This window comes from Microcoleus sp. AT3-A2 (genome assembly GCF_036705685.1).
Lineage (GTDB): Bacteria > Cyanobacteriota > Cyanobacteriia > Cyanobacteriales > Microcoleaceae > Microcoleus.
The window spans coordinates 1-53,124 of sequence record NZ_JAUBVF010000043.1 but is presented as its reverse complement, the minus strand read 5'-3'; the positions used below and the strand labels follow the sequence as shown (position 1 = coordinate 53,124).

General features: G+C 45.4%; 46 protein-coding genes, 1 tRNA gene and 1 pseudogene. 25 read left to right on the top strand and 23 right to left on the bottom strand.

Annotation, left to right across the window (positions count from 1 at the left end; genetic code table 11):
• Window positions 1-359: 359 nt before the first annotated feature.
• Together QUB37_RS21010 and QUB37_RS21005 are read right to left on the bottom strand one after the other, a co-directional pair.
• Window positions 360-1,118, bottom strand: coding sequence for a phycobilisome rod-core linker polypeptide (locus QUB37_RS21010; protein WP_333165690.1), 759 nt, complete (start codon window positions 1,116-1,118; stop codon window positions 360-362).
• A gap of 293 nt (window positions 1,119-1,411) precedes the next feature.
• Window positions 1,412-2,008, bottom strand: coding sequence for a phycobiliprotein lyase (locus tag QUB37_RS21005; protein ID WP_333165687.1), 597 nt, complete (start codon window positions 2,006-2,008; stop codon window positions 1,412-1,414).
• A gap of 135 nt (window positions 2,009-2,143) precedes the next feature.
• On the opposite strand from QUB37_RS21005, the gene QUB37_RS29895 reads away from it, so the two are divergent.
• Window positions 2,144-2,407 (top strand): NblA/ycf18 family protein, encoded by a 264-nt coding sequence (locus QUB37_RS29895; protein WP_445251225.1) that lies wholly within the window; start codon window positions 2,144-2,146, stop codon window positions 2,405-2,407.
• A gap of 233 nt (window positions 2,408-2,640) precedes the next feature.
• On the opposite strand, the gene pstB is transcribed toward QUB37_RS29895, so the two are convergent.
• From pstB to pstS, 4 genes are all read right to left on the bottom strand, one after another.
• Entirely contained in the window at window positions 2,641-3,441 is an 801-nt protein-coding gene (gene pstB, locus QUB37_RS20995; protein ID WP_333165684.1) for a phosphate ABC transporter ATP-binding protein PstB, read from the bottom strand.
• A 125-nt stretch (window positions 3,442-3,566) separates the two neighbouring features.
• Window positions 3,567-4,460: a phosphate ABC transporter permease PstA gene (gene pstA, locus QUB37_RS20990; protein WP_333160852.1), complete on the bottom strand. Its 894-nt coding sequence runs from the start codon at window positions 4,458-4,460 to the stop codon at window positions 3,567-3,569.
• 32 nt (window positions 4,461-4,492) lie between these two features.
• Window positions 4,493-5,449, bottom strand: coding sequence for a phosphate ABC transporter permease subunit PstC (gene pstC, locus QUB37_RS20985; protein WP_333165681.1), 957 nt, complete (start codon window positions 5,447-5,449; stop codon window positions 4,493-4,495).
• Window positions 5,450-5,801: 352 nt separating this feature from the next.
• On the bottom strand, window positions 5,802-6,983 hold the full coding sequence (pstS, locus tag QUB37_RS20980; RefSeq protein ID WP_333165680.1) for a phosphate ABC transporter substrate-binding protein PstS: 1,182 nt from the start codon (window positions 6,981-6,983) through the stop codon (window positions 5,802-5,804).
• 400 nt (window positions 6,984-7,383) lie between these two features.
• On the opposite strand from pstS, the gene QUB37_RS20975 reads away from it, so the two are divergent.
• From QUB37_RS20975 to QUB37_RS20930, 10 genes are all read left to right on the top strand, one after another.
• Window positions 7,384-7,962: a biotin transporter BioY gene (locus tag QUB37_RS20975; protein ID WP_006635529.1), complete on the top strand. Its 579-nt coding sequence runs from the start codon at window positions 7,384-7,386 to the stop codon at window positions 7,960-7,962.
• A complete protein-coding gene (locus QUB37_RS20970) occupies window positions 7,911-8,084 on the top strand; it encodes a hypothetical protein (RefSeq protein WP_333165678.1) in 174 nt (57 codons plus the stop codon). Before QUB37_RS20975 ends, QUB37_RS20970 begins: the two co-directional genes overlap by 52 nt.
• 142 nt (window positions 8,085-8,226) lie before the next feature.
• A complete protein-coding gene (gene lspA, locus QUB37_RS20965) occupies window positions 8,227-8,739 on the top strand; it encodes a signal peptidase II (protein WP_333165676.1) in 513 nt (170 codons plus the stop codon).
• 205 nt (window positions 8,740-8,944) lie between these two features.
• Window positions 8,945-10,600, top strand: coding sequence for a radical SAM protein (locus QUB37_RS20960; protein WP_333165673.1), 1,656 nt, complete (start codon window positions 8,945-8,947; stop codon window positions 10,598-10,600).
• A 22-nt stretch (window positions 10,601-10,622) separates the two neighbouring features.
• Window positions 10,623-10,931, top strand: a complete 309-nt coding sequence (locus QUB37_RS20955) for a type II toxin-antitoxin system HigB family toxin (RefSeq protein ID WP_333165671.1) — start codon at window positions 10,623-10,625, stop codon at window positions 10,929-10,931.
• A complete protein-coding gene (locus QUB37_RS20950; RefSeq protein WP_333165668.1) occupies window positions 10,906-11,319 on the top strand; it encodes a transcriptional regulator in 414 nt (137 codons plus the stop codon). Before QUB37_RS20955 ends, QUB37_RS20950 begins: the two co-directional genes overlap by 26 nt.
• A 41-nt stretch (window positions 11,320-11,360) precedes the next feature.
• Window positions 11,361-11,690 (top strand): type II toxin-antitoxin system RelE/ParE family toxin, encoded by a 330-nt coding sequence (locus QUB37_RS20945; RefSeq protein ID WP_333165666.1) that lies wholly within the window; start codon window positions 11,361-11,363, stop codon window positions 11,688-11,690.
• 4 nt (window positions 11,691-11,694) lie between these two features.
• On the top strand, window positions 11,695-12,048 hold the full coding sequence (locus tag QUB37_RS20940) for a transcriptional regulator (protein WP_333165664.1): 354 nt from the start codon (window positions 11,695-11,697) through the stop codon (window positions 12,046-12,048).
• A gap of 12 nt (window positions 12,049-12,060) precedes the next feature.
• Window positions 12,061-12,522 carry an SRPBCC family protein gene (locus tag QUB37_RS20935; RefSeq protein WP_190745192.1) on the top strand — a complete coding sequence of 154 codons (462 nt, stop codon included), beginning with the start codon at window positions 12,061-12,063 and terminating at the stop codon, window positions 12,520-12,522.
• Window positions 12,506-12,694, top strand: coding sequence for a CPXCG motif-containing cysteine-rich protein (locus QUB37_RS20930; protein WP_006635525.1), 189 nt, complete (start codon window positions 12,506-12,508; stop codon window positions 12,692-12,694). Before QUB37_RS20935 ends, QUB37_RS20930 begins: the two co-directional genes overlap by 17 nt.
• A gap of 4 nt (window positions 12,695-12,698) precedes the next feature.
• Here the strand turns inward: QUB37_RS20930 and QUB37_RS20925 are convergent, their stop codons facing one another.
• The 3 genes from QUB37_RS20925 to QUB37_RS20915 form a co-directional block, all read right to left on the bottom strand.
• The gene (locus tag QUB37_RS20925; RefSeq protein WP_333116399.1) at window positions 12,699-13,451 is read right to left on the bottom strand and encodes a gamma-glutamyl-gamma-aminobutyrate hydrolase family protein; all 753 of its coding nucleotides are present in this window, start codon (window positions 13,449-13,451) and stop codon (window positions 12,699-12,701) included.
• Window positions 13,452-13,655: 204 nt separating this feature from the next.
• Window positions 13,656-14,318 (bottom strand): DUF2834 domain-containing protein, encoded by a 663-nt coding sequence (locus QUB37_RS20920; RefSeq protein ID WP_333165661.1) that lies wholly within the window; start codon window positions 14,316-14,318, stop codon window positions 13,656-13,658.
• A gap of 143 nt (window positions 14,319-14,461) precedes the next feature.
• Window positions 14,462-15,709 (bottom strand): FAD-dependent oxidoreductase, encoded by a 1,248-nt coding sequence (locus tag QUB37_RS20915; RefSeq protein WP_445300047.1) that lies wholly within the window; start codon window positions 15,707-15,709, stop codon window positions 14,462-14,464.
• A 283-nt stretch (window positions 15,710-15,992) separates the two neighbouring features.
• On the opposite strand from QUB37_RS20915, the gene QUB37_RS20910 reads away from it, so the two are divergent.
• Window positions 15,993-17,384: a glycoside hydrolase family 10 protein gene (locus QUB37_RS20910; protein WP_333165656.1), complete on the top strand. Its 1,392-nt coding sequence runs from the start codon at window positions 15,993-15,995 to the stop codon at window positions 17,382-17,384.
• 347 nt (window positions 17,385-17,731) lie between these two features.
• Window positions 17,732-18,712, top strand: a complete 981-nt coding sequence (locus tag QUB37_RS20905; protein ID WP_333165654.1) for an aldo/keto reductase — start codon at window positions 17,732-17,734, stop codon at window positions 18,710-18,712.
• 137 nt (window positions 18,713-18,849) lie between these two features.
• Here the strand turns inward: QUB37_RS20905 and QUB37_RS20900 are convergent, their stop codons facing one another.
• From QUB37_RS20900 to QUB37_RS20885, 4 genes are all read right to left on the bottom strand, one after another.
• Window positions 18,850-20,064: a M20 family metallopeptidase gene (locus QUB37_RS20900; protein ID WP_333165651.1), complete on the bottom strand. Its 1,215-nt coding sequence runs from the start codon at window positions 20,062-20,064 to the stop codon at window positions 18,850-18,852.
• Between the two features lie 256 nt (window positions 20,065-20,320).
• Entirely contained in the window at window positions 20,321-21,028 is a 708-nt protein-coding gene (gene bioD / locus QUB37_RS20895; protein ID WP_333165649.1) for a dethiobiotin synthase, read from the bottom strand.
• Between the two features lie 60 nt (window positions 21,029-21,088).
• A complete protein-coding gene (locus tag QUB37_RS20890; RefSeq protein ID WP_333165647.1) occupies window positions 21,089-22,732 on the bottom strand; it encodes a protein kinase domain-containing protein in 1,644 nt (547 codons plus the stop codon).
• Between the two features lie 394 nt (window positions 22,733-23,126).
• On the bottom strand, window positions 23,127-23,585 hold the full coding sequence (locus tag QUB37_RS20885) for a GatB/YqeY domain-containing protein (RefSeq protein ID WP_333165644.1): 459 nt from the start codon (window positions 23,583-23,585) through the stop codon (window positions 23,127-23,129).
• A gap of 608 nt (window positions 23,586-24,193) precedes the next feature.
• Between QUB37_RS20885 and QUB37_RS20880 the strand changes: the two genes are divergently transcribed.
• The 3 genes from QUB37_RS20880 to QUB37_RS20870 all read left to right on the top strand — a co-directional run bounded on the left by QUB37_RS20880 (window position 24,194) and on the right by QUB37_RS20870 (window position 26,598).
• Window positions 24,194-25,186 carry a ribose-phosphate pyrophosphokinase gene (locus QUB37_RS20880; RefSeq protein ID WP_333165641.1) on the top strand — a complete coding sequence of 331 codons (993 nt, stop codon included), beginning with the start codon at window positions 24,194-24,196 and terminating at the stop codon, window positions 25,184-25,186.
• 433 nt (window positions 25,187-25,619) lie between these two features.
• Window positions 25,620-26,396 carry a DUF3747 domain-containing protein gene (locus tag QUB37_RS20875; protein WP_333165638.1) on the top strand — a complete coding sequence of 259 codons (777 nt, stop codon included), beginning with the start codon at window positions 25,620-25,622 and terminating at the stop codon, window positions 26,394-26,396.
• A gap of 70 nt (window positions 26,397-26,466) precedes the next feature.
• A complete protein-coding gene (locus QUB37_RS20870) occupies window positions 26,467-26,598 on the top strand; it encodes a hypothetical protein (protein WP_333165636.1) in 132 nt (43 codons plus the stop codon).
• An 8-nt stretch (window positions 26,599-26,606) separates the two neighbouring features.
• On the opposite strand, the gene QUB37_RS20865 is transcribed toward QUB37_RS20870, so the two are convergent.
• The 3 genes from QUB37_RS20865 to QUB37_RS20855 all read right to left on the bottom strand — a co-directional run bounded on the left by QUB37_RS20865 (window position 26,607) and on the right by QUB37_RS20855 (window position 32,212).
• Complete coding sequence (locus QUB37_RS20865; protein ID WP_333165633.1) at window positions 26,607-27,497, bottom strand: hypothetical protein; 891 nt, start codon at window positions 27,495-27,497, stop codon at window positions 26,607-26,609.
• The gene (locus QUB37_RS20860) at window positions 27,475-31,779 is read right to left on the bottom strand and encodes an AAA domain-containing protein (RefSeq protein ID WP_333165630.1); all 4,305 of its coding nucleotides are present in this window, start codon (window positions 31,777-31,779) and stop codon (window positions 27,475-27,477) included. The genes QUB37_RS20865 and QUB37_RS20860 overlap by 23 nt, the downstream gene beginning before the upstream one ends.
• A 360-nt stretch (window positions 31,780-32,139) precedes the next feature.
• Window positions 32,140-32,212 (bottom strand) — tRNA-His (locus QUB37_RS20855).
• Window positions 32,213-32,863: 651 nt separating this feature from the next.
• Here QUB37_RS20855 and QUB37_RS20850 point away from each other — a divergent pair.
• From QUB37_RS20850 to cobA, 4 genes are all read left to right on the top strand, one after another.
• Window positions 32,864-34,390, top strand: coding sequence for a serine/threonine-protein kinase (locus tag QUB37_RS20850; RefSeq protein ID WP_333165628.1), 1,527 nt, complete (start codon window positions 32,864-32,866; stop codon window positions 34,388-34,390).
• 196 nt (window positions 34,391-34,586) lie between these two features.
• Window positions 34,587-35,270, top strand: a complete 684-nt coding sequence (locus tag QUB37_RS20845) for a manganese catalase family protein (RefSeq protein ID WP_333165625.1) — start codon at window positions 34,587-34,589, stop codon at window positions 35,268-35,270.
• A gap of 264 nt (window positions 35,271-35,534) precedes the next feature.
• Window positions 35,535-36,275, top strand: coding sequence for a sirohydrochlorin chelatase (locus QUB37_RS20840; RefSeq protein ID WP_445300046.1), 741 nt, complete (start codon window positions 35,535-35,537; stop codon window positions 36,273-36,275).
• A complete protein-coding gene (gene cobA, locus QUB37_RS20835) occupies window positions 36,272-37,081 on the top strand; it encodes a uroporphyrinogen-III C-methyltransferase (RefSeq protein WP_333165622.1) in 810 nt (269 codons plus the stop codon). Before QUB37_RS20840 ends, cobA begins: the two co-directional genes overlap by 4 nt.
• 290 nt (window positions 37,082-37,371) lie before the next feature.
• Here cobA and QUB37_RS20830 read toward each other — a convergent pair whose 3' ends face one another.
• A complete protein-coding gene (locus tag QUB37_RS20830; protein WP_333164497.1) occupies window positions 37,372-38,547 on the bottom strand; it encodes a homocysteine biosynthesis protein in 1,176 nt (391 codons plus the stop codon).
• Between the two features lie 199 nt (window positions 38,548-38,746).
• On the opposite strand from QUB37_RS20830, the pseudogene QUB37_RS20825 reads away from it, so the two are divergent.
• Window positions 38,747-39,242 (top strand): annotated as a pseudogene (locus QUB37_RS20825) (Uma2 family endonuclease).
• Between the two features lie 97 nt (window positions 39,243-39,339).
• On the opposite strand, the gene QUB37_RS20820 reads toward QUB37_RS20825, so the two are convergent.
• From QUB37_RS20820 to QUB37_RS20805, 4 genes are all read right to left on the bottom strand, one after another.
• Entirely contained in the window at window positions 39,340-40,515 is a 1,176-nt protein-coding gene (locus tag QUB37_RS20820; protein WP_333165619.1) for an AI-2E family transporter, read from the bottom strand.
• A 179-nt stretch (window positions 40,516-40,694) separates the two neighbouring features.
• On the bottom strand, window positions 40,695-41,312 hold the full coding sequence (locus tag QUB37_RS20815; protein ID WP_333164492.1) for a Uma2 family endonuclease: 618 nt from the start codon (window positions 41,310-41,312) through the stop codon (window positions 40,695-40,697).
• 161 nt (window positions 41,313-41,473) lie between these two features.
• Window positions 41,474-43,627, bottom strand: coding sequence for an O-linked N-acetylglucosamine transferase family protein (locus QUB37_RS20810; RefSeq protein ID WP_333165616.1), 2,154 nt, complete (start codon window positions 43,625-43,627; stop codon window positions 41,474-41,476).
• Window positions 43,628-43,704: 77 nt separating this feature from the next.
• The gene (locus QUB37_RS20805; RefSeq protein WP_333165613.1) at window positions 43,705-43,893 is read right to left on the bottom strand and encodes a hypothetical protein; all 189 of its coding nucleotides are present in this window, start codon (window positions 43,891-43,893) and stop codon (window positions 43,705-43,707) included.
• Between the two features lie 126 nt (window positions 43,894-44,019).
• Here QUB37_RS20805 and QUB37_RS20800 point away from each other — a divergent pair, with 126 nt between their 5' ends.
• The 4 genes from QUB37_RS20800 to QUB37_RS20785 all read left to right on the top strand — a co-directional run bounded on the left by QUB37_RS20800 (window position 44,020) and on the right by QUB37_RS20785 (window position 49,732).
• Window positions 44,020-45,339, top strand: a complete 1,320-nt coding sequence (locus QUB37_RS20800; RefSeq protein ID WP_333165611.1) for a methyltransferase domain-containing protein — start codon at window positions 44,020-44,022, stop codon at window positions 45,337-45,339.
• Window positions 45,340-45,452: 113 nt separating this feature from the next.
• Window positions 45,453-45,971: a type IV pilin-like G/H family protein gene (locus QUB37_RS20795; RefSeq protein WP_333165608.1), complete on the top strand. Its 519-nt coding sequence runs from the start codon at window positions 45,453-45,455 to the stop codon at window positions 45,969-45,971.
• Between the two features lie 103 nt (window positions 45,972-46,074).
• Entirely contained in the window at window positions 46,075-48,309 is a 2,235-nt protein-coding gene (locus tag QUB37_RS20790) for an O-linked N-acetylglucosamine transferase family protein (RefSeq protein WP_333165605.1), read from the top strand.
• Between the two features lie 31 nt (window positions 48,310-48,340).
• Window positions 48,341-49,732 carry an FkbM family methyltransferase gene (locus QUB37_RS20785; protein ID WP_333165604.1) on the top strand — a complete coding sequence of 464 codons (1,392 nt, stop codon included), beginning with the start codon at window positions 48,341-48,343 and terminating at the stop codon, window positions 49,730-49,732.
• On the opposite strand, the gene QUB37_RS20780 is transcribed toward QUB37_RS20785, so the two are convergent.
• Both QUB37_RS20780 and QUB37_RS20775 read right to left on the bottom strand, forming a co-directional pair.
• The gene (locus QUB37_RS20780) at window positions 49,716-52,736 is read right to left on the bottom strand and encodes an O-linked N-acetylglucosamine transferase family protein (RefSeq protein WP_333165601.1); all 3,021 of its coding nucleotides are present in this window, start codon (window positions 52,734-52,736) and stop codon (window positions 49,716-49,718) included. The two genes, QUB37_RS20785 and QUB37_RS20780, sit on opposite strands and share 17 nt — an antisense overlap.
• Before the next feature lie 72 nt (window positions 52,737-52,808).
• Window positions 52,809-53,069, bottom strand: coding sequence for a hypothetical protein (locus tag QUB37_RS20775; RefSeq protein ID WP_333165598.1), 261 nt, complete (start codon window positions 53,067-53,069; stop codon window positions 52,809-52,811).
• Between the last annotated feature and the right edge of the window lie 55 nt (window positions 53,070-53,124).

The window sequence follows — 53,124 nt, the reverse complement described above, 5'->3', positions numbered from 1 at the left end:
ATTTCAGCCTAAAAGCGTTTGGCTTCCAAGTTTTCACAACTGATAAAGAAATCCGACCGACATCTGCGGAATGTGGGTTATATTGTGGCTGCATAAATGCACCTATGCACTTATAGTTAACAATGGGAAAAGGTCAAATTATTTTTCTTCCTTCTTCCCTCTTCCTTCTTCCTTCTTCCCTCTTCCTTCTTCCTTCTTCCTTCTTCCTAATGACAAAAAATTATGAGTCCCGAGTTTTGGATTCCAAGTTTATCAAAAAACTCAAACCTCAAAACTCAAGACTCAAAACTCTCTCAGCTTAAAAGCCGATCGATTCAGTTGATCGCCCGACACAAATAATTGCATCAGGGCAGCATCAATTACCGGCGACGGGGAACCATCGTGTCGATATTGATATTAGCTAGAGGCACGCGCTGCGGCGGAGTAGCAGGCATGGGCATATTGCGCGCCATACCCAAATAGTTCGACGGATCGCCAGCCTTCGGTTGCTTCTCTTGAGGAACAAAACGGCGCACGCCAGTCTGCCAGATGATTTGCGGGAAGCCAAGCTGCGAACGGTGGTACTCACCGTAGCGGGGCGTCTTCAAGTTGAAAGGAGTTTCCCCTCCAACTCGCTGAGGCAAAATTCGGCGCTGCTGGTAAGGTATTGTATCGTAGCCGAACTTATCCAGGTACTCATCGCTATTGACCAACTCGTCAATAAAGCCTTGAGGCCCCTTATTGGCTACCACGATCGACCAAGCAATCTTTTCGCGCTCGCTGTACACATCCCGGCCCAAAATGCGCTGCACGCACATTTCTACAAATCGGTAATTGCTGTTAGTTTGATAATTCCGCTCCAAGAAAGGAGAAGAAGTCGCCAAACCGCGAATAAAGTCCCGCACAGTAATTTGGCCGAACTTGAGTTGCGACTCCAAAGACTTTTGGCGGTTGCTCTTGAGGATTTGGTGTTCGCTGTAAATCTGGCGATATCCAGCCCAAATCAAATTTTCCATGTCTCCAGACGAGAGTACATTTTCAGTTGTGAAAATTCTCGGCTGCTCGTCGCTCCCCACTTCAAAACCAGCAACGCGCTGGTTTTGGCTGTTGGGGGCGTAGCTTAATAAAGGAAGCGCCACGTTAAAATCTCCGTTATCTCAAATTTCAGAAATAGTTGACACCGTGAGCTGCCAGCAAAACGGATACAACTAACCAACATACAGATTAGGGGATTCCCGCAATCTAAATCTGATTTTCCTGAATTTTTGCAACAATCTGTAACATTTGTTGACTGTTGTCAGTGGGCAGTTGGCAGTGGGCAGTTGTCAGTGGGCAGTGGGCAGTGGGCAGTGGGTAGTGGGCAGTCAACACTCAACAATCAACACTCAACAGTCAGCAGTCAGCAGTCAACAGTCAACATCCAACAGCCAAATTACCAACCCAGAGCCGAATAAAACTCGCTGGTGGCCACTTGATCTGCTGCTGCTTCTGATGTTGCATCCGAGTCTGGTTGCACCCGAATTTCGGTGCAAAAAGTCGATGTGCTGAAACCGCCAAAGCGCTTTACGGTACTCGTCCGCATCCGCACGTTCGGATTAGCAAACCAGAAACGCTCGATCGAACTCATCGTCTCGTATTCGGTAATCAGCAGCAGCCCATCCTCATCATCCATCTCAAAACGGCCAGCCACAGGCACAATTTCCGCATAGCCGCGTTCCCGCAACATCAAGCCCTGTCGGGGATTTTCAGGATCGGGGACGATCGCGAACACGGTAGACCCTTTATGATTCTCATCATCCTTATCCCATGCCATCGAGCCGTGCCAAGTCACAAAAGCCCCCCCAGCAGCCCGGCTCGGATCAACTTCGTGCATTTTGCAAATCTCTGCGACTCGCGTGTCATCCGCACCCAGGGCCGTTACCTGAATATTTGAATCCCCAATCTCCGCTTGGCGGAAAGCGAGGTGGTGAGTGCTGCGCTGAGAACGCCACTCCCCAGCACTGCTTTGAAAAAACTCCATTGCATCCATACGAACTAGCTCCTTTGGCTTAGGCTTCCCTGTCTTTACGCCTTTTTATGATAAGGCTCCCCCCACTTTGATGTACTTTTGCGACACAAATTAGTTTCAAAATGTGTACTTTGGACATATTGTCAAGGGAATGTTATGATAGTTTACAATGTAGGAGACACAACAAATCCTGCGAAACGTCATTTCGATCAATTTCGCATCAATCTCAGCAAACTGGAGGAGCGATTTATGGATATGCCTACAACCAGCCTTAGCATGGAACAGCAGTTCAAACTGCAAGTGCTACGCGAAGAAGTCAAAAGGTTAAGCCAAGACCAAGCTCAGGAATACTTGCTCGAAGTTATGCGGCAAAACATGGTTAAAGAAAACCTGTTAAAGCATTGGATGAAGAATATGTGAACTCTTCGAGCATTTCTTCACAAAAATCTGTGGCTTGTATCTGCAAAAAGTACGATCGAGCTTTTAATCATAAAACGCAGAATCCCGCTTTCTCCAAGAAAGCGGGATTCTAAATTCAGAAAAGTTTTATGCAGTTTTTTTTGTCGCTAGCATACTCAGCAAATTAAATGTTTTTAGTCTCAAGCGAGAGAGACGAGAGTTTGTGTAGCGACAGGCTTCAACCTGTCGGGGACTCAACCAAAACGGCCGCTGACATAATCCAAAGTAGACTCTTCCTTTGGACTTTGGAAAATTATCTCAGTCTTGTCACACTCCACAAGATAGCCAAACCGCTTCCCATCGTCAGAAAGTTTAGCATTAAAAAAAGCAGTCAGGTCAGAAACCCGAGAAGCCTGCTGCATATTGTGAGTAACGATCACAATCGTATACTTTTCCTTGAGTTCCCGCATCAACTCCTCAATCTTAATCGTAGAAATCGGGTCAAGAGAAGCGCAAGGTTCATCCATTAACACTACATCAGGATTAATCGCGATCGCCCTAGCAATACACAAACGCTGCTGCTGGCCACCCGAAAGAGAAAAACCGCTTTGCTTCAACTTATCCTTCACCTCATCCCACAAATAAGCTTGGCTGAGCGATTTTTCCACCAGCTCATCCATATCCCCCTTATAATTGTTTACCCTAGCACCGTAAGCAATATTGTCATAAATCGACTTCGGGAAAGGATTCGGCTTTTGAAACACCATCCCAATCTTGCGGCGCACCGCCACAGCATCAATATCAGAATCGTAAAGATTTTGACCGTGGTAATCAATTCTACCCTCTAAACGAAAACCACTCACTAAATCGTTGAGGCGGTTAAAACATCGGAGAATTGTACTTTTACCGCAGCCAGACGGCCCAATCAAGGCAGTAATGCGATTTTTAGGAATCTCCATTGAAACATTTTTAACCGCGTGAAAAGCGCCGTAAAAAATATTGATATTTTCTGTCCGTAAAACTGTTTCCGTTTGCTTGTCTAAATCCATCATCATACAGGTAAGTATCCAATCGAATTTTACAAAATAAGGAGAAGATGAGAGTGATCAAGTTGGAGATGGGGAAAATGTTCCTTCTTCCTTCTTTTTACCCGTTCGCCAAGTCTAAAAATCTTCTTCCTTCAATAAACTTTTTGGCGAGTAGCCCAACGAGAAAGAATACTCGTCAGCAAAACCATAATCACCAAAATCAAAGATGCCGCCCAGGCCAATTCTTTCTGTGCCTTAAAAGGAACCGTTGCAAAGTTGTACACCAAAACCGAAAGACTCGGAGTTGGCTTATCAAATCCTGCCGGCCAAAAAGGCGAATTTAGTGCCGTGAAAATCAAAGGAGCCGTTTCTCCAGCAGCGCGAGCAATTGCCAGAGTTACACCCGTTAAAATAGCCGGAATTGCCGCAGGCAAAACCACCTGCAACACCGTCTGATAATTAGAAGCACCCACACCAACCGACGCCCATCTAATATCTTGCGGGACGATTTGTAGAGCTTCGTCAGTAGTCCGCACAATCGTCGGCAACATCAGCACGGCCAGCGCCGCACCCCCTGCAATTGCCGAAAAACCTCCCATATTTACCACGAACAAACCGTAGGCAAATACCCCTGCAATAATCGAAGGAACGCCGCTGAGGACATTAGTAGCAAAGCGCACCCAGCGAGCTACTTGGCCGCTGCTGAACTCCGACAAATAAACGGCGGCTAATACACCAAAAGGAACAGCAATTAAAGAAGCAATTCCCACCGTCATCAATGTACCGAGAATTGCATTAGCAATACCGCCTCCCGATAGTCCGGGCGGCGGTGGCAGCTTGGTAAACAAGTCTAAATTCAGGCGATTGAAACCTTGTACGGTGACATAGGAAAGAACTGCAAACAAAGGCAGCAGAGTGATGGCCAGACTAGCTCCAGCCAGTACAGTCATCCCCAGACTAAACAGCGATTGCGGGCTGTTTTTAACCTTCTTTAAACTGCCTGTTTTCGATACCAAAGGATTCTCATCGGAGACGCTATTTGACATAAACTAAATATGTAGGGAATGGCGGCAAACTTCTAGTTGTACTTCGCTCTTACTTGAGAAACAATCCACTCTGCCAAAATATTAACAATCAGTGTCATAATAAACAGAATTAGCCCAGTGTACATCAGAGCTGCTACTTGCAACCCGGAGGCTTCCGCAAACTGATTTGCCATCAGAGAAGCAATAGTATTTGCCGGAGCTAGCACAGAAAGACTTAACTGATTGGAATTGCCAATTAACAGAGTTGCAGCCATTGTTTCTCCCATGGCGCGACCGAGCCCAAGCATGATTCCGCCGACAATGCCGGAAAAAGCTGCGGGTACGAGCACTCTAAAAATTGTTGTCCAGCGAGTAGCTCCTAAACCTAGAGATGCTTGTCGCAAGTCGGGCGGGAGACTTGCCAAAGAGTCGCGGGAGATAGCAGTAATAATGGGCAAAGTCATGATTCCCAAAATTACTCCGGCTGGTAACATTCCCGGCCCCACTGGCGACGTGCTAAAAATCGGCAGCCATCCGAAAGTGCCGTTGAGAAACTTGCCGAGAGTGGTAATAATGGGAATCAATACAGCAATTCCCCACAAACCGTAGACTACGCTGGGAATGGCGGCTAAAAGTTCTACTAAAAAAACCAAAGCTGTACGCACTGGTAGCGGCAGAAAGTCCTCGCTCAAGAAAATGGCAGTCCCTACTCCTAATGGTACTGCAATTAGGAGCGCGATCGCCGAACTGACGATCGTCCCGTAAATCATCGGCAGCGCACCGTACTCTTCTTTAACCGGATTCCAATCACTACCAAACAGAAAGCCCAAACCGTACTGTTGAATCGCCGGTAAAGCCCGATAAGCAACGGTGAGCGCGATTACCAGCAAAATTACACCTACTCCTATGCCCAAAATCCCCGTGAGCCAGATAAAGCCTTGATCTAAGGATTTTTCTGCCCCAGAGCGCGATCGGCTATCTGATTGAGCGCTGTGATTATCTGAAATCATAGAAAAAAAAACCAAATATATAGTAGCCGAAAATAGCCTGTTTCGGAAAAAGCTAGAAAGAAGCAGAAAGAAAGACCATAAATAAAATCAAAGAGGGGCGGGTTTATTAATCCCCTAACTTTTCAACAAGTATTTCTGGTAAAACCCACCCCTACACAGATGCACCGATTGTTACATAGAAGAGGGGCGGATTTATTAATCCCCTGACTTTTTAACAAATATTTCTGGTAAAACCCGCCCCACAGAAATATCTCTCTTCGTTCTTCCTGATTTTTACCCGCACGCGCAATGCCGAAGGGCTTTTGTTCCCTCTGACAACGGACAACAGTCAAAAGTCAACAGTCAACAATTACTATTTGGCAACCTCAATCTTATAGTCTGGGCTGATGCCGTCTGCGGCCGCGGCTACTTTTTCTCTAACGTTTTGGGGTAGAGGCACGTAGCCCAATTCGGAACTAACTTTTTGACCTTCAGTTAAGCCGTATTCAACCATCGCCTCGATGACTTTAGCTTTGCTGGGGTCAGCAACTGTTTTGGGGACGAGCATCCAAGTGTAGGTGACAATTGGATAAGATTGAGCGCCTTCGGGGTCTTCGATAAATGCTCGCAGGTTTTCCGGCAGCGGCACAGTCGCTAAAGCTTGAGAAGCTGACTCGTCGGTAGGTACTACAAATGTGCCTGCTTTGTTTTCCAAAGATGCAAATTTGAGATTGTTGTTTTTGGCGTATCCGTATTCTACGTAGCCGATGCTGCCGACGGTTTGCAGGAGTTGGGCTGTGACGCCTTCGTTGCCTTTTGCGCCTACGCCTACGGGCCACTGTACTGTTTTGCCGTCACCTACTGCACTTTTCCAGTCGGGGCTGATGGCACTCAGGTGTTTGGTGAAGACGGCGGTGGTACCGCTACCGTCGGAACGGTGGACGATGGTGATGGCTTGGTCTGGCAATTTAGCGGTCGGGTTGGCGGCTGCAATTTTGGGATCGTTCCAGTTGGTAATTTTACCGGCGAAGATATCTGCGTAAACATCCCGTGGCAGTTTCAGTGGTTCGGTTAAGTCTGGCAGGTTGTAGCCGATGACGATGCTGCCGGCTGTCATGGGCAGCAAGATCACGCCTTTGTCTGCTGGAACTTTGCCGATTTCCTCGTCTTTCATGCCGGTATCGCTGGCCCCAAAGTCTACTGTGCCTTTGGTAAATTGTTCGACTCCGGCGCCGCTGCCTACTGATTGATAGTTAATTTGTACTTTGGGGTTGATTTTGTTGAAGTCTTGAAACCAACGCTGGTAAAGGGGGGCGGGGAATGACGCGCCGGCTGCGGTGATGGCTACGTCTGAGGCTAAGGCTAGTTTGCTGGGAGTTGCTGTGCCGGTGGCTGCAACGGGGGATGCGTTAGGGGATGCTGCGGTGTCGCCGGGGGTGGTTGTGCTGCCTGTGGTTGTGCTGCTGCCACAAGCTGCGAGGCTGAGGGCGATCGCCATAGCGGAAATTGCAGTAGTCAAACGGTTTGGATTAATCAAGTTGAGACGAAAAAGCATAGGTATACAAAAGTTTCGATCGTTATAGGGGTGTCCCGCATCAGCATAGCGCGCAAAAGTAAAGGTTAGGTTAAGAATCTTTACACTTAATCGCAATTTAATATTAATATTATTAATGTTATTAATGAGCTTGACAAGTGTGACTTTATAAGATATATGGCAGAGAAATAGCTACGGAAACAAGTAGTCGATCGCCCGTTAGCGAAGCCCTCGAAGAGGATCGCGAAAAATTCCTCATTAAATTATCACAAGATCGAGGCTTGAGAGCCAGAAAACCATACAATGGTGGTTATTTTGACAGTAGTGCTAGTATTGAGAATTTAAAAGCTGCGGGCATTGAAGCTTGCCTCTGACAAATGCCTTCTGCCTTATACCTTCTGACGAATGCCGTTTGATGATAATGCCTGCTCCTATTGAATTAATCTGGGCTGTTATTGGTTTGCTCCTGACGATAGGAGGCACTTTTTTGCCTGCATCTGTCACAATTCCGATTGGGTTGTGGGACGATCGAGGACTTCAGGCCTACTCTTTAGGTGTTACCTATCAAATTGGAGCCGTCTTGCTAGTAGGCTGCATGGGGGGGAAAAATGCTGCGGCTCTCTCGCAAATTGCTTATTTGGCATTAGGATTAACTTTGTGGCCAGTTTTTTCTCAAGGCGGCGGCATCGGCTATCTCAAAGAAGCGAGTTTTGGGTATTTGCTGGGTTTTGTGCCTGGTGCTTGGGTGTGCGGCTGGGTGGCTTTTAAGGTGGCTTCGCGGCTGGAATCTATGGCTTTTAGCTGTCTGTGCGGTTTGTTCACAGTTCACGCGATCGGCTTAATTTATCTAATTTTTACTTATTGGCTACCTCCGGCTAAAAAAACACCTTTATTCGATGAGATTCTTAAATATTCGGTTTATCCCCTGCCAGGGCAATTGGCGGTAGTTTGTGCGATCGCAGTGCTGTCATTTACTTTACGCCGCTTGATGTTTTATTAATTGCGAAGGAAGAAGGAAGAAGGAAGAGGGAAGAAGGAAGAAGGAAGAAGGAAGAGGGAAGAAGGAAGAAGGAAGAAGGAAGAAGGAAGAAGGAAGAGGTAACTGGTAATTGTGCAAAATAAGGTTATACTATACATTGCCCAACGGGAGAGTCATCGCGCTGCGGCTGGGATTGCTTTGCTGCACTGCATTCTGCTCGCAATGACAAGTGAGATGGGAGTAAATTCTCTCATGCCCGATGCCCCATTTTCTATTGCTTAATTCATGCGTTTTAAAAGAAATCCCTTGTTTTGGATTGCTGCTGTTATCAGTTTAGTTTTAGACCACCTGACTAAGTTTTGGGTGGTACAAAATTTTGACTTGACGGTTCCTCCGCAGACGCAGGCGCTGTTACCTGGGGTGTTTCACTTCACTTATGTTGTTAATACCGGTGCGGCTTTTAGTCTGTTCAGCAATGGCGGGGCGATTTGGTTGCGGTGGCTGTCTTTGGGCGTTAGTGTGGGATTGATTGTGCTGGCTTGGTTCGGGCCGCGTATTAACCGCTGGGAACAAGCTGGCTACGGTTTGATTTTGGGGGGAGCACTGGGGAACGGGATCGATCGATTTGTTTCGGGCCACGTTGTAGATTTTATCGATTTTCGGATCATTCGATTCCCGGTATTTAACCTAGCCGATGTGTTTATTAATGCTGGGATTGTCTGTTTGCTGATTGCAACTTTTCACACTGCACCGCCGACTCCGAAAAGTCAGGACGATCGCAATTCTATTTCAGAGTAAATTTGAAGAAGCAAGAAGGAAGTTTGCAAACCGATTTGCTTTCTTCGGATGTAACGGATGTAACAGCTAACTAACTGTAGGGTTCGTCAGCGGGGAGATCCTTAGTTTGTAGTCGCCACATTCAACCCTGACGCACCCTACAATGACTTTGGAAATGGCTTAAAATGAGATAAGAACAGACCTATTGTTAAAACTAAATTTGCCCGTGAATCCTAATCCATTTGCTCAAGAACGCTTACTATTTGCCCCAGCAACCCCCGATGCTGATGCTATCCCGACTATTTTTGCTTTTCCCAACGAGTACACGGTAGGTATTACCAGTCTCGGCTATCAGATAGTGTGGGCAACTTTGGCTGTGCGATCGGATATTGAAGTGGGCCGTTTATTTACTGATATCCGCGAACAACTTCCCCGACATCCAGAATTACTGGGATTTTCGCTTTCTTGGGAACTAGACTATGTAAATATTCTAAATTTATTGGAATCTCTAGAAATTCCGATTTGGGCGTCACAACGAACGGATAATCATCCGATTGTATTCGGCGGTGGCCCGGTTTTTACTGCTAATCCAGAACCTTTTGCCGAGTTTTTTGATGTGATTTTGCTGGGAGATGGCGAACATCTCATAGACAATTTTATTGATGCTTATAAACAAGTCCGTACCGCCGACAGACAAACTAAATTGCGGCATTTAGCCCAAGTTCCGGGAGTTTACGTCCCCAGTTTGTATGAAGTAACTTATCTGGATGCGACGGAGGGTATTAAATCGATTCAGCCTGTCGATTCGGGAATTCCCAGTGTGGTTGAAAAACAGACTTATCGCGGCAATACTTTATCTGCTTCCACTGTGGTGACAGAAAAAGCGGCTTGGGAAAATATTTACATGGTGGAAGTGGTTCGGAGTTGTCCAGAAATGTGCCGTTTTTGTTTGGCAAGTTATCTGACTTTGCCGTTTAGAACTGCGAGTTTGGAGGCTTCGCTAATTCCGGCGATCGATCGCGGTTTAGCTGTGACTAATCGTTTGGGTTTGTTGGGTGCTTCTGTCACTCAGCACCCGGAATTTGAAGCGTTGCTGGATCATTTGAATCATCCAAAATACGACGGCGTGCGGTTGAGTCTTTCTTCGGTAAGGACGAATACGGTGACAGTTAAATTGGCAGAAATATTGACAAACAGAGACAGTAAATCTGTGACTATTGCGGTGGAAAGTGGGAGCGATCGCCTCCGCAAAATCGTTAACAAAAAACTCACAAATGACGAAATTATTCAAGCGGCGAGCAATGCTAAGGCTGGCGGCTTAAAGGGAATTAAACTGTACGGGATGGCGGGAATTCCAGGCGAAGAAATGGAGGATTTAGAGGAGACGGTGGCGATGATGCGGGCGATTAGAAAAGCTGCTCCCGGCTTGCGGTTGACTCTGGGATGCAGCACTTTTGTTCCGAAATCTCACACTCCTTTTCAGTGGTTTGGAGTGAATAAAGATGCGGAGAAGAGGCTGAAGTTTTTAGATAAAGAATTGCGGAAGTTAGGTTTAGAATTTAGACCTGAAAGCTATAACTGGTCTGTGATTCAGGGTTTGTTGTCGAAGGGCGATCGGCGGTTGTCTCGGCTGTTGGAATTAGTGCGACATTACGGCGATACTTTGGGCAGTTATCGGCGGGCTTTTAAGGAGTTGCGGGGACAGTTGCCGGAGATGGATTTTTATGTTTTTCAAGAGTGGGAATTGGATCATGTTTTGCCTTGGAGTCATTTAAAAGGGCCGCTACCGGAGGCGACTTTGAAGAAGCATTTGGCTGAGGCGATGAGTCATACAACACGACAGCAAAATCAAGAATGTGAAAATTCACTAAGTCGCGTTTAGTAAATTAGATTATAATAGCCTCATGCGTGTTATTAGCCGAAAACGACTAAAAGAATTTTGGGAAACACAGCCCAATGCTGAAACAAGTCTGTTGCTGTGGTATCAGCGTAGTTGTGATGCTGAATGGCAAAGTTTAGTAGATATTCGTAAAGTATTTCCTTCGGCTAACTTAGTAGGTAACTTTACGGTATTTAATATTGGTGGCAATAACTATCGGTTAATTGCTTTTATCGATTATGAATACCAGATAGTGTTTGTCCGCTCTGTTTTAACTCATGCAGAATATGATAAGGAGAACTGGAAAAATGACGACTGGTTTAAAAACTCCTAGTAGCTACTATGTTGAGATAATCACAACTTTTCCACCGCGTCCAATTACTTGTGAAGCTGAGTTAATCGCTACACAAAATCGGATGGATTCTATTGTGAGTCGGAGCAATCTCACGCAAGACGATCGGGATTACTTAAACGTGTTGGGTACTCTTGTTTATGATTACGAACAAAAACATGAGCCAATGCCAGTCTTGAAAGGTATCGCACTACTGAAAGCATTGATGGTTGAGGACAATATTCAAGAAAAAGATTTGGTTGATATTTTTGAATCCGAGTCTTGGGTATCTGAGATGATGGATGGAAAGCGGGAACTGACGGCGAGTCAAATTCAAAAGTTAGCTAAGTTTTTTTATCTTTCCCCTGTGGCATTTCTTGAGTATAATTAATTGCCAGGATACTGGGATGAGTGACGCACTATAATATAATTATGCCCGAAGTCCAACCGAGAGAAATTCAGCGTTATACTACGCCAGATAACAAAGTGCCTTTCGATCAGTGGTTTGATTCGCTTAGAGATATCAATGCTCAAGCCAAGATTATCTCTAAGCTTAACCGAATTGCTGATGGTAATTTAGGAGACTATCGCTCCGTGGGGGAAGGTGTATGCGAACTTAAAATAAATTATGGGCCTGGCTACCGAATTTATTTTGGACAAATAGGGATGACAATTGTGATGCTCATCTGCCGAGGCGATAAAAGCACTCAAGACAGAGATATCCGCCAAGCTAAAGAATACTGGACAGATTATAGGAGTTAAGACAATGCCTAAAAGCCTACCTTATCATCCATTTTTGATTGAATCTATGAGAAAAAATCCGGCATTGTCAGCCGCCTATATAACGGCGACATTAGAGGAGGAAGAGCCGGAACCTGAACTGCTAAAACGAGCTCTCAGCGATGTAGCAGAAGCTTTGGGTCAACCAAAAATGACTCCTGAACAATATGAAGTGCACTTAAAAAAATTGGATGAATTGCTGTCGCAGCAAGGAAGTGATGCGATTTATAATCTGGGAACTTGGCTGAATACTTTGGGATTGAAACTAACTGTTGCTGTTTGTACTGATACAGAGGATAATACTGCAAATGCTGAAACGCGATCGCACTTAACTGTCTAGCCCAACGATACAATGCCCAATTTTAAATATTCGTCGCTGATTAATGCCACCGTTGAAGCAGTCTGGAACTTTCACGAAAGGCCCGACATTCTGCAACTTTTGACTCCGCCTTGGCAACCGGTGAAAATCATTCGCCGCGAAGGGGGATTAGATGTGGGTGCTGTATCAGAATTTCGCTTGTTATTGGGGCCGATTCCTGTAAAATGGGTGGCGACTCACACTGAGTGCGAACAATATCGCTTGTTTGTTGATGAACAAACTGAGGGGCCGATGGCACGTTGGACTCACCGACACGAGTTTACCTCAGAAAATGGCAAGACTAGATTAACAGATGCGATCGCATTTTCGATACCGGGCGGCCCGATTGTCGATTTGTTGTTAGGTTGGTGGGTGGAAATGCGGTTAACAGATATGTTTCGCTACCGCCACGAAGTCACAAAAAGAGAGTGCGAGAAAGATGCAAACAACGGCTGAATATTACTGTGCTTTCTGCGGCGAACCGAGTACAACTTTTGTTGATATCAGCGGTGGTATGGAGCAATCTTATATCGAAGATTGTCAGGTTTGCTGTCGCCCGAATGTTCTGTATGTCAGAATAGATGAAGATACCCTGGATATTGAAATAGATACGGACTATCAAGAATAAGTGACTATAAAAATGTAGGAATTGCTTGTGATGCTGACTTGGTAGAATTCATGAATTTTGAAGCGGCTGCTTCTACGAAAGCCCTAAAAATTCCAGAGTTGAAGGAACAGTTTGGCGACATTTCCGGGTGCCATTGAATTGCTATCATCCAAGGGTGATAGCAGTGTTCCATTGCTTCTACCAAAGTGTCAGGTGCATCGGCTACAATTCGCCAATCGGATGTTACCTTCCTCACTGCTTGATGATGCCAGGAAACAACTGTTGTTGAAGTTTTTCCCATAATTTTTGCTAGGCGACTGTTTGGCTCAATTTCAATGGTATGCTCGATCGCACGCGGGGGAATTCCCGATCCGTGATTAACCTCATCTCCGTAAGCATCCGGTACGTGAATCACCAAACTGCCACCGCTGGCTACGTTCAACATTTGCATTCCCCGGCAAATCCCCAACACAGGTATGTCAGCTTTCAAAGCTAGCTTTGCTAAGCTTAATTCAAAATTGTCGCGTTCTGCATTAACCGAGTAAACTGTGCGATCGACATAACCGCCGTAAAGTTCTGGGTTTATATCTCCGCCCCCGGAAAAAATCAAACCATCTACTGCATCAAAAATACTAGCCGGATCTAATTGATTGGGCGGCAGCAAAATCGGAATGCCACCAGCCGCCTGAACTGCATCAATATAAGTTCCATTTAAGCGATACTCGCCTGCTGAACAGCGGTTGGATGTTGTGATGCCAACAATCGGAAATTTTTTCATTTGCTAGAGACTGGGAGATAATTATTTACATTAATACTCAGATTTGGCACTATTTGTAATCAGTGTTTCATGGGCGGGCTAGAAGCCCAACCCCTACTCCCCACAATAAAACTTACTTATTGTGGAACAGGCATCTTGCCTGTTTCTTGTCTGATTACTTGTGATTGATTCCTACATTAAACTGAGAATTCCCTGCACTGCTGTCTAATTTGTAACAGTTTTAGTATTAGTTTCCGGCAGCGGTTTGCGCGTACACAGATAAGCCAACGGCCCGAACAGCGGTACTAATGTTACTGCCCAAAATGCTGTAGAGTTTTGCATTCCTCGGCGCGCCATATCGTCTCCTAATAAGGCAGGAAATAGTAGGCAAAGCATACAAAAATCTAAACTCATTACGTGGATAAAACGGTTGGTTTGCCACTGTATCATAAAATCATACCAATCGCCTTTTGTCAACCCAAAAGAAACTAAAGCAGCAGCACCCAATGTTAGGACAATGGCAGTAAAACGGGAGTCTAATATCTTTAAAAAGATATTTTTATGACCGGGAAATTCAGGATTCGGTTCGCGTAGGGCTAAATAAGGCAGCAAGGCAACGGCGCCGACGCCAAAGGATAAAGTGGCAAATAGCCATGCAGGTATTTTCTGCCCCCTGCCGTCAGCAAATAAGACGCAACTGTAGATGAGCGGCCAGACTCCCATGAGGTTGAATAACGCTACAATTAAAGGGTTGATGTCTGCTATTTTGCCTGTGGAAATATTGGTAATTAGTGTGATAGTTTTTTCTGGACTGTCGGGTGGTGAAAATACAAAGGCGTAGGTGATAAATGCAATCCAAAGCAGCCCAAATTCAATTTTTCTGAACATAGTTAGTTTTCTTTACTTCTGATATTACTATAACAATTTTAAAGCGTTTTTGAATAACACTTTTTTTATTAACCGCAGAGGACGCAGAGGAAGAGAAGAGAAGATGAGAGCGGATAAAATGTGAGCATCTTCTGAATGTATTGCTATTTGCTATCGCCTGTTTTGGGCAGATTGCTAAATTGTTGCATAAATTGGCGATCGATCCAATCTTTCCAATACCACAATAACCATGATTCCCACATGAAATTGCCGCGAGATGCGATCGCCATTTTATTCCCAGTACCAATTAGCCCTAAGTATTGTTCTTGCGGTGCAAAGGGTTTCAGCGGTTTTTCCAATAAAAACTGCTGCAAATTTTTAAACAGCGGTTTGCCCTGACGCACAGCAAACACGCCTGCTTTGGGACGCGGATAATTAACCATCGCGCAGATGTCTCCAGCCCCAAATACGTTGGGGTGAGAGACTGATTGTAGGCAATCGTTGACTTCCATAAAGCCGTTTGAGTCGGCTGCTAAACCGGATTCTCTTATCCAATTGGCTGCCGATGCTTGTGTCACCCAAAAAATGCGATTGCACTCTAATTCTAAACCTGATTGACAGGAAATTTTGGCATTGGGTATTGGGCATTGGGCATTGGGCATCGGGCATTCTTGATTATCTTCTATGTCAATCGTTTCTGGCTTTTCTATAGCAATAACTTTTTCCATTAAATGCAGTTTAATGCCGCGACTGATGAGAATTTCTTGAAGGCGTAGGCGCACCCGCTGATTGTGTCCCTGCATCAATTCAGCACCGCTGTGAAACAAATGAATTTCTGATGATAAATTTTCTAAATTTTCTTCCCTCTTCCTTCTTCCCTCTTCCTTCTTCCCTCTTTCTTCTTCCCTCTTCCCTCTTCCTTCTTCCTTCTTCCTTCTTCCCTCTTCCTTCCCCAATCGAGATTGCATATTTAATGCTAATTCTACGCCGCCAGCACCGCCGCCGACAATGGCTATCCGCAGCGGTTTTTGGGGATGGTTTTGCCTTTCGGAAATTAACTGATTCCAGCTAGCTAAAAACTCCGGTACGGGTTTTGCTGCAATTGCATATTCTGCCGCACCCGGTACAGATAAAGTCGCAGGAGTGCTGCCGATATCCACAGAAAGCACATCAAAATTAATCGGAGGCCGAGTTTGACAAATAACTAAATTTTTGTTAAGGTCGATCGCGATCGCCCGATCGACAACTATTTGACACCTGGCAAATTCAGCGAGCGAGCGCAAATCGATGTGACATTCATCATAATCGTAAAACCCGGCAACGTGCCCCGGCAGCATCCCCGAATAAGGCGCGTGCAGCACGTCGCTAATCAGAGTCAAACGCACTTCCGGTAGCGGTTTGATACCGAACATTTTTAATACGATAGCATGACTGTGACCGCCACCAATTAAGACTAAATCTTTCACAATTACAGATGTTCGATCGAAATGTTCCAGCACCAATATTGTACAGCACTCGCACTCCTTGGGCCGCAAAGTCCGGTAAGGATAGCTGGCAGTGCGTAATTAATGATTTCCCAGCAGTTAGACAGAATGCTGTCACTTACCCTCTGTCTCAGAGATTATAATGAACTCAGTTGCGATCGCATAACATCAATTCACCCATTTCAGTTAACCGATCCCACATTCAGCGCAAATGGCTGTAGACTGTAGAGCGAGCAAATTTTATCATCAAATTATGTCGGGGTGTGTTTCAATAGCTAACTCACCATTCAAAACTATGACATTACGCATCATTCCGCGCAGTTGGCAGCGATCGATTAAAACTCTTTTCCCGCTTCTGTTTGCCCTCTCATTCATTATAGTATTGCTGGCGAACAATTTCATTCCGGCGATCGCCCAGCAACCCCGCCAGGAAATTCGCGGCGTTTGGATGACGACAAACGACAAAGACATCCTCAGAGATCGTCGCAAACTAGGAGATGCTGTCAGCAAACTAAAACGGTTAAATTTCAACACAATCTATCCCGTTGTCTGGAATTCTGGCTATGCAATGTATCCCAGCAATGTAGCGCAGCAAAGAGATATTCAACCCTTTGTTTACAGAGGGTTAGAGGGACAAGATATGATCGCAGATTTAATCGCTCAATCTCACCGCCAAGGCCTGCTAGTAATTCCTTGGTTTGAGTTTGGTTTCATGGCTCCTCCCACCTCAGAATTAGCCTTAAATCATCCCGATTGGCTGACACAAAAACAGGACGGCAGCCAAACATCAAACGGCGCGGGCGGCGAAGTAGTTTGGCTCAATCCCTTTCATCCCGAAGTTCAGCAATTCATTACCGAACTCGTACTAGAAATCACCACTCAATACAACGCCGACGGCATTCAATTTGACGACCACATGAGTTTGCCGTCGGAATTTGGATACGATGAGTACACAGTTGCTTTGTATACCAAAGAAACCAAAAAAGCGCCGCCCAAAGATTTTCAAAATCCAGCATGGGTGCAGTGGCGAGCCAATAAAATTACGGCTTTTATGTCGCAGCTAAATCAAGCCGTCAAAGCAGTCAAGCCCAATGCAATTTTCTCAATTTCTCCCAATTACTACGAGTTTGCTTACAAACATCATCTACAAGATTGGCTGACTTGGGTGCGCTTGGATATTGCCGACGAGCTAATCGTGCAAGTGTACCGTCCCAATTTAGCATCATTTGTGGGCAAGATTAACCGTCCAGAAATGCAAGAAGCACAGCAAAAGATTCCCACCGGAGTTGGAATTATGACAGGTTTGAGAAATAACCCAGTACCGATTGAGCAAATTAAATCTCAGGTGCAAGCAGTCCAAGAATACGGCTTAGGCGCCGCTTTCTTCTACTACGAAAGCTTGTGGGAATATGCGCCCGAACCCATCGCCCATCGACTGTCTCAATTTAGTGCTTTCTTCCCGTCTTCTGCATTCCGAACAGCGCTACAAATACCCAGACGCGCGGCTACTTTCCCTCCGCCGCCACCACCAAAACCAGATCCTAAAACTAAGCCAGAGCAACCTACCAAAAACAGCACACCTTCACCCTCGCCAACCACGTAAAAGAATTAACAAGTCATCAGTCATTGGTAATTTTGTAGGGTGTGCCATTAGTCCGACAGTCCGACAGGGGTTTAAACCTCTGTCTCATAGCTGAAGTCGTCTTTAGACGACTGTAGCAATTCTATCAAAGGTGTTTTTGTATAGAGTTAGCGCTGAATATATGTGTAACTCTAATTTCCAAAATAGAGATTACTATTTTAGTCGCTTAAAACCGACTTATGCTATTAGACAGGAACTTGAGTCCCTGGCGGCCTGTGGCAGAATGAAACAGCTCTACTGGGGGCTAGGCGATACCGAGTTATGTTCCTATAAAATATCCGTATTACCAACAACTACCATCAATAAAAATGTCAACTAACCAAAAAATTTTACTTCCAAAAATGGGCTGCGGCACTTGGGCTTGGGGCAACAGATTTCTCTGGGGCTACAACGAAAGTATGGACGAGGAATTGCAAGCCGTTTTCAATCTTTGTATTAGTAACGGTGTGACTTTATTTGATACCGGCGACTCTTACGGAACAGGGAAATTAAACGGACGCAGCGAGCAGCTTTTGGGGCAGTTTTCTCAACAATATCAAGGTGTAAATAAAGACAGTATTTGTATTGCGACAAAACTGGCGGCTTATCCTTGGAGGCTGACGCGACAATCAATGATATCGGCTTGCAAAGCCTCTGCTGCGCGCCTCGGGAAAAATGTAGATTTGGTGCAAATGCACTGGTCTACAGCTAATTACGCTCCTTGGCAAGAGGGGGCTCTTTTAGATGGTTTGGCTGACCTTTATGAGCAAGGATTGGTCAAGGGAGTGGGATTGTCTAATTACGGGCCGAAACGGCTGAAATGGGTGCATCAAAGATTTAGCGATCGCCAAATTCCTATTGTTACTTTACAAGTGCAATATTCGCTACTTTCCACCTATCCGGTGACAGAACTCGGATTGAAAGATGTGTGCGATGAATTGGGGATAAAATTGATTGCTTACAGTCCTCTAGCCTTGGGGTTGCTGACGGGTAAATATTCCGAAAACGGCCCTCTTCCTAAAGGTATCCGAGGTTTGGCGTGCAAGCAGCTACTTCCGGGAATGCGATCGCTTTTGGAGTGTTTGCGAGAAATATCGACATTCAGAAACAAAACGGTTTCCCAGGTAGCCATCAACTGGTGCATCTGCAAAGAAACTATTCCGATTCCGGGGGCGAAATCTGCGGCACAGGCGAGGGATAATATTGGTACTTTGGGCTGGGAGTTAGACTCCGGGGAGATTACCGAATTGGATAAGGCGGCGGCGAGTGTAGATAAAAAAATGGTGCAGAATATTTTTCAAACTCGGTAATATCTGAGATGTTTTATCATTCTCATGAACAGGCAAGATGCCTGTTCCACAAGACATGAATTTGCCTGTTCCACAAAAACTAAATTTTCTTGTGGGGAGTAGGGGTTGGGCTTCTAGCCCGCCCATAAAAGACTTATTTACATCGCACAAAAATTTTCGACACACCGCACAAACATTTCTACACCCATCCCCAACGCAGTTTCATCAAAATCAAAACGCGGGTGATGGTGCGGGTAAGCCAAGTTTTTCTCTGGATTTGCTGAACCCAAAAAGAAATAGCAACCTGGCACTTCTTGCAAAAAGAACGACATATCCTCGCCGCCCATTGTTTGACATTCCGGCACGATTCCTGCAGGAGTTTCGACAACGGATTCTGCAACGCCGCGCACCAATTCAGCTATTCTCGAATCATTAATAACTGGCGGGTACAGCGAACAATAATCTAATTGGTAATTGGCCCCGTGACTCTGACAAATTCCGGCAATTAGTTGCTCGATTCGCTTGGCAAAATAACCTTGATATGCAGGATTGAAATAGCGCACCGTGCCACCGATTTGAGCGGTGTCGGCAATGACGTTGTGCGTGTGGCCTGCGTGGAATTGGCCGACAGTTACTACTGCTGAGTCGATCGGGTCAATGTTCCGCGCGACAATTGCCTGCAAAGCGCTGACAATTTGGGCTGTAACGACGATCGAGTCCACAGTCTGATGTGGCATTGCGCCGTGTCCACCTTTCCCAAAAATCGTGCAGTCAAAAACTTCGACAGCCGCCATCAGCGCGCCCCTGCGGACGCCTACAGTACCCAACGGTAGATTGTTCCACAAATGCAAGCCGACGATCGCATCAACATCAGGATTCTTCAAAACTCCCGCTTCAATCATCGGTTTTGCGCCTCCTGGCCCTTCTTCGGCGGGCTGAAAGATAAATTTTACCTTACCCGAAAAGCTGTGTTTGTGCTTAGCAAGATAACAGACAGTACCAAGGGCGATCGCAGTGTGGCCGTCGTGGCCGCAAGCGTGCATAATTCCATCATGCTGCGATCGATAATCCACCTCATTTTCTTCTTGAATCGGCAAAGCATCCATATCAGCTCGAATTGCCAAAACCCGCCCCGGTTTGCCGCTGTCTATAGTGGCGACAATACCAGTTTTAGCAATATTAGTTTCATGCTCAATTCCCCATTCCTGCAACTTTTGCGAGATAAACTGCGCCGTTAAATTTTCATCAAAACTCAACTCCGGTTTTTGGTGCAAAAGGCGACGCCATTCTACTAGCTGAGGCTGCAAATTTCTAATCTCCAGCCGCAACTGAGATAAATCCACAGAAGTTAAATTCGGTAAAGTAGAAACCATGTTTTATTCTCCTTTTTTTTGATTAGGTTTTAGATTTAAGCACTTAATAAATGGTAATCACTAATTATAGCAATCCAGAATAAGTCGTGAAACTCTCTCTGCTGTTTCTCTGCGGTCTCTGCGCTCTCTGCGGTTAAAATAAAATCTTCTTCAATCCTATCCCAGTTGGGCCGGATATTTTTTTAAAATGAACCGTAGAGGACGCAGAGTACGCAGAGGAAGAGAGGAATGAGAAAGAGAGGTGTTTAGAATAGGGTTATTTAGAAGTCTGAGCAACTAAATTCACCCCTGGCAGTAACCGCTCTAAATCTAAATCTGAAGCAACTTTAGCTAATTTAGCAAGGTCAGTCGGGTCATCTAAATGCCGCAAAATACCCAACACAGGTATTTGAGTCAGCGACTGGATCAAATCAACGGGCGCTAAATCGGCAATTTCTTGTTCAGAATAAGCTTTAACGCAATTGAGCACAATTCCTCTCAGCTTAAAACCAGTGTGTCTGGCGAGAGCAAGATTCGCTACAGCTTGCCCGATCGCCCCCAACCTCACAGGTACTACCAAAACCCCCCTCAGCCGCCAATCCCTGGCAATATCGGCCACCGTCAGTTCCCGCGTTACAGGCGAACCCAGCCCTCCCAAAGCTTCCACCAACACAAAATCCTTGCGTTCAGAGAGGCTTTGCAGCGCCGTCCAGACCTTTTCGAGTTCGATACGTCTCCCCTCCAGTTCCGCAGCAATTGGTGGTGCTAGAGGCGCATCAAAGTGCAGCGGATTGAGTTCTTCGGGGGATTGGTCGAGGGCAAACAAACGAGTGTAGAGTTCGCGATCGCCCGTTCCCGTTTGCATGAGTTTCATAATTCCCAAACTGCGATCGGGAAAATACATTTGCCAATAAGCAGCCAGAGCGCTGGTCAAAACAGTTTTGCCCGCGTCGGTATCAGTTCCAGCAATTAGCAAGGAGTTCATTGACAAATAGCTAACAAATAATTGGCCTCAACCTCAGTCTAGGGGAATTTTGCCAGAAGTTTAGAGTTCTGGCGATGGTGCGGGTGTTGGTAGTGGTTCCGGTAACGGCGTGGGTTCGGGTTCCGGTGACGGCGCTGGTGTTGGTTCCGGTTCCGGTGACGGCGCGGGAGTTGGTTCCGGTTCCGGCGACGGTGCGGGAGTTGGGGCTGGTTCCGGTGATGGTGCGGGAGTTGGTGCGGGAGTTGGTGCTGGTGTTGGGGACGGCGCGGGTGTTGGTTTGGGTGCGGGAGTTGGTGCGGGCGTCGGTTTGGGCGTCGGTTTGGGCGCGGGAGTCGGCGCGGGCGTCGGTTTTGGTGTGGGAGTTGGCGCTGGGCTGGGTTCTGGGCTTGGTTCCGGCAAAGGTTCTGGGCTTGGTTCCGGCAAAGGTTCTGGGCTTGGTTCCGGCAAAGGTTCTGGGCTTGGTTCCGGCAAAGGTTGTAGGGTTGGGGTTGGCAAAGGTTGCGGGGTTGGGGTTGGCAAAGGTAGCGGGTTTGGTATGGGAGTTAGTGTCGGCGTGGGATTTATGAGTGCTGGCGCAGTCGGAGTGGGTTTGGGGCGCGAATTGTTGAGAAATGAGCCGACTAAAGCCCAGGAACCGAAGCCTGTCAAGATTACTAAGCCCGCCAGCAGACCGATCGCAGCAATGGGATTGTCCCAAAAAGAGCCGCCAACAGGCTCAATTAACGGGTCGGGCTGGTTTTGCGGGTGGGAACTCTGGGCGGCGGGCTCTGGCGGCCTGCCCACGGCCACCGTTGCTATGAGCGAAGGGTTTGTCGGCACAACTGCTGGCTGCGCGGGCGGTACAGTTGGCTGGCTAGGCTTAGGATTAGTTTGGGCGTCGAGTGCTTGGGCGACTTCGCTGACAGATTGATATCGATCGCCCGGAGACCGGCTCAACATCCGATTGAGCACCAAAGCCAAACCCGTGCTCACCTGAGCTTGCTGCTGCCAATTCCACTGCAGCGTTGTTTGATCGAGCAATTCCTGCGGTTCTTTGCCCGTCAGCAGGACGATCGCCGTTACGGCTAAAGCGTAGAGGTCGCTGCTGGCTGTTGCCCGCCCGCTTTGCAACTGTTCCATCGGCGCGTAGCCGATTTTGCCGACAGTTGTTGCGTGGGCTGTTCCTTCGGGAGACTGGACTTTGGTGGCGAGTTCCTTCACCACTCCAAAGTCAATCAGCACAGGCATTTGGTCATTTTCCCGCCGAATTATATTTTCTGGGGAGATGTCGCGGTGGATGATGCCGCGGGCGTGGATGTGAGCCAGTACCGGCAGCATTTGCCGGATAAATACCAAGACTTCGGCTTCAGTGAAGGTGCGACCAGTTGAAGTTCGATCGAGCAACAGTTCGCGGTAAGTCATTCCTTCCACGTAATCCTGCACTAAAAACAAACGCTGGTTCTCTTCAAATATTGCCCGAAACTGGGGAATTTGTGGATGCCCAATTTGGTAAAGTATTGCCGCCTCTCTTTGAAACAATTCCTTCGATTTTTCCAAAACGTAAGGCCCGCTTTGCACCGGAATCAATTCCTTCAGGGCGCAGCGTTCTTGAAACCGTCCCAAATCTTCTACTAAATAAGTCCGGCCAAATCCTCCTTGACCTAAAATATTCACCAAGCGGTAGCGGTTTTGTAGGAGAGTTCCAATAGCAATAGGTGGCTGCATAAGTTTAAGTAGAAACTGTTAAAAAATAGACGATCGCTCACAGACTTAGACTGCTACGTCTTTAAGGCTTCATAGCATACTTCACTGTCTCTAGTTCCCAGTCCCGACCAAAGTTAGTATTTTACATTCTTTTGACATTCTTGGATGCAAGCATGGTCAGAAACCGGATTTTTTCACGAAAATACACAGGTTGTAACCCGCATATCCCATCAAAAACCCGGTTTCTGCGTTAATATCTCAAGGGATAAATGCACGATTTTTCGTAGAAACCGGGTTTTTGGTCTTAGCCCTAATAAATTGTCGCCCCTCGGCCTAAGCCATACATCTCTATAAAGCTTGAGATTATTTATGGGAGATGCCTACTGACTACTGACTACTGACTACTGACTACTGACTACTGATTAAGCTTTGCTTTCACCATCTCTTGAATTCTGTTACCGTCTGCTTTGCCCTTAAGCTGCTGCATTGCCTTGCCCATCACCTTGCCCATATCCTTTGCAGAAGTAGCGCCAACCGAGGCAATCACTTCGTCAACGACTTGACTCACCTCTTCGTCTGACATCTGCGCCGGCAAATACTCTTCAACAATTGCCAACTCCGCCTCCTCTTGTGCCACTAAATCTTCGCGGCCACCTTTGCGGTATTGTTCGATCGAATCCCGGCGCTGTTTGGCTATTTGCATCAAAATTTCCATTTCTTGAGCTTCTGTCAGCGTTTCTTGCCCGGAGGGACGGAGGCTGACTTCTTTTTCGAGAATAAATTTCTTGATGCCACGAACTGTTTCCAAGCGAACTTTGTCCTTGGACTTCATGGCTGCTTTGATTTCTGCGTCAATGCGTTCTCTTAAGCTCATCGATTTCTACCTTGCTTTGCCCGATATCAAAAATCTGAAGTATGCTTCCGATTCTTAACTTTTTTTACAGTATTTTTCAAGTTTATTGCCTGTTGGTGGCATTTTTCTCGCATTGAACCCGGATGCCTTGGGCTTTCGACGGAATTTGGGGTGGCTGCACTTGCAGCCTCAGCCCCAAATTGACTCACGCCAGAACTTTGAGAGGCAGGGGCACAAGTGCGATCGTACTTCTGCCAGTACAGAGTTCGCTACAACCCACATTCCACACCCTGGCGTGTCATACAGCATAATTACGTAGAAAACTCTATCTTTACAGTAATAAATTATGCCTTTAACAAGTTTTATATCCGTTAATGTACGGTATTCAAGTATAATTCATAGTTTTATTGCTGGATAAAAATAAGTAAAAACCGATTCTGACCGTTAAGGATACCGAATGTGGGGTAGAAACCGGATTTGTTGGACATATTTCTGCAAGTCCTATTCAATTCGCCTAACTTCACACTTGTGGTCGCCCCGAAAGTTAAATCTATTAAAAAATTGGCTGAATATTTCTAGTTTCAGATGGTAAGATAGCGATGGAATAAACGTCCTGCAAGAGGCCTGCTGTGATCCGTTCTGCTACTTTACCGCTTCCGCTTCCCGAGCCGCCGGTTTCCGCTCATGACCGTCTGCGGCTGTTCTCCGGTTCTGCTAATATTCCCCTCGCCCAAGAGGTGGCTCGCTATCTGGGGATTGATTTGGGGCCGATGGTTCGCAAGCGGTTTGCTGATGGGGAACTGTACGTTCAAATTCAAGAATCGATTCGGGGTTGCGATGTTTACTTGATTCAGCCAACTTGCTGTCCGGTAAACGATCGCCTCATGGAATTGTTAATTATGATCGATGCTTGTCGCCGCGCTTCGGCCAGACAAATTACTGCCGTCATCCCCTATTACGGATATGCTAGGGCTGACCGCAAAACGGCCGGAAGAGAGTCGATTACTGCAAAATTAGTGGCTAATTTGATTACGGAAGCTGGGGCCGGTCGCATTTTGGCGATGGATTTGCACTCGGCTCAGATTCAAGGTTATTTTGACATTCCTTTCGATCACGTTTACGGTTCGCCGGTGCTTTTGGATTATCTGGCGAGCAAGCAGTTGACGGATATTGTTGTGGTTTCGCCGGATGTTGGCGGAGTCGCTAGGGCGAGAGCTTTTGCCAAAAAGCTTGGTGATGCTCCCCTGGCAATTATTGACAAGCGCCGCCAAGCTCACAACGTGGCAGAAGTGATGAACCTCATCGGTGATGTGAGCGGCAAAACAGCCGTGTTGGTGGACGACATGATCGATACTGCCGGCACGATTTCTGAAGGTGCGAGATTGTTGCGCCGGGAGGGTGCGAGGCAGGTTTATGCTTGTGCTACTCATGCGGTGTTTTCGCCTCCGGCGATCGAGCGTTTGTCTAGCGGGATTTTGGAAGAGGTAATTGTTACGAATACAATTCCTGTGCCGGAAGAGAACCGTTTTGAGCAGTTGACGGTGCTGTCGGTAGCCAATTTGCTCGGAGAAACTATTTGGCGGATTCACGAAGATAGTTCTGTTAGCAGTATGTTCCGCTAGAGGGCAAAGACAGTTTTTGAATGTGTGTTTTAGGGTGCGTTAACAAGAGTGTAACGCACCGTTTTTTTGCCCAATAGTGCGATCGTTTCCCGCAAGTAATCAGCCCAGGCGCATCTAACTTTTACTCTCAAGTCCCATCAAATTCTTGTGGAGTGGGCGTCGCGCCCGCCCGGAAAATACAATTGAGAGGTCGAACAGCTTATCAAGTTCCTCGGTAAAATAACGCTTATAACTTTGTAGGGAGGACTCAAGTCCTCATAAAATTCGCTCGGAGTTGAGTTTTCACTACGAACCAATGTGACGATCGGCGATCGATCGCACTTGGTACCACCGGAACAAGAGATGGTAAAATTCTATCTTGTTGTCTGAAGAGGGCGACTTTTTTATATTCTAGATAAGTCTCATCATAATAAGGAGCCAATAGGGAAAAATCATGAAACATTCACTTGTACGAACAGTGGCAGCACTGGCAGGTTCAGCAATTTTAACACTTGGCGCGATCGGTTCGGCTAAAGCATTTACTTTTGACGAAACCGACATTAACCAAGACCGAGTAATTGTCATCGCCCAACCCCGCCCTTCCGGTGGCTACCAATTGCTAATTGTAGAACAGGTATCTGACAAGCGGAAATGCTGGAGCGAAAGTGGCTCTAATCCCGTGAAAGTCGATCCATTATTAGTTAGTTTTGATTTCACCGGTATTTGTGGCCGCGCAACAGACAGCAACGGCTTTTCAATTCGCATGGCAGGCACTGATTTAGCATTAACATACGCCCTGACTTTGGAAAGTGTTGATGGGGATGTTCTACTAATTGGAACTCCGGTAGATTACCAAGGTAAATCTGTGATTATCGGTCGCACAAATGGCGATGCTAACGAATTCATGAAAGTCACTCTCGATCCTGCTTGGCGCTTGAGTAAAAGGGCTTACCAAGGTCGCACATTAGGTCACTTTTATTTCACTACCAATCAACCCGCACCGGAAGAAATTGGCAATACCGGAGGCAATACCGGAGGCAATACCGGAGGCAATACCGGAGGCAATACCGAAGCAATACCGCAGCCAATACCAATACAAATACCGCAGCCAATACCAATACAAATACCGGAGGCAATACCGCAGCCAATACCCCAGCCACCGCAGCCAACACCGCAGCCAATACCGCAGCCAATACCGCAGCCAATACCGCAGGAAATACCAATACCGTAGGCAATACTGACCCTTCTACAATTCGGAGATAGCTACCGATGATATCTACGCTTCCGAAATTAAAGAAGCTGTGGGCTTTGGGTTTGTAGCCCGGTTTTCTCAAGATAATACCTTTCGACCGCAACTTGCTGTTACCAGAGAGCAATTGGTATCTTTAGTATTGAAATCCTGGAAAGGAATACCTGTTCGTAGTGAGGACTAAAGTCCTCATCATATCGTTTCCTTCCGTTTCTTCTTAGATGGCTTTTTAGGAGTTTTCTGGACGGGGATTGTCTCGGATTCTTGGTGTGCTATGTCTGGGTTTACTTCACACAAGTCGTTCAAGGAAAGTTTGTGCTGGGATTCGAGTTCATTTAGCAAGTTTGATGCTGTTTCTAATATTTGTTTTCCCTGTCTGGCTTGAATAGTAGTTTTATTTTCGATCGCATCTAGCAACACAAAAATCGAGACTGTTTGCCAAATATCTAAATCGTCGCCTACGACATCGCAAGCAGAGACAATTTTGCCGTTTTCGGGGACGTGAATTCCTAAACCGGAAGCTTGAATTAACGGCTGGATTTCTGCTAGACTTAAATTCGCAAGGTCGCTAATTTTATGTTCGAGCGATACTAAATCTGCTAAATCGGGCAAGTTGACCGATTCTGTCGCTAAAGCATCGAATTTAAAGGTAAGAGTTTGATTCAGCGGATCGGAAATGGCATAAATTGATTGAATTTGCGATCGACTAACTGCACCTTTATCGAAAAAATCTCTACCTTGCGGGGCGATCGCAATTTGCCCATTTTCAGCCACCTCCAAACTTTCCAAACTAACCAGAGTCGCCGCCGTAGTCTTCACAAAAATCTCGTCCAACCCCAGCAAATCCGCCAATTCCTTCAAAGTTGGCGCAGGTTCAAACTCAACGCCCGCCCGCAAAATAAACTCTTCCAACACGTTAAACTCGCGCGGTTCGCTAATCGCCACCTCCAGCGGAGTTTGCCGGATTGCAAAGCGGAATTGACGCGCCGCCAACACCGACAAACCCGGATTTTGTTGCTCAATCTGTTCGGCTAGCGAACTTAAATTCGAGTCTATTGGTTTAGTTGAGGACGCTAGAAACATCTACAAAACCTCCGCAGTGACGCACCGTTTTTGAAACTTCCTGATACATTTTTCCCACTGTACCTGTTTGTTGGGTAAATAAATCGTGGCAGCCGACAACTACCAGCAATTCTTGAGCGCGGGAAAATGCCACATTCACCCGTTCCGGTTCCTTCGCAAATCCAATATCGCCCCTAACATTATTGCACACTGTGCTGACAATAATTACAGGTCTTTCCATGCCTTGAAATATGTCAACCGTACCAGTACGGATGCTCAAAGCAGGGAATCTTTCCCCTTCGATTCTGTCTTTAATTGCATTCAATTGAGCAGCATAAAAAGTGATAATTCCGATTTCTTTCGGTGGTTCACCGTCGGCAACTTTGGGCCGCCAAGCTGTCTCCATTTGTTCGCACAAACGCTCGATCGCATCAATCTCCTTAACATTCAACCGCGAAGTACCCTGTTTTTCCTCTTCAAATCCTTGTCCGATCGGCGTTTTCACCCACAGAATGTGATTATTTTCTTGAATGATTCTACCTGCGAGGTTGTGGGCGCGTTTGGTGTCAGCTTCCTGGATGCCACAGTTGAGTTTTTGCTGGTAAAACTGATTGATTGCGCCCATGATTTGTGGGTGCATTCGATACTGAGTTGTCAGCATTTTTTTGATGCTGTCGCTGGCATTTTCAAACAAAACTTTGAACAGCGATTCTTTGATAAAGCTAAGTTCGTCTCCGGTACAGCCGATGTCTTCGGCAATATCGTCGATCGTACTTTGATTAAACATCGGCGGCAATTGCCTGTGATCGCCCACTAATACTAACTTTCTGCCCTTCAAAGCGGGGATTAACAACTCTGGCGGAGTGCATTTGCTAACTTCGTCAATGATGACTGCATCAAAGCTGGGAAAGTTTTTAGTAAAATCGAAACTAGCAGCTTGCACGCAAGTAATGCCGATCACGTTGGCATTGTCAATATAAATTTGCTTTAAATCGTTGCGGTCTTTTTCTGATGGATTGCGGAGTTTTTGAATCCAATCTGTCACAAAGTTTTGAGAGCGATTTAGGGCGATTTCTTCTTGTTCTAATTTCCGCTGCCAAGTTTTGAAGAGACGCTTAATTTTGCTTAAAAAAGCTCCGCTGAATAATCCTGTATTCGGAACTTCTGGCTGGTATTGAGTCGGGATAGTTTGCCATGCTGACTCCCACCAATTTCTCTCAACAAGTAATGCTGCGGTTGGTTGTTGCTGTTGCAGTTGAGCGTTAATTTCGCTCAACTCGGCTTGAAGTTCGGCGAGTTGCTGCTGCGAAGTTGCAGCCGCAATTTGCAGCGGGGATAAATGCTCGTCAAGACTCTTTTTGATAGTCTCCAAAACCCCAAAAGGTTCTAAGTCAGCAATGGATTTTTCAAGCTGAAGCGCGCTTGCTTTCCAAGCCTCAACTTGCTTGACAAAATGCTGCGGTTGCTCCCAAATATTTGATTTTTGGGCGAGATATTGTTCGGCTAAAATCCGCAACTTTTCAGGTACATTTGGCTGTTGGACAATTGCTTGCAACAAATTAGTAACTTCGCTAATTTTTAAGTTTGCCTCTTGCTGTGCTGTTTCTACCTGAAGTTTAGCGGCGGATATTTGCTGCTGGTTTAAGGTTTGACCGATTTTATCTAATAACTGTTGCTGTTTGATAAGCTGCTGTTCGGTTTCGGTTTTCAGGGGAACCACGCACTGACGCGCATTTGCGAGGATACTGTGCAGCAATTCTTTGACTAGGCGATCGAAGGTAGCCTGGATGTGATTTGGCTGCAAGGATTCACTATAAAATTGTTGAATGCTACCTAAGAAAGTGCGAGCTTTTTCGATGATAAATTTGCGCTGACTTTGGCTGACTTGGGAGTAGCTGGCGAAGTCTTTGGCGAGTTGTTGCCACTGTGTACGATCGCCCGCAGAGAGCACGATCGGCGTTTGACTCAAATTTAGGTGCAAAAACTCGCTAAACCGGAACTGTTGCCCTTGTATATCCTTAAAACCTGCGCTTTCTTCGTGGGCTACCGCCTTTTGCAACCGATCCAAATCGGGCAAATTGATTTTGCATTTGGGCGGCACGATCGGCAATTTGAGCGATCGGGCAATTTTCAGCAATCCTGCGGGCAATTCTACCATATCATCCGTCAGGATTGCGCCCGTTTCCCAGCAAGTTTTCACAACTTCATAGAGTCCCGTATCTGCCGTCTCAATCCACTGTGCAACGGCTACAACAACGGCTGCAATTTCCGCTTTTCGCAGTTCCAAATTCTTGATTTTCTGTTCGAGATTGTGGCGGTGTGTCTGATTTTGCCGATCGCCCAATTCGAGTTGATTCACAGCCTCAGACATCTGCCGCGACGCCCGCAACGACTCCGCAACCGCCGACATAGCGTGACAAACATCATCAGCGCGATCGAATGCCGTCTTAAATTCCGATATTTGCGCTGCTACTGTTTCCTGCAACCAAACCGCAATCCCAAACGCGCCGCAAGCAGGGCGATCGAAGCCTATTTGAATAGCATTGCTAGCGGCAATCCGAACATTTGCCATAAAGTTTTCTACTAAAACATTGCCTTCGGAATAGGGTTTTAGTCGGGGCATAAACTCGGCATTTTCTGGAGATTCCCAGTTGACATTAGGCGCATCCAGCAGATTTTCTAACCCACTAACTAGAGGTTCAATCTCCATTTTTTCGGTTAAAATCTGTTCATACTCTGCTGCTTGCTGGCTGCACTTTTCCTCAAGATTTGCTTTACTGTCGTGCAGGTGTTTTAGTCCATTAAAAAAATCTCTCTCTGCGGCACAGTAGGCGGTAAATCGCTCTGATTCTGCCAGCAACTGCCGCAAAGATTTGATATTAGTCAGGCGCTGCGAGAGCTTTTCTTCGCAGTCAGTCGCCGTATTTTGCAGCCAAGTGCCGATCGCATTTTCCTCCAAAAACGGCTGCCCTTCTTCCTGTACCTTATGAGCTTTTCCCTTCCGCAAAGCCCGAATCGCCGGGTTGTGAACTAACCGACTCAAAGCATTATCTACAGCCAAATTTGCTTGCGAAGCAATCAGCGTTTTGCCACCCTGACGGGCAATTTGGTAGCAAATCTCCGCAATCACAGTCGTTTTGCCCGTTCCCGGCGGGCCTTGAATCAAAATTAAATCCCGCGCCGAAAGCACCGTTTCTACGGCAGCAAGTTGATCCTCATTAGCATTGCGATTTAATAAGTTTTCCCGATCCAATTTAATCAGTTTTTCCGGCATTCGCGCCTGAGAAGAGTCGAATAAAAACTCACTCAAATAGGGATTTTGAGCGCGGCCATCTGTCAGCATTTTTAAAGCTTTTTTCTTGCGTTCGATCTGACTGATATCGCCCGCAGCCTCAAAATACAAGAATCCTTGTTTGGGCATTTGATATCGCCCGCCCGCCATGCGATCGCCTAAATCAACATCTAACTTAATGCGTAATTTACCATGTTCAAAGTCTATTTCAGCGATGCTACCCAATGTCTCTCCATCTCGGCTGCTTCTGCTTCCGGGCGGCGAATCAAACAGAATAATTTCTTCATTTCTGGCTTTTTTCAGCCTTTCGCGAAAGTCGCCCAATTCTAAGGAATTTTCCTCATAGCCGTCAAGAGTTGCGGAATTACGTTCAATTTCAAAAGTGACGATTTTAAAGCCGGAACCGTAATTATGACCGCGAAAAGGCACGCAAAATTGACGCGCTTCCGCAATGCGTTTTTCCACATTTAAAAAAGTATGCCAAACTTTTAGTTGTTCCGTCGTTGGTATGTGTCTGTCGTCCCAAAATGGCATTTGTTGGACGCGGGCGATCGACTTTACAGGAATTGGTGAGCGACTGTTAGCCAAAAGTCGCAACTGAACCGGCAAAGCATACCCATCTTTCCTCCCTCTGGGAACCGCCACCAAACCAGCATCCAGCAGTTTTAAACCGCCAATTCCGTCTTCACAGCGTACAGTTGCTAACAACCGCAAAGTGCGATCAGCTTGTTGCAACAATTGCGGTAATTCAAAATCATCTCCATCCGTAGCAAGCAGCAATTCCCAGATTTCTTCTTCCGAAAATCTCTCATTTACCTTTTGGCGACGCACGTAGAAAAGACTGTGGGATTTGCCGGCAATCTCAGACATCAGAATTTCCGCACGCTCTCTGCATTCCCAATCGCAATATTTCCCTAAAGCCGCTTCTCCTTCTATATCCCGAATAAACTTATTAATTGTGCGATCGCCACTAAATTTATATCCCCAATCTTCTGCTACTAAAGACGGCATATTTTGATTTTAGATTTTAGATTTTAGATTGGATTTAAGATTAGCACATCGGAACTTGTGCCGACACATTGGTGTCAACTAGAGCCTGCAACCCCTGATAAATCTGGCTTTTTGCTGAGTCTAGATCCCCCTAAATCCCCCTTAATAAGGGGAGTAGGGGTTGACTTTGATCACGCTCTTGTCCCCCCCTTATTAAGGGGGGTTAGGGGGGATCTAGACCTAACTGTCAAACAGCAGACCTATACTACTTTTAACGTTAAGTGGACACAAATGATACCGACAGAACGGCTAAATCCCAAAGATTAAGGTTTGCTGAAGCCCACCCGGAGGCGATCGAATTAAACTGTTTAGAATCAAAAGGGCGAATGATGGGAATTGAACCCACGAATGGTGGTACCACAAACCACTGCCTTAACCACTTGGCTACACTCGCCATATCTTTTGTAACTATAGCATCAGATCTCAGCACAAGTCTAGGGGTAGGGCAAAAATATTTTGAAATATTTCTGAGCGTCCCTCAACCGGACAGATCGATTATGCCTCAAGTTCCAAGCACAGTAAGACTATAGCACAATTCTCGCTCTGTGCGATCGGCCTGTGCGAGCCTCTTCGAGGGCTTCGCCAACGGCAATTATCTCGCCCCCAGCACTCATGCGGCCTGGGTTGGGCAGCTCTGGCAGCGTCCCGATTCGGCCAAGCGCATTAAAATAGCCTTATCAGCCCAGGTGCATCTAAATTTTACACTCCAGTTTGATAAAACTCACCTCTGGCACAATTCTCAAGAACAGGCAAGATGCCTGTTCCACAAAGAATGAATTTCTTTTAGGGTGGGATCTTCTAGTCCGCCCCTAAAAACCTTATTGAGAATTGTGCAACATCTCAGAGGAAATGCTTGTGGGGTGTCCCGCCCGCCCGAAAAATACAACGCAAGAAGCGGGACAGCTTATCCCACACCGCATGAGTTATCAACCATCCCTCTTCTCTCTCTTCTCTCTTCCCTATTCCTTCGCGCCGCTTCGCATCTTCGCGGTTCGTTTAAAAAAAAGTCTTGTCCGCAATCTAAAATCTAAAATCTAAAATCGATATGAGCTACTGTGTCAACCCAGAATGTCAAAATCGTCAAAACTCCAACACCGCCAAATTTTGCTTAAACTGCGGCTTTAACCTGTTGCTGAGACAGCGATATCGCCCGATTGAACTTTTAGGTAGAGGCGGATTTGGTAAAACTTTTCTAGCAATTGATGAAGACATCCCATCTCTACCCCGCTGTGCAGTCAAGCAATTTTATTTTTACGACCGTGACCCCGAAATTTTCAACAAAGCCGTTGAATTATTTCGCCAAGAAGCCGTCTGTTTAGACGAACTCGGAAAACACCCGCAAATCCCCACATTATTAGCGGGATTTGAACAAGAAGGTCATATTTATTTAGTTCAAGAGTTTATAGAGGGATCGACTCTTAAACAAGAATTAGACAAGAGTGTCTACGATGAAGAGAAAGTTTGGCAACTGCTGCAAGACTTACTGCCCGTGCTGCAATTTATCCACGAGAAGCGCGTCATTCACCGCGACATCAAACCTGAAAATATTATCCGCCGCCAATCGGACAACAAACTCGTATTGATCGATTTCGGCATTGCCAAACTGCTGACTGATTCAGCCCTACTCCGTTCAGCAACGCTCATTGGCAGTCAAGATTATGTAGCTCCCGAACAAATGCGTGGCAAAGTATTTCCTGCTAGCGACCTTTACAGTTTAGGGGTTACTTGCATTCGCCTAATGACGCAAGTTCCTCCTTTGGATATGTACGACTGCAACAACGAGCGCTGGTGGTGGCGCGAGTTTCTCCCCAAAGCGACGAGTATTAGCGACGAGTTAGGCGAAATTTTAGATAAATTGTTGCAAACTCGTCTCAATCAGCGGTACAGTTTTGCTACGGAAGTTTTGCAAGATATCCAAGCAGCTTTAGATATTTGCAATCCAAATTTGCTTTCGCCCAAAAAGCCGATCGCTCCTGCTCCCAGTAATAGCGACAACTCAACGGATCTGGGCGCGCTACAAACTTCTGATTCTCCCATTTTACCCACAAAATCAGTCGCCAATTCCGCAGAAACTTTTTCCTTATCTGTTACTTCAAATCTCGATCGAGATCTAATTTCTGCACGGGGAGTTGATTATACCAAACTGCGGGATTTTTTGTCAAACAAAAAGTGGAAAGAAGCCGATCGCGAAACTTGGGTTCTGATGTGTCAATCTCTTTCCCAGCAACCGGGAACTCAGCTAGAAATTAGCCAAATTTACCAGCTACCCTGCGAAGAATTGCAAACACTCGATCGCCTGTGGCTGCACTACAGTCAAGGTCGGTTTGGCTTCAGCGTCCAAAAGCAGATTTATGAAAGCGTTAAGGGAGACTATATCAGATTTTGCGATCGGGTCAACTGGCAAACCTACAATTCTGCTACTGCTTTAGGGCAGATTAAATTTAGTCAGCAAGCACCAATCGGACACCTCCCCTCTCGCAGTTGGGTGGGCGGCCTTCAGTGGCTGCGACATCTCGATGCCCTGTCAGCAAAATTAACCGAGTGCGACAATAATCCTGCTCCTAAATTGTAATTTGGTCTACCGACTCACTAAGTAAAATTTCATATTTAAACTCTACCTGAAAGCAGAGAAATTTGTCGAGCTAGATGTATCCATCGACCGAGGCTCGGTGCGATCGTTTGTCGCACAATGGATTCTGAAGGCGAACACAGATAAAGTCTGCAATCCTTGAGACTTTAACAAGAGAACTAAAAAGAGGTACCGATCCATGTTTTTTCACAAAAAAGAATTAATGTCTGCGGTCACAGTAGACGAAGCCAACCCCCGTTTTGCCCAATTGCTGCTAGAACAGTTTGGCGGAGCAACCGGAGAACTCACAGCAGCTTTGCAATACTGGGTGCAGTCATTCCACTGTGAAAATGCAGGGATTAAGGATATGCTTCAAGATATTGCGATTGAAGAATTCAGCCACTTAGAAATGGTGGGGCAACTGATAGAAATGCACACCAAAAATGTTGACCAAACAGAAGCTTATAAAAGCACTTTGTTTGCCGTGCGCGGCATAGGACCACACTTGTTGGACAGCCAAGGTCAAGCTTGGACAGCAGCTTATATCAATGAAGGCGGGGATGTGGTGCGCGATTTGCGCGCTGATATCGCTGCCGAAGCAGGAGCTCGCCAAACCTACGAAGAATTGATTAAATTAGCACCGGATGCAGGAACGAAAAAGACGCTGCACTTCCTGCTGACTCGCGAAATTTCTCACACTCAAATGTTTATGAAAGCTCTGGAATCGCTCGGTAAACTCACCGATCCGATGTTCGGCAATATTCCGCCAGATAACACAGTAGATCTCTACTTTAACTTGTCAACAAATGGCAAGGATGAACGTGGCCCTTGGAACTCGGAACCTACTTTCCAATACATCGCCGAACCAGGCCCAAGAGTTTAATCTGAATATTCCGCAATCACCCTCGCACCAAAGTAGCTGAGTAGGTTGGGTAAAGCTTCGCGTTACCCAGCCTACTCTTTGCTATCAAGAGCGATCGGCTAAAAAATGTTATAGTTATTGAAAATCTCCCGGACTCCTGCAGAAACCGGGTTTTTTTTACGAAAATACTTCGCAGCAGCCTCTTGCAGCCGTTGAAAAACCCGGTTTCTTGAGTTGGTACGCGCAAGTCCAGATCCGGATCGAACATTAAACATCAAATCCATATTGAAATTGCGATCGACCTATTTATTAGTCTCTCACGGCAGCCGTGACCCCAGACCTCAAGTAGCTTTGGAAAACCTAGGTCAACTGCTGTCTCAAAAATTGGCTGACTCGTTCCCCGCAGTAGCAACCGCCACCTTAGAACTCGGGCCCGCACCGCTGCACGAACAAATTTGCAGTTTTGGCGAACGTACTTTGTCGCTGGGACTGACAGAATTGCAAATACTGCCTGTATTTTTATTGCCGGGAGTTCACGTCGCCGAAGACATACCGGCAGAGGTGGAAATTGCCCAACAAACTTTTGGTGACAAGCTAAAAATTGCATTGCGCCCGCATTTAGGTTCCCAGGAAGCAGGCTTAACAAAATTGGTAAAAAGTCAGATGGAAGAGGTGACTTTTCTGCCCAATCTGCTATTGCCAAAATGGATTTTATTATCTCACGGCAGCCGTCGCCCCGGAGGTAACTCGACAGTTGAGGAAATCGCTAGCAAACTCGGTGCGCTGACAGCTTATTGGTCGGTAAAGCCGAGTTTGGAAGAGCAAATTGACTGTTTGGTTCGTGGTGGACAGCAGCAAATAGGGATTGTGCCATACTTCTTATTTAATGGAGGAATTACAGATGCGATCGCCAAAAATGTCGCACAGCTAAAGCAGCAATTTCCTGCGGCGGAACTTCATCTCGCAAATCCTCTAGGCGCAAGTGTACAATTAGCAGACTTAATTGGGAATTTAATTCAAAAATGAACCGCAGAGGCAAAGAAGAGGTAAAGGAAGAAAGAAAAATGTCTTTAGGAAAAGTGTATTTAGTAGGTGCGGGACCCGGAGATCCGGGTTTGATGACCTTGAAGGGAAAAGCTTTGTTAGAGTGTGCAGATGTCGTGATTTACGACGCTTTAGTCAGCCCTCAAATTTTGGCAGCAATCAACCCCCAAGCAGAACGAATTGATGCCGGAAAACGCAAAGGGCGTCACTCGTTAATGCAAGATGAAACCACTCAGTTAATGATAGAAAAAGCTGGAGATAATGCGATCGTAGTTCGTCTCAAAGGCGGCGATCCGTTTATCTTCGGCCGCGGCGGCGAAGAAATGGAAGAGTTGGTAAAAGCGGGAGTGTCAGTAGAAGTCGTCCCCGGCGTAACTTCTGGGATTGCGGCCCCTGCTTATGCGGGAATTCCTTTAACACATCGATCGTACAGTTCCTCTGTCACCTTTGTCACCGGTCACGAATCAGCGGGAAAATATCGACCGGAAGTAAATTGGCAGGCGATCGCTCGTGGCTCGGAAACCATTGTAGTATACATGGGAATCCACAATTTGCCTTACATTATCGGCCAGTTAACAGATGCAGGATTGAGTGCAGAAACGCCCATAGCGTTAGTGCGCTGGGGAACGCGGCCGGAACAAGAAGAATTGATCGGAACTTTGGGTACAATTATAGAGCAAGTTGAGGCGATCGGATTTGCAGCACCTGCGATCGCGGTAATCGGAAATGTTGTCAATTTGCACTCGATATTGTCTGGCTGTCGGCCAGTTTCTCAGACTGTAGAATAAGCGGGAAAATTGGGTCAGAACCGATATAATTTCGATCGCTTTGATTTCGCTCCCTCTAAGGTGCCTCGCCAGCGGGGACAATCGCACCCTTAATGTCATTCCGATGTCATTCCAGGACGCATAAATGACATATTTACAGCATATTCTATGTAGATGTAGATCGCGATCAACCGGGTTTCGAGCAACAGAATCAGTAAGGATGCGAGAACTGTAAAGAAACCCGGTTTCTGAGGTGTATTTTATAAACCTGGAATACGCTGTATAATCCGTGATTTTAGTTTAGCGAATGTCTATTCCAGCCTCACTTGGGCCCCCCACAAATCTTGCGGGAGAAATACTCTGTCGGTGGGTAGGGGAGCAACTGGGGCCGTGAGGGTAAATTGACCCGCTTCAATTTGCTGCTTCAATTCCAATGCTACTTGCCGGGAGAGAAACATACTCGCAAGGGGGGCGGCCCGCACTGGTTTGCCCTCGATGAGGATGCGGCCAGTCTTTAATTGAGCGTAACTAACTAAACCGAAGGTGGGACGAACGCGCCGGGGGATAGAGAAATCTACCACCGGCGCTACTATTTTTTTGTCTGATACTGCACAGTGGGCGACGACGGTTTCGTTTAAGACTGGAAACGGGATGCCGACTCCCAGCATCAGGGATGGGCCGTAGTTTTTGAAGTAGCAGCCGCGCACCCATTTGGAGTTCATCTGTTTGGCGTCGCCGATTAGTGCAAGGGTGGCGGCCGGGCCGATGGGGGTGCGGTTGGGCTGGCGTTTTTGCAGGGGGAAGTGCTGGGTTCCTTCCCAGGTGATGTAGCCGGTGGCGCCTCCTAGGAAGATGCGGGTGCCGATGCCGATGGTTTCGAGGTCGGGGTCGTTGAGCAGGGGAGACATGGCTCCAAGGTTCGAGTAGACGGCGTTGCCGAGGTTTGGTTGCAGGGGGCCGAGGTAGGTGAACAGCGGGCGATCGCCTCCATTGACGCCAACAATAAAGTTTTGATATGCGTTCCGGGGATTGAATAGATAAAACTGGTTGATTGTATCGCGGGTAATCGTGGTTTCAAAGGAGGCGCGGGGGTAGCAGTCTGTTACTTGCCCCAAGGCTCGCAACTGCACGGGTTTGCCGGCAATCAGGTCTTCGATGACGTGTCCGCCGCCCCGTTCGCGGGATTCTTCGCCGTCTTCGGCTACTTGGGTGGCTCCCAGGTACAGGTCTACTGCCCCGAAGCCGGAGTAGGCTAAAACGCCGTCCAGCCAGCATTGGCGGATTTTTATCGGCGGATCGGTATGGCCGAGGTTGATGATTGCACCGGAGGATTCCATCGGCTCGAATGTGCCTGCGGTAATCACATCGACTTCTTTGGCTGCTTGGGTAATGCTGGTTTCTTGAACTCTAGTTTTGAGTTCTTCGATTGTCCACACTGTGGCTTTGCCCTGGCTGATTTTATCGTTGATTTCGTCGATCGATCTCATATATTTTAGATTTTAGATTTTGGATTTTAGATTTTGAATTGATTGATTTTGGAGTAATTTTGATTTTGGATTGACTTTGGATTGATGGAATGTCGATCGAGCGAATGCTGTTTGGGCGATCGACCTCGGTTTGATAACACAGCAAAATGCTATAACAGATATCAGGATTATATTATAAATAAAATAAAGATCGATCGCCATGAATCAAGCGATATTAAAACCAGTCACCTTCGATGAATTTATTGACTGGTATCCTGAAAATTCGGTAAACCGTTACGAACTGCACAATGGAACTGGATGCGATCGTTTTGGACAGGTAAGGGACGGACAGCGAACCGAGATGGAAAAAGGAATCTATCATTACAATGGGTAGTTCTGCCCGGCTAATTGTCGAAGTTGTTAGTACCAATTGGCGGGATGATTATGGCTATAAATTGGTTGACTACGAAGCTTTGGGCATTTCTGAATAATGGATTGCGGACTATTTGGGACTTGGCGGGCTACGCTATATTGGCAACCCCAAACAACCTACTTTTTCTGTTCACCATTTAGTTGACGGTGAGTATCAAGTCAGTCAGTTTCGGGGTAGTAAGAGGGTTTTGTCGCCCACAGTTGGGCAGTTAAATTTGACGGTTAAACAGATTTTTAGCGTCGGCAGAGATACGGTAGAAAATGCGAGGCTTGAAGATAGTTAGTTGAGGGTATTTGTACCACATTTTTTCTCAGTTTGTAGTGAATACTTCTGTCCTATAACTGGGAATGAAGCAGGACAGAAGTCATTATGAACCTTAACTATTGATTTTCAGGATCCTCATTTTCAGCCGGATCGGGGATGTCTGGTTTCTGTTCTGGTAAATATTTTTCTGGCAGGCTTTCGGCGACTCCTAGAGATTCATGTTTTTCATGGATAGCAGAATCGATTGCTGCTAAGGTTTTAGGGCTGGCACTCCACTGGTTTAGAATATCTTTAATTAGGGCTTCCCTAATCCAAACTTGAGCTACAACGGTGAGGGGGAGAGCTAGCAATAAGCCTAAAAATCCAAAGAAGGTCGCGAAGAATACTTGAGCTATTAATGTTACTGCTGGCAGCAGTGATACTTGCTGTGCCATGACGTAGGGGGTGAGGACGTTGCTTTCAAACTGTTGAATTAGAAAGTAAAGGATTAGGACAAAACCTGATTGTAAGGGAGAATCTAAAAGTGCGATCGTCATTGGCGGAATGACGCTTAGGGTGGGGCCTATATTGGGAATTAGGTTAAGAAATCCTGCTACTACAGCGTGAGCTAGCGGTAGGGGGACTTGCAAGACCGACAAACCAATTAAGCTCAAAAAAGCAATCACACTCATGCTAATGAGAGCGCCGATGACCCATCGGCCGAGAGCTATTTCGCATTCATCTAAGATGCCATCGACTCGTCGTCGATAAAAAGAGGGAAATAGTTGGATGAATGCTTGGCGGTAAGATAGAGGTTCTGCTAATGTCATCAAGGTCAAAGCTATGACTAGCAAAAAGCTGAGAATAACGCCTAATGTGTTGCCGACAAAGGCTCCTGCACCGCCGACGAGTTGGTTGAATAAAGGTTGCAGTTGTTGCATGATGTCGTTAACATCAAGATTGGGCAGCCGCTGACCAAATTGTCCTGAAAAGCTACCCTCAAATTGATCAATCCACTGATTTAATCTTTCTATTCCTTGAGGGGCTCTTTGGGTAAGTTGTTGAAACTGTTGGGTAAAGGGCGGTACAATTATCAGGAATAAGCCTACGAATACGAGGATGAGGAAGCTAACTGATAAGAGTACAGCGATCGATCTTTTGAGTCCGAATTTTTGCAAGTAGCGTGCTAGTTTGTTTAAGGCGGTGGCTAAGACGACGGCGGCAAACAGCAACAGTAGGGCCTGCCTGATTTGCCACAGGATGTAACAAGATGCGATGAGGGCTAATAAGCCCATCCACTGTCCTAGCTTCATTAGATTTTAGATTTTAGATTTTAGATTTTAGATTGAGGAATAGGGTATTGGGAATTGCTGCTTGGTAATTGTTCAGCAGCCCAGAAGCGATGAATCGCATCTCTATAAGATACCTTAGATGCGGGCGATCGCATCTTTAATCAGATACCCCTACTCGGACATCAGTATAAGCAGCCTCCTCAATTCCCTTTTGCGAACACCTGCTGCGCTGTCAGCTTCAATTCTGGGAAAGTTGGGGACTCAATACCCTCGCCGCCTTTGAACAGTTTGACTTGGTATTCCCCGTCAATTAGTTGGTAAACCGAAAAAGTAGGTTGTTTGGGGTTGCCAATAAACCGTCGGCCGCCCAATCCTAGATAGTCTATAATCCAATATTCTTGAATACCCATTGACTCATATGCCTCAAGCTTTAGGGCATATGAGTCACCCCAATTAGTGCTAGTTACCTCGACGATTAGGGGGACTGATGAACCCATTGTGATAATTGATGATTTCTCCCATCGCGGCTCGTTTCCAATGGTTTGTTCGTTAAGTACAATAATATCTGGTTCATATCCCGATTCCTCGCGCATGGGTTTGATGACGCATTCTTTGGGGATGAAGTAGGGCAAATTGAGACGCTCAATCTCTATTCCGACTTTCAGTGCGGTAAAATCGGCCACTTTAGAATGTTTACCTGTTGCTTTTGGTCTCTCAACAATTTCTCCATTGTGTAATTCGTAGCGGTGTTCTGAATTTTTAGGATACCAGTTAATGAATTCATCGAATGTTACTAATTCAGGTATGCTTTGAATCATGGTGAGTGCCTCAACTTTGGTTTTGATGGTTGTGCTGGGCCGGAATTGATAGGGGAGATGGACTTGTTGTTAGTATCTTCTTAAGATTAAAAGTGGTGCCAGTCTTCTGTAGAGATAATTCAGCGCTAGCCCAAAAATAAATTAAATTTTTAATAAAACACTTATTTAAGTCTTTCTAGAACAATTTGTTTATAAAAAACCTCTAACGCAGTCACGCAAACTTTATCGTCAAACACAGCATCTTGTCGCTGACTCATGCGTTGTGCAATGTCTCGCCGCCACTGTGAGTCTAGACCTAACTTGACACCAATTTGAATATATTCCTCTTCGTTTTGGGCAATTGTGTCTGTTACTCCCAGCATTTTTAGAAAGCTATAAGCGTGAAGTCCCCGCATAAATTCTCCCGGACAGGTGACTATGGGTAAATTGCAAGCGATCGCCTCTAAAGATGTATTTCCCCCCGACCAAGTAAAAGTATCTAAGAAAACATCGGAAAGAAAGTTAATTGCTATGTACTCTTGTCGAGTTGGAATTGCTCGAAATAGACAGTAATCTTCGCTGTCAAGATTAACACCAGCAAAAGCACGCTTGAGCCGTTCCTGCAGCAGTTCGCCGCGAGGAAATATAAACTGAGCTTGCGGAACGCGGCGGGCAATTTCTGCTAAAATGAAATCATATTGCGGTAAGTATTTGAAAGGGGCTTGGCAGCATAAATAAATTACTGCATCTTCTCTGAGGTCAAAATCTAAGCGACTGTGGTTTAATTTACCGACGGTTGGTTTTGGGTAGGCAACGCCAATATTCGGCAACTTAATTAAGGTTTCTGAGTAGTGCAATTGTGCATTTTCCGGTTCCATCAATTCACTAGAAATAAAATAATCAATCGTCGGTAAACCAGAGGTGACAGGATGTCCCCACGCCGAACATTGCACGGGGGCAAGGCGCAAAGCTGCTATTTGTATAGTTGGTGCGTCCATGCCGATTTCTGGGAAGACCAAGATATGCAATTTGTCATCAATAATTTGTTGACATACGGCTTCTAGGTTGTGAGGAATGTGGTGAAATCGATCGCTGTATTGGCGAAATTGTTCTGTAATTGGGTCGGGATCGTTACCCGTGTAGTAACAGTAAATTTCAAATTCTTTATGGTTGCAATAACGCAACCAGCCAGTTAACCATAAAGTGCCACTGTAAGAATGCAAATAACTAGAAATATAACCGACTCTAATTTTGCCATTTTCCAGCAGTGGAGGCATTGATTGTGGTTGCACCCACTGCGGATAGTTAGCGGCCATAACTTGATGGACTAAATTAGCATACTTTGATTGCGATTCCACAACATTGTGAGCCTGATATGCTAGGTAAAAATTAGTGAAACTACTAAAACCCCGCAAAGCATTAATTTTGTCTTCTGGAGTTTTTAGGGAGGTTTGCTGAATTAATTTTTCTAATTTGAGGACAAATCTTTCCCTGTAAAATTTGATTTCATCTGATGTGTTATAAACAATCGGCAAGGTTAAGTGTTTAAAGAGTTGAAAAACATATTCATTCGGCAGTATTTTCGTTGCTATTTCTGCACTTGATATAGCTTCTTGAGTGCGTCCGTTTTGCTGGAAAATTTTGATGATTTGAAAGTGCAGTTGTCCTGCTGTTGGGTAATGGTGGATGCCTGATTCAATAATCACGATCGCTTCTTCGATTCTGTTGAGGTTTATTAAACACTCGCTTAAGTTACCATACAGTTCTATATCTCCTATCTGGGATACTAAAAACCTTTGATAGTGCTTAATGGCAGCTTCGTATCTTCCTTGACGATAGAGTTTGTTGCCGAATTCTGTCAACGCTAATGCTTGGGAATCAACAGTTATATCGCTAAGTTGTTCCTGTTCCACTACTGGAATTTCTGCGTTTCCAGACTCTGCTATTGCTTGGTGATTTTCCGCATTCAACTTAATTCGATATTGAATCTGTGGCAAAATATCCTGCCACTGGCTTCGATTGAGGTTTTCCAATAAAATAATTTCTGGTTCGCAGCTAGTATCTAAATCTTCTTCCATGAAAAGATTCATCACAATCGCTGATAAAATTAAATTGGCATCTAACTCTGATTTTTCTAAAGGTTCGCTCACATCTATTAAAAGAGTTAGAAAATCGCTATCGCGATGACTTACCAGACTCTTAATAATTAGTTCTAACTCTAAATAAAGAGATTCTTCTGGTTGGTTCCAATCAGGAAAAATCAGCAAATTTAAGGGTTTCAGATTTAAGGTGGCTACATCCATGTGATTGTCTGTCTCATCTATATTGCTGGGCATTGAGGGGTTTTGGTGTGAGTGTTCGATCGCCCCTAGCTTAATTTAACTCGTCTTTGGGCGCGATCGCCCTCCATCCCCTATCTTGGCTGTTGGCGCGATCGCCAGCCGAGGATGGCAGCCATGATGATACTGGGGGTAAAGACGGCGATCAGGGCGTTGAGGTCGGTAGACGGGATCGATAAGCTAGGCCCTGCGTACTTGATGGCCAGGGAAAGTGCGGCGGAGAGGGAGAATACTTTGAGGATGGGGCTGATGTTGGTGTTCATGGAGGTGGTCGTTGGTTGGGCGCTCGGTTTTCAGACTATTATTGCAAGTATGTGTTGCGTGTGGGTGGGCGATCGGCTATTTTCTGAGATACTAAGGTAATTTGCCAGCGTTGAGTGTAATTGAAAATGGATCACCAAAATTTAGAGTTAATAGAAAACATTCGCCAGCAATTTGACAATACTCCTTTTCCCAGAATCCCCCTAGAACAATCTCCCCAAGACAACAGTGAATTCCTCTACCTTCATAATCTTGTCACTGCTTACTACTTCAGAAATAGAAGAGTTATTAATACAGAAGGTAAAGTTATCCTAGATGCGGGATGCGGCACGGGTTATAAATCCTTGGTTTTAGCTATAGCCAATCCGGGAGCGAAAATAGTAGGCATCGATTTATCCGAAGAATCTGTGAGACTAGCTGAGCAACGTTTACAGTATCATGGCGTTGCTAATGCAAAGTTTTATGCTTTGAAAATAGAAGAATTACCCAGTTTAGGCTTACAGTTTGACTATATCAATGCTGACGAAGTTCTGTATCTCTTGCCCGACGCTGTTGCTGGATTGCAAGCAATGAAATCGGTTCTGTCTCCAGACGGAATTATCCGCACCAACCTTCACAGTTCAAATGGTAGAGCTGGAGTATTTCGCGCTCAAGCTGCTTTTAAAGCAATGGGATTAATGAATGGATCTCCGGGAGAATTGGAGATAGAAATAGTCCGGGAAACAATGGAAGCATTACAAGATGAAGTAGGGCTTAAGGCATTCACCTGGAATTCCGAGCGCGCGCAGGATGAGGGATGGATTATGGCTAACTATTTATTGGTGGGTGATAAAGGTTGTAGCATTCCTGAAGTGTTTGGAATGTTGAGAGGTGCTGATTTAGAGTTTATCAGTATGGTGGCTTGGCGCAGGTGGGAGTTAATGGATTTGTTCAAAGATCCAGATGATTTGCCTCCGTTTTTGGCGATGAGTCTGCCAGAAGCTTCTTTGGAAGAGCGGCTGCATTTATTTGACTTGTTACATCCCCTGCACCGTTTGTTTGATTTCTGGTGCGGCAATCCCGATCGAACTCAGGCTTTTGTGCCAGTTGCGGAATGGACTCAGGCCCAATGGCGGGAAGCACGGGTACACCTGCACCCTCAACTGAGGACTTCCCAGATTAGGGAAGACTTGAGTAATTGCATTGACAGCCAGACGGCGTTTGAGATTAGCCGTTATATTATTGTGCCAACTCTAGCGCCGGTGGCGATCGACAGTACAATGGCCGCTTGTTTGCTACCTCTTTGGGAGGGACCGCAGTCTGTGGTGTCGCTCATGCAGCAGTGGCTCCAAATCCGCTCGCAGATCGGTTTTAACCTAGAGTCTGTTAGTGATGAGACTGTCTTTGAGGAAGTCAAGGAACTGTTGATTAGGCTGGAAGTCTTTCTGTATCTACTTTTGGAGCCTTAGAGCCAGGAGGTGAAAAAAAAATAGTTTGGGGTGATATTAAAGCGCCGATAACTGGGTAAGTTACATATAAGAGTTAGAAATCGAGCATCCCACCCCTCACGGAGAAAAGACTTATGAAGACTGAATTTAAAGCCAAGTTCCTGCAACACATCAACAAAAGAAGACAGGATCAAGGTTTCACCCTGATTGAACTGCTGGTTGTTATCATCATTATCGGTATTCTTTCCGCTATCGCCTTGCCCGCCTTCCTCAGCCAAGCTAATAAAGCCAAGCAGACAGAAGCTAAGCAGTATGTCGCTTCAATTAATAAGGGTCAGCAGGCTTATTACGCAGAGAATCCAAGCTTTGGGACTAGCGTTGCAGTTTTGGGTCTGGGTCTCAAAACTCAAACCACTAACTATCTCTACACTTTAACAGGTACGACAAATGCTGCTACCTCCCTGGCAACCCCCGTTGGTGCGACTCTCAAAGGATATGCAGGGGGAGTCGGGTTGATTGCTGCAGGTGAGGCAAACACCACGCAAAGCATACTTTGTGAGACTACTGGTTTTGGTGCTCCAACAGTACCTACTTTGACTGGGGTGACTGAGGTAACTTGTGGTGCGGCAAACATGACACAAGTTACCAAGTAATTGCTAAGTCTAACAAGTATGGCTGATTAACGGGAGCGGGTAGAACTTTATGTACTACCTGCTCTTATTTATTGTGTAAAAACTGTTTTAAACTTATTGGTCTATGGTTTCTAGTGATTTATCGACTGTAGGATCTGATTGGCAGGAAAAAACTGATCAATTGCTGCTTCAAGGAAATTACGTTCAGGCTGCAAAGCTTTATGAACAGGCAATTGAAGATGAACCAAGTGTCAAATCCCACTACTGGCAGTTAGGATTGATGTTGCTATTGCAAGGACAAGAGGTAGAAGCTCAGACTACCTGGCTGTTGGGAGTGGCGGAGGGAGAATCTGAAGAAATAGAGTGTTGGACTGAGGAATTAATAGAAGTTCTGCAAACCGAGGCGGATAGACAGCGGGATCTGGGTAACTATGCGGTGGCTTGGGCAATTCGGCAGCATATCAGGGAAATTAATCCTACAGATATCAACAACCTGTTGCATTTGATCGGGCTGTCCACCATGCTTGAGACTTATACAGGAGAGGAATTCGTAGATATAGGCGTTATTGAGCTACTAAAGTCAGAACAAGCGAATGTGGTAGACTTTGAGCTATTGATGCAAGTATTGAAGAATGTTTTAGACAGGGCTCCTTTTTATCCGTCATCCTTTGACTTAACGGAAGCTTGTACAGCCCATGTCAAAGACCCCCTGACTTTTTTGAGCCTTTTAATACCCTTTGTTTATAAGATTTCTTACTCGGCAAAGCAAGCTGAGTTAGCAGCACGCTTCACTGAGTTAGCCTTGCGTGTATCTCCTCAACATCCAGAATTACTGGCTACTTTGTCTTCTTTCTATCAAGATATTAGCGAGTATACTAAAGGAATAGAAACTGCTAAGTTTTGCTATTCAGTTATGGAAGACTTAGCAAGTAAAGTTTATGCTAATTTCCTGCTCGTGCGCGGTTTGCTCGGAGCGGGCGGCTATTGGGATGAATTTTGTTTAGCCTTGGAAACGCAGAAATCCCTGTTAGCCTCCTTGATAGAGGAGCAACCGACCTCCCTGATTCAGTGTACTAATGTTCGTTTATTTATTTGTGTGTTCTTTTTCCCATACTTTCAGGATATCCCACAGGAAAATATACGAATTCGCCGTCAATTAGCTCAGTTGGCTCAGTTAAATGTTGAAAATTATGCAAAGGAGAAAGTGGAGAAATTTCGCCAGCGGCGATTGCCCCTTATCAAGATTGATCCTCCTAGTAAACGTTTGAAGATTGGATATCTGTCTCATTGCTTACGCAGCCATTCTGTGGGATGGCTTGCCCGGTGGGTGTTTGAGTACCGTGATCGAGATAGCTTTGAAGTAAATGCTTACATGCTTGGCTCTGAAATGAGTCACGATAAGCTAGAAGATTGGTACATTAGCAAAGTTGACAAAGCTTATAAACTAGGATTAGATAGTCACGACACTGCTGAGAAAATTTACGAAGATGAAATAGATATTTTAGTCGATCTCGATAGTATAACGCTGAGTAATTCTTGTGAAATTATGGCCCTTAAACCAGCACCAATTCAAGTAACTTGGCTAGGGTGGGATGCTTCGAGTGTGCCAACTATTGATTACTATATTGCCGATCCTTACGTCTTGCCAGAGTCGGCTCAGGAATACTATACGGAAAAAATCTGGCGTTTGCCTCAAACTTACATAGCAGTGGATGGTTTTGAAGTTGGGGTGCCAACCCTCCGGCGCGATAGTTTGGATATCGGCAGTGATGCTGTGATTTATCTTAGCGCTCAGAGGGGATATAAGTATCATCCTGATACAGCACGGCTGCAAATGCAAATTATTAAAGCTGTACCGAATAGTTACTTTTTAATTAAAGGTATGGCGGATCAACAATCAATCAAAAAGTTTTTTGTCGAAGTTGCAGAATCAGAAGGAGTGGGAGCTGATCGCCTGCGATTTTTAGCATTGACAGGATCGGAGACCGAACACCGAGCTAATTTGGGCATTGCTGATGTGGTACTCGATACCTATCCCTATAATGGAGCTACAACAACTATGGAAACGCTGTGGATGGGCGTTCCTTTAGTGACGCGAGTGGGAGAGCAGTTTGCGGCCCGCAACAGCTACACGATGATGATGAATGCTGGTATTTCCGAAGGGATTGCTTGGACTGATGAAGAGTATGTCGAGTGGGGGATTCGCTTAGGGAAAGATCCAGTTTTGCGGCAGCAGATATCTTGGAAACTGCGACAGTCTCGACAAACGGCTCCGTTGTGGAATGGTAAGCAATTTACACGAGAGATGGAGAAAGCATACAAGCAGATGTGGCAAATTTACGTTGAAGCTGGAAATTGATCCATTAGGAATAGCAGAGGGAAAAATTACTATGACGAACAATGAAATTCCTAGAAGTTCAATGTTTGGGTCATTATGGAATGCAAAGCAGTTGGGTTTTGAACCGGAAACAGTTATTGACGTAGGTGCTGGATTAGGCACATTTGAAATTTATGAAGCTTTTCCCAAATCAAAATATCTCCTGATCGAACCCATAGCAGAAAACGAACCATATCTCAAAAAAATTTGTCAATATCTTGAAAGAGCCGACTATATAATTGCTGCTGCTTCCAAAGAAGCAGGGCTTGTACCTCTTCAAGTGAATTTGAGTAACTTTATCCACTCTTACATCTCAGAGGAGGGCGAGGCTAGCTCAGAAACTTTTGAACTCAGGACAATCCCGGCCGTTACTCTGGATGAAATTTGTAGAACTCGCCAGTTAGAAGGGCCGTATTTAATCAAAGTTGATGTAGATGGTAGAGAACTGAATGTCCTAGCAGGTGCTACTCAAATTCTGCAAAATACAGAGTTGGTAATTGTAGAAGTTACTTTATATGTATTAGCTAGATTTGATAAGATGTGCGCTGTGATCAAGTTTATGAAAGACCAAGGTTTTGTAGCCTACGATATTGTCGATTTTCAGTATCGACTTTCAGACGCAGCTTTATTTCAAGTTGATATGGTTTTTGTCAAAGAATCAGGTCAGTTTACACAAGAATCCCGTTATCTAGTAGGAAAGGAGCAGGAAGAAATATTGAGGACGCATTTGAAAGCGTATCGAGAAAACTTAATGGCACAGGTCGAAAATTTGATGCCATTTGAAGTTTCACAAAAAACTGGATTGATCCAAGCCGAAACTATCCAGCAGCAAGCCTATCAAAACTTCATTCAAGGAGATTACAGTGGAGCTGCCAATCTCTACGAACAAGCTATTGAAGCTGAACCCGATAATAGGTCTTACTATTGGTATTTGGGGTTGGCGTTGCTATTAGACGGACAAGAAATAGAAGCTCAGGCGACATGGCTGATGGGGATGACGGGAGAAGATAGCGAACAAGTCGAGCTCTGGACAAAGGATTTAATCCAGGTCCTGCAAGCAGAAGCGGAGCGACGGGGAAAAGTTGGAGACTATGGAATTACTTGGACAATCCGCCATCATCTACGGGAAATCAGTCCGACAGACATTAATAATCTATTGCATTTGATTAACCTGTCTATTCTGATGGGGAGCTATACAGAAGCTGATCTCGATTCTTTGGGCGTAATCAAGCTTGTGAAGTCGGATCAATCCTCTGAAGTAGATTCTGGCTTATTGCTGCTAGTTGTGAAAAATGTTTTAGAATACAATCTTTTGCACCCACTTTCGAGAGAATTATATGAGCAAGCGGGGACCAGGCTTTTTGGAGCTAGCCCACCGCAGGATACCCTTAAGAGGGAGAACTGATTTCATTACGGGAGTGGCTGATAATTAAGCTGTCTAATTGATGAGTGGGAATGTGTTGGGCTTGTACTCTGGCGATCGCCTCTCTATTCTCATTTTCCAAAACGATCCGACCGTAAAGCCGAGAGATGAGTATTTCCCGCTGCATTTGGCTCAACTGTCCAATCAGTGAAATTTCAGGCCCGTCAGATACATCTAAATCTTGTTCTATCAAAAGATTCATCGCTACGCCAGACAAAGCGAGATTGGCATCTTCCTCAGAAACATTGCTCGTGTCTACCAGCAATGTCATCTTACTTTTGTCTGGGTGATTTGCGATCGCGCCGATCGCATTCGTCAACTCTTGAAATAAAGTATCTTCCGATTGACTCCAGTCTGGGAAAATAATCAGGTTTATTGCTCTTAAGTTCAGGTTGTCGGTCAGAACAGTTGCTTGTTGGGAGCGGAATACTTCTTGAAACAGATTTCCCATTTGAGCCGAGTAAGTACGGCTGTCTAAAAATTTGGGATTACTCTGCATTCGCTGCTCGATCAAATTGCTATTTTGTTGGCGCAATTCACGGTTTGTACCAAGTGCGATCGCCAACTCGATATATGACTCTTCATTTTCCGCAATCAACTCATCAAGTTGCAGTTCTTTCAAAAGCGCCAATCCTACCCTAGACCTAAAAGTGCTGCCTCCCATAGCAACTGTTGGCAGACCAATCGTTAAGGGATCTAGCAGGGATGTTGCACCAGCAAATGGATAAGAATCTAAATAAACATCACCCAGCTTCAAACGTTCTAATACATCAGCGCGGTTCGGCACACAATCAAGAATGATTAACTGCTCTTCGCTCAAACCATACCGGGCAAAACTAGCAGCTAAACGCTTCCCAAAAGCGGCAACTGCGTAATTTGAAGACCAGTTAGGATTAAAGGGATAAAGAACCAGCTTTGAGTTAGGTGTACTAGCAACTATCTTTGTCCAAACTGCTTCTACTTCAGGAGTAATTTTGTAAAAATTAGAACCCGAAATATAAACTACAGCATCCTCAGCAATCCCTAATTTTTCTCTATTAACGCTGATGGTAGCTGTAAGCTGTTCCTCTGTCGCAAAATCATAACAGTGAGCCGACCCATCTAATGTAAGTAGGGTCTCTGTATAATGCTGCTGAGGAGCATTTTCTGGTTCGCTAAATAAGCCTGAAACATAGTAATCTACATGACGCATCCCAGTAGTGATGCAGGAACATACATTAGCAATCTGTATCCGCGCCAGCCGATGCAAAGCCAGCAATGCTATGGAATTAGCGCCTGCTGTAACGTTGGTGGCAATCAGAATAACATCCAGGTCTCCATCCCGAATAGTTTGAACTTGACTCGGCAAATCTTGGGGCAGTAAAACCCTAGCATCAGCGTGACCACCGCAATATCGCTCCAGTCTATGATTGCCTGCCTGTACCGTGTAAAGAATAATTTCAAATAAATCTCTATTTAAGTGCTTGTAAACGGGCAGTGTGGCAAAAGTTTCAGTCTGTGGCTGAAAATGGGCTGCCAAAATTCCTAGACGAATTTTGTTTCTTTCGTGCAACCTCTCAGGAAAATCCCAATCAATTTGGTGTCCACCAATTTTTAAGACAAACTCCAGTATCTCAGCACGCTTTTGACAGATATCTTTCAGATTCTGACTATTAAAGTAAACCGGAATGAAGTTAGCATTTTGATAAAAACTAACAGCCACATCCTGCCACAGTTGTGATTCTTGGTTGCTCAAAATCTTCTCATGGAGGTAATCTACCCATTCTTTGGCATAGTGATAGTAACTGTCTGCTTCTCCAACTTCCTGAAATAAAGCTGGAGGCTCAAACATGAATGTCAGATAGTTATTGAGCAACCATTGGGGAATCCGCAGAATGTCATGCTGCAACGGCAACTGAGCGGCAGGCCGGTACAGCATGGCTACTAACAGATAAGGGATAGCTTTCGGAGCATCAAATCCTCTAGAAAGCTCTGCTGCTACTTCATCCAAAAACCTCTGTTCTGTATCTGTAAGTTGTTCATTTTTAATCCCGCTGTTGAGCAAAATTCGATGCGCTTCTCCTAATTCTCCCAAGTAAGCGCTTTCAAGTTCACCTTCTGCTAAATTCAGCCATAAATCAGCAACTTTTTTCCTACTAAAACGCAAATCTTGTACTGCCGAATTTTCATCGAGATTTTTATGATAGTTTTCACAGGACACTCGAACGGTTGACAATAGAGATTCTGTTGCTCTCTCAGCCCGACTTTCGGTTTGATTTTCTGTTGCCGTTAATTTGATCGAGTCTTCACCTACAGATACATTTTTGTCTACTTTCTCTCTGCTTTTTTGATAAACTGCTTCTTTCTTTTTGAATATCAAAGCAATAAATGTGTATTCTATCCCTTGCCAAATAATAGTCTGCTCTGAACAGCTAGGAATATTTATATCTTCGTTTAAGGAAAATCCATAATCTTGAGCTATGTTAATTAACTCTTGTATATCTGCTTCCGAAAATACTTTCCAGGGCAACCCCAGAGGATTAATTTCCCCAACATCTTGTTTTTCAGCCCAATAATCAGTCGTCAAGAATAGTAATCCATCTTTTTTTAGAATTCTGTTAGCTTCATTAAATAATTCTTTCAAATCTACGCCATGTTCTATTACAGAAATACTAATTGCCACGTCAAAAAAATCACTTTCAAAAGTGGTATCTGTAAGATCCCCCTTATAAAGATTAGCTGGGAAATTTCTACCTCCAGTGAATTCTAGATCAAAATCTATGCCATATAGGTTTGTGAATCCAAGGCTAATCAACAAAACCAGAGTACAACCTGGACTGCATCCAAGATCAACAATTCGAGAATTCCTATTTTCCGAGGCAATAGTTTCGTAAAGTAGGGACAAGTCCCAATTTTTCCGAGTGTCTGAGTGTGTTGGGAGACCTTTGCGCTGTAGGCGGAGAGTTGCGTCGCCGATTTCTTGCCAATTTTTCAGAACTTTAATCATAAAACTCACTTGTTTCCTATTTTCTATTGCTTTGCTAGTCACCAATACATAAATCGCTACTTGGAGGTAGGTTTAGTATTTAATTATTTCAATGTTTGGGAGAGGAAATATCATCCCTATTCCTTTATTCAAAGATTCTTGCTCGCGTTTGATAAATTCTGCTTTAAAGTGCCAAGGTAAGACTAGATAATAATCCGGGTTCATAGCCCTTGACTCCTCTTCACTGATAATGGGAATCTCAGTTCCCAGAGTATAAGCGCCATATTTATCTGGGTTTCTCTCCGCAGCAACATCTATAATTCGATGATCAATTGTTAGAGTCGATAGGGGCATTTCTACCCCTACCTCTCGTTCAGAACGGAACGTGATGCTTTCGCATCATTCCGCT

What these genes read in the sequence shown, in the direction of transcription:
- QUB37_RS21005 (WP_333165687.1), bottom strand. Translation starts at nt 2,008, where the DNA reads ATGGATGCAATGGAGTTTTTTCAAAGCAGTGCTGGGGAGTGGCGTTCT.
- QUB37_RS29895 (WP_445251225.1), top strand. Translation starts at nt 2,144, where the DNA reads ATGATAGTTTACAATGTAGGAGACACAACAAATCCTGCGAAACGTCAT.
- pstB (WP_333165684.1), bottom strand. Translation starts at nt 3,441, where the DNA reads ATGATGATGGATTTAGACAAGCAAACGGAAACAGTTTTACGGACAGAA.
- pstA (WP_333160852.1), bottom strand. Translation starts at nt 4,460, where the DNA reads ATGTCAAATAGCGTCTCCGATGAGAATCCTTTGGTATCGAAAACAGGC.
- pstC (WP_333165681.1), bottom strand. Translation starts at nt 5,449, where the DNA reads ATGATTTCAGATAATCACAGCGCTCAATCAGATAGCCGATCGCGCTCT.
- pstS (WP_333165680.1), bottom strand. Translation starts at nt 6,983, where the DNA reads ATGCTTTTTCGTCTCAACTTGATTAATCCAAACCGTTTGACTACTGCA.
- QUB37_RS20975 (WP_006635529.1), top strand. Translation starts at nt 7,384, where the DNA reads ATGCCTGCTCCTATTGAATTAATCTGGGCTGTTATTGGTTTGCTCCTG.
- lspA (WP_333165676.1), top strand. Translation starts at nt 8,227, where the DNA reads ATGCGTTTTAAAAGAAATCCCTTGTTTTGGATTGCTGCTGTTATCAGT.
- QUB37_RS20955 (WP_333165671.1), top strand. Translation starts at nt 10,623, where the DNA reads ATGCGTGTTATTAGCCGAAAACGACTAAAAGAATTTTGGGAAACACAG.
- QUB37_RS20950 (WP_333165668.1), top strand. Translation starts at nt 10,906, where the DNA reads ATGACGACTGGTTTAAAAACTCCTAGTAGCTACTATGTTGAGATAATC.
- QUB37_RS20945 (WP_333165666.1), top strand. Translation starts at nt 11,361, where the DNA reads ATGCCCGAAGTCCAACCGAGAGAAATTCAGCGTTATACTACGCCAGAT.
- QUB37_RS20940 (WP_333165664.1), top strand. Translation starts at nt 11,695, where the DNA reads ATGCCTAAAAGCCTACCTTATCATCCATTTTTGATTGAATCTATGAGA.
- QUB37_RS20935 (WP_190745192.1), top strand. Translation starts at nt 12,061, where the DNA reads ATGCCCAATTTTAAATATTCGTCGCTGATTAATGCCACCGTTGAAGCA.
- QUB37_RS20930 (WP_006635525.1), top strand. Translation starts at nt 12,506, where the DNA reads ATGCAAACAACGGCTGAATATTACTGTGCTTTCTGCGGCGAACCGAGT.
- QUB37_RS20925 (WP_333116399.1), bottom strand. Translation starts at nt 13,451, where the DNA reads ATGAAAAAATTTCCGATTGTTGGCATCACAACATCCAACCGCTGTTCA.
- QUB37_RS20920 (WP_333165661.1), bottom strand. Translation starts at nt 14,318, where the DNA reads ATGTTCAGAAAAATTGAATTTGGGCTGCTTTGGATTGCATTTATCACC.
- QUB37_RS20915 (WP_445300047.1), bottom strand. Translation starts at nt 15,709, where the DNA reads ATGTTCGGTATCAAACCGCTACCGGAAGTGCGTTTGACTCTGATTAGC.
- QUB37_RS20910 (WP_333165656.1), top strand. Translation starts at nt 15,993, where the DNA reads ATGGCTGTAGACTGTAGAGCGAGCAAATTTTATCATCAAATTATGTCG.
- QUB37_RS20905 (WP_333165654.1), top strand. Translation starts at nt 17,732, where the DNA reads ATGTCAACTAACCAAAAAATTTTACTTCCAAAAATGGGCTGCGGCACT.
- QUB37_RS20900 (WP_333165651.1), bottom strand. Translation starts at nt 20,064, where the DNA reads ATGGTTTCTACTTTACCGAATTTAACTTCTGTGGATTTATCTCAGTTG.
- bioD (WP_333165649.1), bottom strand. Translation starts at nt 21,028, where the DNA reads ATGAACTCCTTGCTAATTGCTGGAACTGATACCGACGCGGGCAAAACT.
- QUB37_RS20890 (WP_333165647.1), bottom strand. Translation starts at nt 22,732, where the DNA reads ATGCAGCCACCTATTGCTATTGGAACTCTCCTACAAAACCGCTACCGC.
- QUB37_RS20885 (WP_333165644.1), bottom strand. Translation starts at nt 23,585, where the DNA reads ATGAGCTTAAGAGAACGCATTGACGCAGAAATCAAAGCAGCCATGAAG.
- QUB37_RS20875 (WP_333165638.1), top strand. Translation starts at nt 25,620, where the DNA reads ATGAAACATTCACTTGTACGAACAGTGGCAGCACTGGCAGGTTCAGCA.
- QUB37_RS20865 (WP_333165633.1), bottom strand. Translation starts at nt 27,497, where the DNA reads ATGTTTCTAGCGTCCTCAACTAAACCAATAGACTCGAATTTAAGTTCG.
- QUB37_RS20860 (WP_333165630.1), bottom strand. Translation starts at nt 31,779, where the DNA reads ATGCCGTCTTTAGTAGCAGAAGATTGGGGATATAAATTTAGTGGCGAT.
- QUB37_RS20850 (WP_333165628.1), top strand. Translation starts at nt 32,864, where the DNA reads ATGAGCTACTGTGTCAACCCAGAATGTCAAAATCGTCAAAACTCCAAC.
- QUB37_RS20845 (WP_333165625.1), top strand. Translation starts at nt 34,587, where the DNA reads ATGTTTTTTCACAAAAAAGAATTAATGTCTGCGGTCACAGTAGACGAA.
- cobA (WP_333165622.1), top strand. Translation starts at nt 36,272, where the DNA reads ATGAACCGCAGAGGCAAAGAAGAGGTAAAGGAAGAAAGAAAAATGTCT.
- QUB37_RS20830 (WP_333164497.1), bottom strand. Translation starts at nt 38,547, where the DNA reads ATGAGATCGATCGACGAAATCAACGATAAAATCAGCCAGGGCAAAGCC.
- QUB37_RS20820 (WP_333165619.1), bottom strand. Translation starts at nt 40,515, where the DNA reads ATGAAGCTAGGACAGTGGATGGGCTTATTAGCCCTCATCGCATCTTGT.
- QUB37_RS20815 (WP_333164492.1), bottom strand. Translation starts at nt 41,312, where the DNA reads ATGATTCAAAGCATACCTGAATTAGTAACATTCGATGAATTCATTAAC.
- QUB37_RS20810 (WP_333165616.1), bottom strand. Translation starts at nt 43,627, where the DNA reads ATGCCCAGCAATATAGATGAGACAGACAATCACATGGATGTAGCCACC.
- QUB37_RS20805 (WP_333165613.1), bottom strand. Translation starts at nt 43,893, where the DNA reads ATGAACACCAACATCAGCCCCATCCTCAAAGTATTCTCCCTCTCCGCC.
- QUB37_RS20800 (WP_333165611.1), top strand. Translation starts at nt 44,020, where the DNA reads ATGGATCACCAAAATTTAGAGTTAATAGAAAACATTCGCCAGCAATTT.
- QUB37_RS20795 (WP_333165608.1), top strand. Translation starts at nt 45,453, where the DNA reads ATGAAGACTGAATTTAAAGCCAAGTTCCTGCAACACATCAACAAAAGA.
- QUB37_RS20790 (WP_333165605.1), top strand. Translation starts at nt 46,075, where the DNA reads ATGGTTTCTAGTGATTTATCGACTGTAGGATCTGATTGGCAGGAAAAA.
- QUB37_RS20785 (WP_333165604.1), top strand. Translation starts at nt 48,341, where the DNA reads ATGACGAACAATGAAATTCCTAGAAGTTCAATGTTTGGGTCATTATGG.
- QUB37_RS20780 (WP_333165601.1), bottom strand. Translation starts at nt 52,736, where the DNA reads ATGATTAAAGTTCTGAAAAATTGGCAAGAAATCGGCGACGCAACTCTC.
- QUB37_RS20775 (WP_333165598.1), bottom strand. Translation starts at nt 53,069, where the DNA reads ATGCCCCTATCGACTCTAACAATTGATCATCGAATTATAGATGTTGCT.